General features: G+C 64.6%; 56 protein-coding genes (1 of these 56 running past the window's edge). 30 read left to right on the top strand and 26 right to left on the bottom strand.

Going from position 1 to position 55,520, the window contains the following annotated elements; all coding sequences use genetic code 11:
• On the top strand, positions 1–321 hold the final stretch of the coding sequence (locus EV665_RS18585; RefSeq protein WP_133035227.1) for a L,D-transpeptidase. 327 nt of this gene lie to the left of the window's left edge; the window shows 321 of its 648 coding nt (coding positions 328–648); its start codon lies off the left edge, out of view; it ends in the stop codon at positions 319–321.
• Positions 322–355: 34 nt separating this feature from the next.
• Here the strand turns inward: EV665_RS18585 and EV665_RS18580 are convergent, their stop codons facing one another.
• The 4 genes from EV665_RS18580 to EV665_RS18565 form a co-directional block, all read right to left on the bottom strand.
• On the bottom strand, positions 356–1,117 hold the full coding sequence (locus EV665_RS18580) for a M15 family metallopeptidase (protein WP_245507760.1): 762 nt from the start codon (positions 1,115–1,117) through the stop codon (positions 356–358).
• Between the two features lie 19 nt (positions 1,118–1,136).
• A complete protein-coding gene (locus tag EV665_RS18575; RefSeq protein WP_133035225.1) occupies positions 1,137–1,523 on the bottom strand; it encodes a hypothetical protein in 387 nt (128 codons plus the stop codon).
• A gap of 78 nt (positions 1,524–1,601) precedes the next feature.
• A complete protein-coding gene (locus EV665_RS18570; protein WP_064330269.1) occupies positions 1,602–2,210 on the bottom strand; it encodes a pyridoxamine 5'-phosphate oxidase family protein in 609 nt (202 codons plus the stop codon).
• Between the two features lie 73 nt (positions 2,211–2,283).
• Complete coding sequence (locus EV665_RS18565; RefSeq protein ID WP_064330270.1) at positions 2,284–3,192, bottom strand: alpha/beta hydrolase; 909 nt, start codon at positions 3,190–3,192, stop codon at positions 2,284–2,286.
• A gap of 47 nt (positions 3,193–3,239) precedes the next feature.
• On the opposite strand from EV665_RS18565, the gene EV665_RS18560 reads away from it, so the two are divergent.
• A complete protein-coding gene (locus EV665_RS18560; RefSeq protein WP_133035224.1) occupies positions 3,240–3,734 on the top strand; it encodes a MarR family winged helix-turn-helix transcriptional regulator in 495 nt (164 codons plus the stop codon).
• 130 nt (positions 3,735–3,864) lie between these two features.
• Here EV665_RS18560 and EV665_RS18555 read toward each other — a convergent pair whose 3' ends face one another.
• Both EV665_RS18555 and EV665_RS18550 read right to left on the bottom strand, forming a co-directional pair.
• Positions 3,865–5,688, bottom strand: coding sequence for a monovalent cation:proton antiporter-2 (CPA2) family protein (locus tag EV665_RS18555; protein ID WP_133035223.1), 1,824 nt, complete (start codon positions 5,686–5,688; stop codon positions 3,865–3,867).
• A 57-nt stretch (positions 5,689–5,745) separates the two neighbouring features.
• Entirely contained in the window at positions 5,746–6,120 is a 375-nt protein-coding gene (locus EV665_RS18550) for a gamma-butyrobetaine hydroxylase family protein (protein ID WP_064330273.1), read from the bottom strand.
• 201 nt (positions 6,121–6,321) lie between these two features.
• Between EV665_RS18550 and moaA the strand changes: the two genes are divergently transcribed.
• Together moaA and EV665_RS18540 are read left to right on the top strand one after the other, a co-directional pair.
• Entirely contained in the window at positions 6,322–7,308 is a 987-nt protein-coding gene (moaA, locus tag EV665_RS18545) for a GTP 3',8-cyclase MoaA (RefSeq protein ID WP_245507763.1), read from the top strand.
• A gap of 22 nt (positions 7,309–7,330) precedes the next feature.
• A complete protein-coding gene (locus EV665_RS18540; RefSeq protein WP_133035221.1) occupies positions 7,331–7,978 on the top strand; it encodes a DUF1176 domain-containing protein in 648 nt (215 codons plus the stop codon).
• Positions 7,979–8,041: 63 nt separating this feature from the next.
• Here the strand turns inward: EV665_RS18540 and EV665_RS18535 are convergent, their stop codons facing one another.
• Entirely contained in the window at positions 8,042–10,585 is a 2,544-nt protein-coding gene (locus EV665_RS18535) for a methyl-accepting chemotaxis protein (protein WP_064330276.1), read from the bottom strand.
• A 384-nt stretch (positions 10,586–10,969) separates the two neighbouring features.
• Here EV665_RS18535 and EV665_RS18530 point away from each other — a divergent pair, with 384 nt between their 5' ends.
• The 3 genes from EV665_RS18530 to mobB all read left to right on the top strand — a co-directional run bounded on the left by EV665_RS18530 (position 10,970) and on the right by mobB (position 13,187).
• Positions 10,970–11,878 carry a DMT family transporter gene (locus tag EV665_RS18530; RefSeq protein WP_064330277.1) on the top strand — a complete coding sequence of 303 codons (909 nt, stop codon included), beginning with the start codon at positions 10,970–10,972 and terminating at the stop codon, positions 11,876–11,878.
• A 155-nt stretch (positions 11,879–12,033) separates the two neighbouring features.
• Positions 12,034–12,669: a molybdenum cofactor guanylyltransferase MobA gene (gene mobA / locus EV665_RS18525; protein WP_064330278.1), complete on the top strand. Its 636-nt coding sequence runs from the start codon at positions 12,034–12,036 to the stop codon at positions 12,667–12,669.
• Positions 12,666–13,187 (top strand): molybdopterin-guanine dinucleotide biosynthesis protein B, encoded by a 522-nt coding sequence (mobB, locus tag EV665_RS18520; protein ID WP_064330279.1) that lies wholly within the window; start codon positions 12,666–12,668, stop codon positions 13,185–13,187. The genes mobA and mobB overlap by 4 nt, the downstream gene beginning before the upstream one ends.
• Before the next feature lie 60 nt (positions 13,188–13,247).
• On the opposite strand, the gene EV665_RS18515 is transcribed toward mobB, so the two are convergent.
• Together EV665_RS18515 and EV665_RS18510 are read right to left on the bottom strand one after the other, a co-directional pair.
• The gene (locus EV665_RS18515) at positions 13,248–15,227 is read right to left on the bottom strand and encodes an OmpA family protein (RefSeq protein WP_133035220.1); all 1,980 of its coding nucleotides are present in this window, start codon (positions 15,225–15,227) and stop codon (positions 13,248–13,250) included.
• A 164-nt stretch (positions 15,228–15,391) separates the two neighbouring features.
• The gene (locus tag EV665_RS18510) at positions 15,392–17,428 is read right to left on the bottom strand and encodes an OmpA family protein (protein WP_133035219.1); all 2,037 of its coding nucleotides are present in this window, start codon (positions 17,426–17,428) and stop codon (positions 15,392–15,394) included.
• Positions 17,429–17,768: 340 nt separating this feature from the next.
• On the opposite strand from EV665_RS18510, the gene EV665_RS18505 reads away from it, so the two are divergent.
• The 4 genes from EV665_RS18505 (at position 17,769) to EV665_RS18490 (ending at position 20,763) form a co-directional block, all read left to right on the top strand.
• On the top strand, positions 17,769–18,551 hold the full coding sequence (locus tag EV665_RS18505; RefSeq protein WP_064330282.1) for an ABC transporter substrate-binding protein: 783 nt from the start codon (positions 17,769–17,771) through the stop codon (positions 18,549–18,551).
• A 169-nt stretch (positions 18,552–18,720) separates the two neighbouring features.
• Positions 18,721–19,524 carry an ABC transporter permease gene (locus EV665_RS18500; RefSeq protein ID WP_064330283.1) on the top strand — a complete coding sequence of 268 codons (804 nt, stop codon included), beginning with the start codon at positions 18,721–18,723 and terminating at the stop codon, positions 19,522–19,524.
• Complete coding sequence (locus EV665_RS18495; protein ID WP_133035218.1) at positions 19,521–20,351, top strand: ABC transporter permease; 831 nt, start codon at positions 19,521–19,523, stop codon at positions 20,349–20,351. The genes EV665_RS18500 and EV665_RS18495 overlap by 4 nt, the downstream gene beginning before the upstream one ends.
• 145 nt (positions 20,352–20,496) lie before the next feature.
• Positions 20,497–20,763 carry an usg protein gene (locus EV665_RS18490; RefSeq protein ID WP_064330285.1) on the top strand — a complete coding sequence of 89 codons (267 nt, stop codon included), beginning with the start codon at positions 20,497–20,499 and terminating at the stop codon, positions 20,761–20,763.
• 13 nt (positions 20,764–20,776) lie between these two features.
• On the opposite strand, the gene EV665_RS18485 is transcribed toward EV665_RS18490, so the two are convergent.
• Complete coding sequence (locus EV665_RS18485) at positions 20,777–21,505, bottom strand: DUF2270 domain-containing protein (RefSeq protein ID WP_064330286.1); 729 nt, start codon at positions 21,503–21,505, stop codon at positions 20,777–20,779.
• Positions 21,506–21,634: 129 nt separating this feature from the next.
• On the opposite strand from EV665_RS18485, the gene EV665_RS18480 reads away from it, so the two are divergent.
• A complete protein-coding gene (locus EV665_RS18480; protein WP_133035217.1) occupies positions 21,635–22,450 on the top strand; it encodes a class I SAM-dependent methyltransferase in 816 nt (271 codons plus the stop codon).
• Positions 22,451–22,592: 142 nt separating this feature from the next.
• On the opposite strand, the gene EV665_RS18475 is transcribed toward EV665_RS18480, so the two are convergent.
• Both EV665_RS18475 and cobT read right to left on the bottom strand, forming a co-directional pair.
• Positions 22,593–22,970: a diacylglycerol kinase gene (locus EV665_RS18475; protein WP_133035216.1), complete on the bottom strand. Its 378-nt coding sequence runs from the start codon at positions 22,968–22,970 to the stop codon at positions 22,593–22,595.
• 100 nt (positions 22,971–23,070) lie between these two features.
• A complete protein-coding gene (gene cobT, locus EV665_RS18470) occupies positions 23,071–24,087 on the bottom strand; it encodes a nicotinate-nucleotide--dimethylbenzimidazole phosphoribosyltransferase (RefSeq protein ID WP_064330289.1) in 1,017 nt (338 codons plus the stop codon).
• A 424-nt stretch (positions 24,088–24,511) separates the two neighbouring features.
• Here cobT and EV665_RS18465 point away from each other — a divergent pair, with 424 nt between their 5' ends.
• Genes EV665_RS18465 through EV665_RS18455 form a run of 3 tightly spaced genes read left to right on the top strand, consistent with a single transcriptional unit; the run spans position 24,512 to position 26,249 of the window.
• On the top strand, positions 24,512–25,294 hold the full coding sequence (locus tag EV665_RS18465) for an adenosylcobinamide-GDP ribazoletransferase (RefSeq protein WP_133035215.1): 783 nt from the start codon (positions 24,512–24,514) through the stop codon (positions 25,292–25,294).
• A 38-nt stretch (positions 25,295–25,332) separates the two neighbouring features.
• Positions 25,333–25,554: a DUF1289 domain-containing protein gene (locus EV665_RS18460; RefSeq protein ID WP_064330291.1), complete on the top strand. Its 222-nt coding sequence runs from the start codon at positions 25,333–25,335 to the stop codon at positions 25,552–25,554.
• The gene (locus tag EV665_RS18455; protein WP_064330292.1) at positions 25,551–26,249 is read left to right on the top strand and encodes a retropepsin-like aspartic protease family protein; all 699 of its coding nucleotides are present in this window, start codon (positions 25,551–25,553) and stop codon (positions 26,247–26,249) included. Before EV665_RS18460 ends, EV665_RS18455 begins: the two co-directional genes overlap by 4 nt.
• Here EV665_RS18455 and EV665_RS18450 read toward each other — a convergent pair.
• The 5 genes from EV665_RS18450 to EV665_RS18430 form a co-directional block, all read right to left on the bottom strand.
• Complete coding sequence (locus EV665_RS18450) at positions 26,246–27,007, bottom strand: ABC transporter permease (protein ID WP_133035214.1); 762 nt, start codon at positions 27,005–27,007, stop codon at positions 26,246–26,248. The two genes, EV665_RS18455 and EV665_RS18450, sit on opposite strands and share 4 nt — an antisense overlap.
• Positions 27,004–27,930, bottom strand: coding sequence for an ABC transporter ATP-binding protein (locus EV665_RS18445; protein WP_133035213.1), 927 nt, complete (start codon positions 27,928–27,930; stop codon positions 27,004–27,006). Before EV665_RS18445 ends, EV665_RS18450 begins: the two co-directional genes overlap by 4 nt.
• Positions 27,931–28,022: 92 nt before the next feature.
• The gene (locus EV665_RS18440; RefSeq protein ID WP_133035212.1) at positions 28,023–28,844 is read right to left on the bottom strand and encodes a sulfite exporter TauE/SafE family protein; all 822 of its coding nucleotides are present in this window, start codon (positions 28,842–28,844) and stop codon (positions 28,023–28,025) included.
• 365 nt (positions 28,845–29,209) lie between these two features.
• Positions 29,210–30,400, bottom strand: coding sequence for an extensin-like domain-containing protein (locus tag EV665_RS18435; RefSeq protein WP_133035308.1), 1,191 nt, complete (start codon positions 30,398–30,400; stop codon positions 29,210–29,212).
• 486 nt (positions 30,401–30,886) lie between these two features.
• Positions 30,887–32,707, bottom strand: a complete 1,821-nt coding sequence (locus EV665_RS18430; RefSeq protein ID WP_133035211.1) for a methyl-accepting chemotaxis protein — start codon at positions 32,705–32,707, stop codon at positions 30,887–30,889.
• Between the two features lie 211 nt (positions 32,708–32,918).
• On the opposite strand from EV665_RS18430, the gene EV665_RS18425 reads away from it, so the two are divergent.
• Positions 32,919–33,305 (top strand): acyl-CoA thioesterase, encoded by a 387-nt coding sequence (locus tag EV665_RS18425; protein WP_064330297.1) that lies wholly within the window; start codon positions 32,919–32,921, stop codon positions 33,303–33,305.
• 50 nt (positions 33,306–33,355) lie between these two features.
• Here the strand turns inward: EV665_RS18425 and EV665_RS18420 are convergent, their stop codons facing one another.
• The 3 genes from EV665_RS18420 to EV665_RS18410 all read right to left on the bottom strand — a co-directional run bounded on the left by EV665_RS18420 (position 33,356) and on the right by EV665_RS18410 (position 35,608).
• The gene (locus tag EV665_RS18420; protein ID WP_064330298.1) at positions 33,356–33,709 is read right to left on the bottom strand and encodes a DMT family protein; all 354 of its coding nucleotides are present in this window, start codon (positions 33,707–33,709) and stop codon (positions 33,356–33,358) included.
• An 83-nt stretch (positions 33,710–33,792) separates the two neighbouring features.
• Complete coding sequence (locus EV665_RS18415; protein WP_064330299.1) at positions 33,793–34,569, bottom strand: LytR/AlgR family response regulator transcription factor; 777 nt, start codon at positions 34,567–34,569, stop codon at positions 33,793–33,795.
• Positions 34,570–34,573: 4 nt separating this feature from the next.
• On the bottom strand, positions 34,574–35,608 hold the full coding sequence (locus EV665_RS18410) for a sensor histidine kinase (RefSeq protein ID WP_245507759.1): 1,035 nt from the start codon (positions 35,606–35,608) through the stop codon (positions 34,574–34,576).
• A 261-nt stretch (positions 35,609–35,869) separates the two neighbouring features.
• Here EV665_RS18410 and EV665_RS18405 point away from each other — a divergent pair, with 261 nt between their 5' ends.
• A complete protein-coding gene (locus EV665_RS18405) occupies positions 35,870–36,502 on the top strand; it encodes a calcium-binding protein (RefSeq protein ID WP_064330301.1) in 633 nt (210 codons plus the stop codon).
• Positions 36,503–36,553: 51 nt separating this feature from the next.
• Here the strand turns inward: EV665_RS18405 and EV665_RS18400 are convergent, their stop codons facing one another.
• Entirely contained in the window at positions 36,554–37,501 is a 948-nt protein-coding gene (locus EV665_RS18400; protein ID WP_133035209.1) for a DUF3137 domain-containing protein, read from the bottom strand.
• A gap of 108 nt (positions 37,502–37,609) precedes the next feature.
• On the opposite strand from EV665_RS18400, the gene uvrB reads away from it, so the two are divergent.
• On the top strand, positions 37,610–40,684 hold the full coding sequence (uvrB, locus tag EV665_RS18395) for an excinuclease ABC subunit UvrB (RefSeq protein ID WP_133035208.1): 3,075 nt from the start codon (positions 37,610–37,612) through the stop codon (positions 40,682–40,684).
• Positions 40,685–40,718: 34 nt separating this feature from the next.
• Here uvrB and EV665_RS18390 read toward each other — a convergent pair whose 3' ends face one another.
• Both EV665_RS18390 and EV665_RS33285 read right to left on the bottom strand, forming a co-directional pair.
• The gene (locus EV665_RS18390) at positions 40,719–42,650 is read right to left on the bottom strand and encodes an AAA family ATPase (protein WP_133035207.1); all 1,932 of its coding nucleotides are present in this window, start codon (positions 42,648–42,650) and stop codon (positions 40,719–40,721) included.
• Positions 42,574–42,816, bottom strand: a complete 243-nt coding sequence (locus EV665_RS33285) for an AAA family ATPase (RefSeq protein WP_162853097.1) — start codon at positions 42,814–42,816, stop codon at positions 42,574–42,576. Before EV665_RS33285 ends, EV665_RS18390 begins: the two co-directional genes overlap by 77 nt.
• Before the next feature lie 803 nt (positions 42,817–43,619).
• Between EV665_RS33285 and EV665_RS18380 the strand changes: the two genes are divergently transcribed.
• A complete protein-coding gene (locus EV665_RS18380; protein ID WP_133035206.1) occupies positions 43,620–44,033 on the top strand; it encodes a hypothetical protein in 414 nt (137 codons plus the stop codon).
• Between the two features lie 14 nt (positions 44,034–44,047).
• On the opposite strand, the gene EV665_RS18375 is transcribed toward EV665_RS18380, so the two are convergent.
• Together EV665_RS18375 and dusA are read right to left on the bottom strand one after the other, a co-directional pair.
• Positions 44,048–44,635, bottom strand: a complete 588-nt coding sequence (locus EV665_RS18375) for a J domain-containing protein (protein ID WP_133035306.1) — start codon at positions 44,633–44,635, stop codon at positions 44,048–44,050.
• 120 nt (positions 44,636–44,755) lie between these two features.
• Complete coding sequence (gene dusA, locus EV665_RS18370) at positions 44,756–45,766, bottom strand: tRNA dihydrouridine(20/20a) synthase DusA (protein WP_133035305.1); 1,011 nt, start codon at positions 45,764–45,766, stop codon at positions 44,756–44,758.
• A 171-nt stretch (positions 45,767–45,937) separates the two neighbouring features.
• Between dusA and EV665_RS18365 the strand changes: the two genes are divergently transcribed.
• The 11 genes from EV665_RS18365 (at position 45,938) to EV665_RS33280 (ending at position 55,350) form a co-directional block, all read left to right on the top strand.
• A complete protein-coding gene (locus tag EV665_RS18365; RefSeq protein WP_133035205.1) occupies positions 45,938–47,017 on the top strand; it encodes a tyrosine-type recombinase/integrase in 1,080 nt (359 codons plus the stop codon).
• Between the two features lie 114 nt (positions 47,018–47,131).
• The gene (locus EV665_RS18360) at positions 47,132–47,359 is read left to right on the top strand and encodes a helix-turn-helix transcriptional regulator (RefSeq protein WP_133035204.1); all 228 of its coding nucleotides are present in this window, start codon (positions 47,132–47,134) and stop codon (positions 47,357–47,359) included.
• The gene (locus tag EV665_RS18355) at positions 47,356–47,712 is read left to right on the top strand and encodes a hypothetical protein (RefSeq protein ID WP_133035203.1); all 357 of its coding nucleotides are present in this window, start codon (positions 47,356–47,358) and stop codon (positions 47,710–47,712) included. The genes EV665_RS18360 and EV665_RS18355 overlap by 4 nt, the downstream gene beginning before the upstream one ends.
• A 22-nt stretch (positions 47,713–47,734) precedes the next feature.
• Complete coding sequence (locus EV665_RS18350; protein ID WP_133035202.1) at positions 47,735–47,965, top strand: hypothetical protein; 231 nt, start codon at positions 47,735–47,737, stop codon at positions 47,963–47,965.
• A complete protein-coding gene (locus EV665_RS18345; protein ID WP_133035201.1) occupies positions 47,946–48,338 on the top strand; it encodes a hypothetical protein in 393 nt (130 codons plus the stop codon). Before EV665_RS18350 ends, EV665_RS18345 begins: the two co-directional genes overlap by 20 nt.
• Complete coding sequence (locus tag EV665_RS18340; protein WP_133035200.1) at positions 48,338–49,642, top strand: AAA family ATPase; 1,305 nt, start codon at positions 48,338–48,340, stop codon at positions 49,640–49,642. Before EV665_RS18345 ends, EV665_RS18340 begins: the two co-directional genes overlap by 1 nt.
• A 269-nt stretch (positions 49,643–49,911) precedes the next feature.
• Positions 49,912–50,364 (top strand): hypothetical protein, encoded by a 453-nt coding sequence (locus EV665_RS18335; protein WP_133035199.1) that lies wholly within the window; start codon positions 49,912–49,914, stop codon positions 50,362–50,364.
• 1,024 nt (positions 50,365–51,388) lie between these two features.
• Positions 51,389–51,820, top strand: coding sequence for a hypothetical protein (locus EV665_RS18330; RefSeq protein WP_133035198.1), 432 nt, complete (start codon positions 51,389–51,391; stop codon positions 51,818–51,820).
• Positions 51,801–53,186 (top strand): phage portal protein, encoded by a 1,386-nt coding sequence (locus EV665_RS18325; RefSeq protein WP_133035197.1) that lies wholly within the window; start codon positions 51,801–51,803, stop codon positions 53,184–53,186. The genes EV665_RS18330 and EV665_RS18325 overlap by 20 nt, the downstream gene beginning before the upstream one ends.
• Before the next feature lie 14 nt (positions 53,187–53,200).
• A complete protein-coding gene (locus EV665_RS18320; protein WP_133035196.1) occupies positions 53,201–55,030 on the top strand; it encodes a prohead protease/major capsid protein fusion protein in 1,830 nt (609 codons plus the stop codon).
• A gap of 2 nt (positions 55,031–55,032) precedes the next feature.
• Positions 55,033–55,350 (top strand): phage head-tail joining protein, encoded by a 318-nt coding sequence (locus EV665_RS33280; protein WP_345483499.1) that lies wholly within the window; start codon positions 55,033–55,035, stop codon positions 55,348–55,350.
• Here EV665_RS33280 and EV665_RS18310 read toward each other — a convergent pair.
• On the bottom strand, positions 55,316–55,520 hold a 205-nt coding region (locus EV665_RS18310), incomplete at its 5' end, for an integrase core domain-containing protein (protein WP_133035195.1). The genes EV665_RS33280 and EV665_RS18310 overlap by 35 nt on opposite strands.

The following is a 55,520-nucleotide window of genomic DNA, read 5'->3' as shown; positions in this document are numbered from 1 at the left end:
CGCGAAGGCTTCCTGTGGACCGGCACGGAAAAGGTGACGCGCAAGAGCGAATGGCCGACCTGGACGCCGCCGGAGGACATGCGCGCCCGCGAGGCCAAGAAGGGCAAGATCCTGCCGGTCTCGATGAAGGGCGGCCTCGAAAACCCGCTCGGCTCGCGCGCCATCTATCTCGGCTCCACCATCTACCGCATCCACGGCACCAACCAGCCCTCCTCGCTCGGCAAGGCCCAGTCGTCCGGCTGCATCCGCATGGCGAACGAGGACGTCGAACACCTCTATGCCCAGGTCACGACGGGCGTGACGGTCATCGTCCGCGATTGATTTTCCGGAAGAGGCGGGTGGCCCCACGATCCAATCAGCGGCAGGCGGAAGCGCCTGCCGCCTTTGCGATCGCGATGAGGTCCGGGCGGTACTCGAAATGCATCGTATCGTAGTGATACCAGCGCCCGCCCCAGACGAAGCCGTGCCGCTCGAAGATCTCGACGATTTCGAGCGGATATTTGTTGGCGTATGTCGGCACCCTGCCGGGCTTGCCGCCGGACCAGACCCAGTAGTCCGCGAACTTCGTGTTGAGATCGAGCGCCGCGCCGAAGCTGTGCACCGACATGTTCTTCGCGCCGGAGACCTTGCGCCAGTTGAACACGCCGGCCGAGGGCGAGAGGTAGCGCTTCAGCTCCGGCCTGACGGCAAGTTCGTCGCGCACCTTCTCCAAGGCCGCGGCCGCGCCCTGCCGCTTCGTCACGCGCAGCGTCTCGCCGAACCATTTGACCGGCACGAGATCGGCCGAGACCGCCTTCGCCGAGGCCCCGTAGAGCCGCATCATCAGCGCGTCGCTGCGGATGCGGCCGGGGTCGAAATCGACCTCCGGCGTCCTCTCGCAGGCCCCCAGCGGATAGATCTGCCGCAGGCTGTCCTCGACATCGCCGGCGGCGAGCGCCGCCTGGTGGTCCTTCGTCCTGCCGTCGTCGATCTGAAGCGGCGGCCCGCCGTCCTTGAAGAGGAGCGTGTTGCCCTCGATACCGGCAAGGCTTTCCGGATAGGCGGCCACCAGCAGCTCCAGGCGGGCCGCAAGATCGGGCTCCGCCGCACCGGCCGGGGACGCGGCCAGCAGGAGCACGGCCGCAACGAGGCGGCGGCTAGTTGACCGAGATGTTGATATAATCGCCTCCCGCCCCGCGCCAGATTTCGACGTAGATCTGCACGTCGCCATCGAGCAGCCGGCGGGCGGCGCTGCGCTCGATGCGGCCGGCGCGGATCATGCGCTCGGCAAGCTCGCGGTTGCGCGGGGAAGCGAAGAAGCTGTCGAGATCGTCGCCGGGCTGGCGCACGCCGAAGCGGTGCACGTTGGCGCGATCCTGGCGGATGACCTGCCAGGGCTGCGTCAGGCGCTCGTTGCTGGAATTGTAGAGATCGTCCTGGCCGATATAGGCGCCGTAGCTCTCGATCAGCTCGTCCGCCCTGGCCGCCCCGGTCGAAACTGCAAGCACAGCGGTAAAAGCCGCCGCAAAAAGTCCTTTTCGCATTCCCTGCTCCACTTTCCGGCCAAGGCCGATCATCATCGAGAACAAGACGGGCGACGGCGGCGGGATATTCGCCGGCGCTCACCACATGGACTTGGCGGCGCGGCCCGGCCATTCCCGGTCATAGGCAGCGCCGTCAAACCCCTTCCTGGCCGAGGCGAGCATCTGCCCGACCGTCGGCAGGCACGCCGTATCGCGGAACTTTTCCGGATTCCAGAGGTCGGCGCGCAGCACGGCGCGGGCGCATTGCGAATAGACCTCCTCGATGGTGATGACGACCACCGAGCGCGGATGTTTCCCGTCCATCACGAAGCGCCCGGTGATCTCGGCATCGATACGCACCACAGCGCGGCCGTTGAGGCGCATGGTCGTGTTGGAGCCGGGAATGAGGAACATCAGCGCGACGCGCGGATCGCGCACGATGTTGGAGAGCGAATCGATGCGGTTGTTGCCGCGCCAGTCGGGCAGCATCAAGGTGCGCTCGTCCTCGACATGGATGACGGCGCCGGCATCGCCGCGCGGCGAACAATCGAGCCCTTCCGGCCCGACGGTGGCGAGCGCCATGAAGGGCGAGGCCTCGATCATCGTGCGGTATTCCGGCAGCAGGTAGTCCGTCACCTTGACGAGCGAGGCCTCGCCCGGGACCCCGTAAAGCGCGTTCAGTTCCTCGACCGAAGTGACGATGCTCATGCCTGTCTCCCGTGCTGTGCGACCGCTGCGGCGCATCGCACCCTTGCATGACAGGCGCGTGACGAAAAGTCCGTCAGGCGGCGATGCGCGCCGCATCCTCCGCAAGGAATTGCACGATGCGGTCGATCACCGGCTCGGCGGAGACGATGCGGCGATGGCCGAAACCGTTCGCCCATTCGAGCGTGACATTCGGGCCGGCGGCGGCGTAGCGCCGGGCGTGCAGCGCCGGCACCTCCTTGTCGTCCTGTGCATGGAGCACCAGCATGGGGGATTTCAGCCGCCCTGCCCCGTTGGCCGCGTCGAAGGCCGAAAGCGGCGCGCCGGCGATGCGCTCCACATGGTTCTCCAGCGCGACCTGCGCCTTCGGCCCGAGCTTGAGGAAACGGCCGAGGTCCTTGAACAGCCAGGTCATCTCGCTCGGCGAGCCGATGGTGACCAGCCGGCGCGGCCGGTGCGCCGGCACCGACGGCACGAGGCCGCTCGCCGCACAGGCGAGCGAGGCGCCGCCGAAGGAATGGCCGCAGAAATAGTCGAAGCCGCCGAAGCGCTGCCAGGCCGCATCGATCGCCCGGACGGCCATCGGCAGCGTCAGCGTGCGCCCGCCCGAGGCGCCATGCCCCGGCAGGTCGAGCGCCACGACCTCGTGGCCGGCGGCGACGAGCGCTTCCGTCAGCGCCGTGAGATAGGCCGCGCGCGAACCCCAGCCGTGCACCACGAGCACCCGGCCGGAAAAGCTCTGGCACGGGCGGGCGGCGAAGCGATGCGCGACCGCCCTGCCGCCGGCAAAGGCGAGCGGCACGCGCTCCGCCTGCCGCATCCACCCCTCGGAACGCGCGAAAAGCTCCTTCTCCTTCGCCGTGCGCGGCCGGCGGCCGGGCGTCGTCGCGAAGAGGCGGAAGGCGGCGCGGCCGGCCGCATCGGGGGAAATCCTGGCCACGCCGGACAGCGCCAGCCGGATGACCTTCAAGCCAAAGGATGCCATAGTGGGATTCCAGAAAAATGTTCAATATTGAACAATAAAGTACAACGATGAACAAAAATCAAGCCTTCCCCTGGGATCATCCGCGCTTTCGCAGTTGGATCGGCGTGGGACGCGCCTGCCAGCTCATGCAGCAGGCGATGGGCCGGGCGATCGCCGACCTCGGCATCAAGCCGCCGCATCTCGACATCCTGATCAACCTCTACCGCTTCGACGGCATCTCCCAGCAGGACCTCGCCCGCAAGCTGCTCGTCGGCCGCTCCAACATGAGCATGCTGCTGCCGCAGCTCGAAAAGCGCGGCCTGATCGAGCGCCGGGCCGACGCCAAGGACAAGCGTGTGCTCCGCCTGTCGCTGACCGGGACGGGTCGCAGCCTGACCGAGGAGGCGATGGCCATCCAGACCGGCCTGATCGACCGCACCCTCTCGCAAGCGCCGGCCGAGCGCTGCCTCGCGGTCGCCGAGGCGATGGAGGACATCATCCGCATTCTCCAGACGATGGAGAGCGACGAACCCGACGATTCCCTCCTGGCGAAAACCCGGTGAACCGGAGACGGGTGCACGCCGACGCGCACCTGCGGGATTTCACAGGCGCCGGCGGCAAAGCAAGATCGCCGTCGCACCTATTGGGCAGGAGGCAAGGCGCGTTCCCATCGCCTCGGCGGATCTGGCGGCCTCAGCTCGCCTCTTCCTGTTCGCGGCGGTGCCGCTCCTCCTCCGCCGCCCGCTCGCGGGCGGTGCGCGCCGCGACGATGTCGGCCGGCTGGGCGTTGCCGCGGATGAGCTGGCGGCCGGCATAGATGCCGCCGACCATTTCCAGCTCCAGCCGCTCGCGGTCGACGTCGCGGAATTCCTCCACCACCTCGGCGGCAAGATCCTCGTCCTCGCCCAGCGCCTTCAGCGTCTCGCGGCTGAACACCATCGCCGATTCGAAGGTCTCGCGGATCTGGAAGTCGACGCCGGCATGGACGAGGTCGACGGCATGGCCGCGATCATAGGCGCGCGCCAGGATCGGCACGAGCGGGAACTCCTCGCGCACGATCTCGGCGATCTTCACCGCCGCCGCCTCGTCGTCGAGGCAGATGAGGATCGCCTTGGCGGTCGAGGCGCCGGCGGCATGCAGGATGTCGATGCGCGCGCCGTCGCCGTAATAGACCTTGAAGCCGAAATCGGCGGCATCGCGCACGAACTCGGCATCCTTGTCGATCAGCGAGAGCGTGTAGCCGCGGGCGAGCAGCGGCTGGCTGACGATCTGGCCGAAACGGCCGAAGCCGATCATCAGCACCGTGCCCTCGACGTTTTCCGGCAGGGTCAGCCCCTCGGTGGACGGCTGCTGCTTCGGCACGATGCGGTCGTGCAGGATGACCATCAGCGGCGTCAGCACCATCGAGATGATGATCGTCGCCGTCAGGATGGCGTTCTCCTCGCCGTTGAGGATGCCGGCGGCAACGGCCGCGGCATAGAGCACGAAGGCGAATTCGCCGCCCTGCGCCATCAGCACGGCGCGCTCCAGGCTTTCGGCATGGCAGGTGCCGAGAAGACGCGCGACCACGTAGATCAGGAGAAGCTTCGCGATCATGTAGCCGACGACGCTCGCCACCACGAGCTGCCAGTTGGCGGCGATCACCCCAAGGTCGATCGCCATGCCGACGCCGAGGAAGAAGAGGCCGAGCAGGATGCCGCGGAACGGCTCGATGTCGGCCTCGAGCTGGTGGCGGAAGCTCGATTCGGAGAGCAGCACCCCGGCAAGGAACGCGCCCATGGCCATGGAGAGGCCGGAGACCTGCATGGCGAGCGCCGATCCGAGCACCACGAGCAGCGCCGCCGCCGTCATCACCTCGCGCGCGCCGGAGGCCGCCAGCACCCGGAAGAGCGGGTTGAGCAGGTAGCGCCCCGCCAGCACCAGCGCCACGATGGCGCCGATGGCGATGCCGATGGAAAGCCAGCGGTCGGAGGCATCCGTCGCCGCCGCCCCCGTGCCGAGCAGCGTGACGATCGCCAGCAGCGGCACGATGGCGAGATCCTCGAAGAGCAGGATCGCGATGATGCGCTGGCCCTTCAGCGTCGACATCGTGCCGCGCTCCTGCAGCATCTGCATGACGATGGCGGTGGAGGTGAGGACGAAGCCGGTGCCGGCGACGAAGGAGGGAATGAGCGGAAAGCCCATCGACACGCCGATACCCGTCAGCGCCGCCATGGCACCCATGACCTGGATCGCGCCGAGCCCGAAAATGTCCTTGCGCATGCCCCAGAGCCGGGAGGGCTGCATCTCCAGCCCGATGATGAAGAGGAACATCACCACGCCGAGCTCGGCGACATGGATGATCGCCTGCGGATCGGCGAAGAAGCCGAGCCCGAAGGGACCGATCACCAGCCCGGCGGCGAGATAGCCGAGCACCGAGCCGAGGCCGATCTTCTTGAAGACCGGCACGGCCGCCACGCCCGCCGCCAGGAGCACGACGACCTGGGTGAGATCATTTGCATTCGCTTCGCCTGCCAAGGGGCATCTCCCGTTCGTTTGTGGGTGGACGCTACCTTCGTCAGGCAGTCCGACATGTTACCGCGGTTTCTCCGAAATATCGCGGCTCATGCCTTTCTCCGCAAGCTCGCGCTCATAGGCGGCGAAGAGTTCCGCGCCTTTTTCCCCGAGTTCCCGGAGATAGGACCACGTATAGATGCCGGTATCGTGAAGGTCGTCGAAGCCGATGCGCACGGCATAGTTGCCGGTCGGCGTCATCGAGATGATCGCGACATTGCGCTTTCCCGGCACCGTCACCTTCTGGCCCGGCCCGTGGCCCTGCACTTCCGCCGAGGGCGAGAGCACGCGCAGGAGTTCGGCGGAAAGATCGAAGCGCGCGCCGTCGTTGAAGGTCACGACGAGGCGCTGGCGGTCCTTCGTCACGCGCAGTTCGGTCGGCCAGAGATCGCTCATCCCGTTTCCTTTCCCGTCTGTTGTCGCGAAGGACTATGCGCCAGATCGAGGATGCGCAAGGCGCAAAATGCTGTCATAATCGCCGCACCGGCTTGACGCTGCGCCCCGGGCACACGACATGTCGGCAATGGAGGACGTGTTTTGAATTCGTATGCAGGCCCGCTGGGTGGCGCGAACCCGATCGCGCAGTCCGACGCACCGATGATCGACCCCCTCGGGCGCGCCATCACCTATCTGCGCGTGTCGGTGACCGACCGCTGTGATTTCCGCTGCACCTATTGCATGGCGGAGAACATGACCTTCCTGCCGAAGAAGGACCTGCTGACGCTGGAAGAGCTGAACCGGCTCTGTTCCACCTTCATCGCCAAGGGCGTGCGCAAGCTCCGGCTGACCGGCGGCGAGCCGCTGGTGCGCAAGAACATCATGCATCTCGTGCGCGAACTCGGCCGCCAGGTGCACGACGGGCGCCTCGACGAACTGACGCTGACGACCAACGGCTCGCAGCTCGCCCGGCACGCGGCCGAGCTTGCCGATTGCGGCGTGCGCCGCATCAACGTCTCCCTCGACACGCTCGACGCGCAGAAGTTCCGGACCATCACCCGCTGGGGCGACCTCTCCAAGGTTCTGGAAGGCATCGACGCCGCGCAGGCCGCCGGCCTCCACATCAAGATCAACGCCGTGGCGCTGAAGGATTTCAACGACCGCGAGATCCCCGATCTGATGCGCTGGGCGCATGGCCGCGGCATGGACCTCACCCTCATCGAGACCATGCCGATGGGCGAGATCGAGGAAGACCGCACCGACCGCTACATGCCGCTGTCGGAGATGCGCGCCCGCCTCGAAGACGACTTCACCCTGACGGAGAACGCCTATCGCACCGGCGGCCCGGCGCGCTACGTCACGGTCGCCGAGACCGGCGGCCGTCTCGGTTTCATCACGCCGATGACGCACAATTTCTGCGAAAGCTGCAATCGCGTGCGCCTCACCTGCACCGGCACGCTCTACATGTGCCTCGGCCAGAACGATGCGGCGGACCTGCGCCTGCCGCTGCGGGCCTCCGACGACGACGCCCTGCTCTCGCAGGCGATCGACGAGGCGATCACCCGCAAGCCGAAGGGCCACGATTTCGTCATCGACCGCCGCAACCGCCCGGCCGTCGCCCGCCACATGAGCGTCACCGGCGGCTGACCCCGCCGAAAGCGAGGTTTTGGTGAACGTCCTTCCGGCCATCCTCCCCGCCCTCCTTGTCGCCGCCCTTCCTTCCCTCGGCCTTGCCGCCGAGCGGCCGGAGGGCATCGCCGCCGCCGAGGCGGTCGCCAGGGCCGCCCTCGGCGCGGATTGCGACATGAACGGCATGGAGGACGTGCCGATGGTCGGTCCCGAGGCGGAAGGATTCGGCCACGCCCTCTACCGCTTCGCCTACAAGCCCGGCTACGATCCGAACGGTCCCGACATCGAGGCCGAGCTCTACCAGTTGTTCTGCGGCTCGGGCGCCTACAATATCCGCAATGCCTTCGTCCTGAAGACCGGCGACAGCGACACGCCGAAACTCATCGCCTTCGCCACGCCGGACCTTGCCTATGAATATGCGAACGAGGAGAACAGCCGGCTGACCGCCGAGCCGAAGATCCGCGGCTTCCGCGCCACCGCGCTGCTGGTCAATGCGAGCTTCGACGAGAAGACCCGCACCATCACCAGCCACACCGCCTGGCGCGGCATCGGTGACGCCTGGGACAGCGGCGAATGGGTCTTCCGCAACGGCGATTTCACGCTGACCCGCTTCGAGTTCGACCCGACCTACGGCGACCCGGACCCCGCGGTGCCGGAGAGCTACGTGGTCTACGAGGCCGGCAAGTAGGGGAACGGCGCAAACGAAAACGGCCGGGCGTCCGCCCGGCCGTTTTCGTTGATGGCAGGCGCATCACGCCGCGTGGTGCTGCCCGTAATAACCGCCCTCGCGCGTATCGAGGTCGCGCGTCTTGAAGTGGTCGATCTTCTGGTTGAGGACTTCGACGCGATGGCGCAGGCCGTGGATCTCGGCCGTGTTCTCCTCCACCATCGCCGCGTTCTGCTGCGTGATGAGCTCGACCTGGTGCACCGCCTGGTTCACCTCGTTGATGCCGTCATACTGCGCGGCGGCCGCCGCCTCGATCTGGCCGACCAGCGCATGGATCGAGGAGATGTGCTCGTTGATGACGGTCAGCGCCTCGCCGGTCTCGGTGACGAGCGCAACGCCGTTCCGGACCTGCGCCGAACTGTCGGAGATCAGGCCCTTGATCTCGCGGGCGGCACCGGCGCAGCGCTGGGCAAGCTCGCGAACCTCCTGCGCGACGACGGCAAAGCCGCGGCCCGCCTCGCCGGCTCGCGCCGCCTCGACGCCGGCATTGAGCGCGAGCAGGTTGGTCTGGAAGGCGATCTCGTCGATGACGCCGATGATCGTGCTGATCTTCTCCGACGACCGGTTGATCTCGCCCATGGCGTCCACCGCCTTGGCCACGACCTCGCCGGAGCGTTTCGCATAGCTGTGCGTCTCGTCGACGGACACCGCCGTCTTCTGGGCGCTTTCGGCCGTCGAACGCACGATGTCGGTGAGCTGGCGCAGCGCCCGCGAGCTTTCCTCCAGCGCCGCCGCCTGCTGTTCGGTGCGGCGGGCGAGATCGTCGGCGGAGGTGGCGAGGTTGCCCGTGCCGCCATTGATCTCCATCGTCGTCGCGCGCACGTCCGACAGGGTGACGCGCAGGGCCTCGACCGCGTTGTTGTAGGTGCGCGCCATCGCGACATATTCGGCGGCCAGCGCCTCCGTCATGCTTTCCTCCAGGTTGCCGGCGGCAAGCTGGCCGAGCACATCCGACAGGGCCGTCAGCGCCTCGGTCTGCTCCGCCTCGATGCGGGCCTGCTCGCTGGCGCGGCGCGCCTGCTCCTCGGCCGTCATCTGGCGCTGGGCCTCGGCCTCCTGCTCCAGGCGGATGTTTTCCCGCGCCGCATCGCGGAAGACGGCGACCGAGCGCACCATGTCGCCGATCTCGTCGCCGCGGTTGCGGCCGTCGATGCTGATGTCGAGGTCGCCGCTCGCCAGCCGCGACATGGCTTCCGTCACCCGCTTCAGCGGGCCGCGCAGCGTTTCGACGAGCATCAGGCCGCCGATGATGGCGAGCAGCGTGCCGGCGACCATGGCGATGATCGAGACGTTGGCCGAGCGCTGGCTGTCCTTCTTGCCCGCCTCCTGGGCGCTGGAGACGAACTGCTCCAGCGTCTGGCTGGCATCGGCGACGGAGGCATAGGCGGCGGCGCGCGCGGCCTGCCACTTCTCGCCGACGGAGATGAGGTCCTGGGTGCCCTGCTCGATCCTGGCGAGCGACGGGGCGAGCTTCTGCGAGAGATCACGCAGGGCGGCGTTCTTCGTGCCCAGCTTGGCAAGCTCGGCAGCGCTGCCGGCGACGGCCTTCACGTCGGCCAGCACGGCGTCGCGGCTCGGCTGGTCGAGCTTGCGGTGCAGTTCGCTGATATGCAGGCGCGTCTCGTCGATGCCCTTGAACGTGTCGCCCATCAGCGTGATCAGCGTCTTCAGGAGCGCGATCTCGGCATCCATGCCGACGAAGCGCTTTGCCGCCGTGTCGGAATTCTTGCCGGCCTCCTTGAGGAAGTCGGCGTCGAACTTGGAAAGCTTGGTCAGAACGGGCACGAACTTCGTCTTCTTGGCTTCCGCATCGTCGCTGCCGGCCAGGATGTCCTTGACCTTGGCGAGTTCGGCCTCGAAGGGCTTGATCTGCTCCAGCGCCTTCGGCGAGGCGATCGCCCGGGATTCGTCGAGCTGCTTGAGGAGCTGCGGCAGGTAGGTCTCGGCCGCCTTGACCTTGTCCTCCGCCTTCATGGCGAGCGCCACCGGCTTGCGGAACTTGCCGATGCGTTCGGCAAGGCCCTGATAGGCGGCGGCATCGAACAGTAGCGCCTTGGCGAAGGCTTCCTTCTCGCCCGATTCGTTGCGGATGACACCGATCTGCTTTTCGGCGAAGGCACCGTCCTTGGCCATCGTCGCCAGCGCCTCTTCCAGCCCCGCCGTCACGGCGTTGCGCTCCTGGTCGATCGACCAGAGCGTTTCGCTCTGCTCGCGCATGGTCCCGGCCAGCGCCACGACCGAGGCGATCTTCGCCTTCTCGGCCGCATCGGGCAGGAGGGCATCGAGATCGTTGATGCCGGCCTCCTGCTCGTCGATGCGCGCGCCGAGCGCCGCCCGCGTCGCCTCGCCGGGCCTGTCGACGAAGTCCTGCAAGCCGGTGCGGAGATTCTGGAAATGCGACAGACTGTTGATCGTCTCGCGCGTCACCGTCATGTGGCCGTTCAGCGTGCTCGCGGTGAAGTAACCGACAAGGCCGATGCCCGCGATCAGCGCGACGAGAGGAATGACGAACAGCAGCACCTTGGTAACGATGCGGCGCTGCTGGAGCAGGCGGTCGATGAAGGACATGGGTTCCCCGACGTTTTTATGACGACCAAGATCCCGTCGGGTGTTCCTCAAAGCCGAAACGGCCGCTCAGGCTCGTCATCGGAGCGCGGCCGGTGCTGATTCAAGGCTTCGGCCGATCTTGCATCAGGCGGCCCGCCCTCACCCGTCGCATCATGCGATCGCTCATTGGGATGACGCAACGATAGGTGGGGAAGCTTAATGAATTCCTTCGGCAAAGCGGCAGGAATTCAAGCCTTTGCGCCCAAATCATCATACTTTTCTGCACGGATTTCGCGCAACTGCCGCTCCGTGCGGCAATCACCCCGTTTGTTCCAGCCGCAAGGATGATGGCATACGGCGGGCATTGTGCCTAAGAAGGGCGAAGACTCGCCTGGAATCACCTGCATGACCACCACCGCCAACGCCAAGGGCGCCCTGTTCATGGCCATCGCCATGATCGGCTTCACCTGCAACGACGCGCTCGTCAAGTCCGTCACCGGCGACATGAACACCGGCCAGATCCTCTTCGTGCGCGGGCTGATGACCACGGTGCTCGTCGTCGCCATCGCCCGGTGGATGGGCGCGCTCGGCTCCTGGCGGATCGTGCTGCAGCCGGCCGTGGCGCTGCGCATCGCCGCCGAAATCCTCGCCTCGCTCGCCTATGTCTCGGCGCTCGGCGCCATGCCGCTCGCCAACACGGCCTCGATCCTCCAGGCCCTGCCGCTCGCCGTCACGCTCGGCGCGGCGCTCTTCCTCAACGAGAAGGTCGGCTGGCGGCGGTGGCTGGCCATCATCGCCGGCTTTGCCGGCGTGCTGATCGTCATCCGCCCCGGCCCGGAGGGCTTTTCGCTCGCCGCCGTCTATGTCATCGCCTCGGTCGTCGGCGCGGCGGCGCGGGATCTGTGTACCCGCCGCATCGACCGGTCCGTGCCGTCGCTGTTCATCAGCGTCATCACCGCGGCGTCGATCACCGTCACCGGCGCGGTGATGATCGTGCCGATGGGCGGCTGGCAGCCGGTCTCCGGCGAAGCCTTCGTCCGCCTCGCCGCCGCCAGCGTGCTGCTGCTCGTCGGCTACCAGACCATCGTCATCGCCATGCGCACCGGCGAGATCTCCTTCATCGCGCCCTTCCGCTATACAAGCCTCATCTGGGCGATCGCCATCGGCTTCCTGTTCTTCGGCGAGGTGCCGGATTTCTGGATGACCGTCGGCGTTGGCATCATCGTCGCCTCCGGCCTCTACACCTTCTACCGGGAAAACCGCCGCCGGGACGTGGAGGCCGTGGCACAGGAATCGAAACCGGAATCGCCCTGACAGGGTTGCGCGCCGCCGCTGCCGCTCCATCTGTCTTCAGAGCATGCCCGCGCAAAAACGCGCAGCGGTTTTGCGATGACGACAAGGGCAAGGTGATTACGCTCGGCCGCAAAATGCTCTAGACGAAAACGGCGAAACCTGCCGATGGGAGCGAAATGACAGCGACGCATGCGATAGTGGGCGTGATCCTGGCCGGCGGCCTCTCCTCCCGCATGGGGCAGGACAAGGCACGCATCCGCCTCGGCGGCGCGGCCCTCATCGACCGTGCGGCGCGACGCCTCAAGCCGCAGGTCTCGGCCGTCGCCGTCAATGCCAACGGCCCGGTCCTCTTCGAGCGCGGCGAGGAACTGCCGGTCTTCGCCGACCTGGATGCCGCCCGCGCCGGCCCGCTCGGCGGCGTGCTCGCCGCCCTCGACTATGCGCGGCGCCACCATCCCGAGGCGAGCCACGTCGCCACCGTTCCGACGGACAGCCCCTTCTTCCCGACTGATCTCGTCGCTCGCCTGTCGCGCGTCGTCGACACGCCGGAGCGTATCGCGGTGGCACGCTCGGTCAGCGGCCTCCACCCCGTCTTCGCCCTCTGGCCCGTCACCCTCGCCACGGATCTCGCCGAATGGCTGGCAGGCGGCGGGGCGCTGCGCGTGCGCAGCTATCTCGAGCGCCACCAGGCCCGCGAAATCACCTTCCCGCTGATCGAGACCTCGCGCGGCGAGTTCGATCCCTTCTTCAACATCAACACGCCGGACGATCTCGACGAGGCGGAAAACTGGCTCTGGGTGCTGGAACGATGACACGACCGAAGATCTTCGGAATTGCCGGATGGAAGAATTCCGGCAAGACGGGCCTTGCCGTGCGCCTGGTGAGCGAACTCGTCGCCCGCGGCTACCGCGTCTCCACCATCAAGCATGCCCACCACGACTTCGACATCGACAAGGTCGGCGCCGACAGCTATCGCCACCGCCAGGCCGGCGCCCACGAGGTCACCATCGTCTCCGGCACGCGCTATGCCATCATGCACGAGCTGCGCGGCGCCCCGGAGCCGAGCTTCGAGGAAATCCTCGCGCGCCTGGCGCCCTGCGACCTCGTGCTCATCGAAGGCTACAAGCGCGAGCCGATCCCCAAGATCGAGGCTCGGCGGCTGGAGGCCGCCAACCGGACGCCGCTCGCCCCCGAAGATCCCCACATCACCGCCATCGCCGCCGACCACCCCGTCCCGGACGCGGGCCTGCCCGTCTTCGACCTCGACGACACGGCGACGATCGCCGACTTCGTCGTGGCGGTGACGGGATTGAAGACCCCGGAACACTGAGCCGCGACGAAAAAGGCCGCGGGCAAAACCCGCGGCCTTGCGTACGTCAGGGCCGACCGGTCACTCGGCCATCGCCACCGGCTTCACCAGCGGGGTGACGCGGCGGATGGTGACGCGACGGTTGAGCTGTTCGGCGGCGTCCGTGGCGATCTTCAGGAAGCGCTCGCCGTAGCCCTGGGTGGCCAGGTTCTCCGGCGGGATGTCGTAGACGTCGGTCAGGATGTTGGCGACGGCCTCGGCGCGCTCGTCGGAGAGCACGAGGTTCGATTCGTCCGACCCGACGGCATCCGTGTGGCCCTCGATCAGGAAGGTCTCGCCGGGATCCTTGTCGAGGATCTCGTTCATCGCCTCGGCCACCCTGCGCAGCGTCGCGGCCTGGTTCATCGAGATCTCCGCCGAGCCCGTGGCGAAGGTGATCGTGTCGAGGTCGATGCGGCGCACCTTGTCGCGGATACGGGCCGAATATTTCACCTCGTCGAGCGAATAGACACGCTCGACCGGCTCGACCGGGGGCCGTCCCAGGAAGTCGCGGTAGTCGATGCTTCCTTCCGCGGACGTGTCGACGATATAGTCATCGACCGGGATCGTCAGGCGCATCGGCGGCAGCCGCTCGCCGGGATCGACGAAGGTCGGCCGGCTGTCGCGGTCGATCTCCGGCGCGTAGAACATCACATATTCCCGGCCGCGGCCGTCGATGCGCGAGCGCTGGATGATCTCGCCGTAGCGGTTGCGGATGGTGACGACGCGGTCGCCGTTCGGCCGTTCGATCACCTCGCGCACCCGGCCGTTCGGCAGGTCCTCGTAATAGGTCTCCGTGGCGCGGCGCGACAGGCGTCGCCCGTCGTCAGAGCGCACGATGATGCGGTCGCCGAAATTGATCACGAAGCGGTTGTCGACCTCGCGCTGGACGCGCCAGCCGTCGCGTTCCTCGTAGCGCGGCCGGCGGTCGCGCCGCTCGCCGCGCTCCCGGTCGCCCGATTCGTAGCGGATGCGGTCACGCCCTTCCCAGCCGACCTGCGCATCGCGGTCGGATTCAGGGACGCGCACGCGCACGTCGCGGCGCTTTTCCTCGCGTTCGCGGCGCAGTTCCTCGCGCGAGCGGTCGCGGCGGTTGTCCCAGTCCTTGTCGCTGTCGAGAACGGCGGCGCCGTCGATGAACGGCAGCTCGATCGTTCCGGTCGTGCGCGACGGGTCGCGGGCGATGCGCTCGCGCTCCTTGTCCCGCTCGCGGCGCGGACGCCCCGCCGTCTCGTCCGGGCGCTTGCGCTCGCGCTCGGCCTCGCGCCTGCGTTCCTCGCGGTTGCGCTGCTGCTCCTCGCCCTGGCGCTGCTCTTCGCGCGCCGCATCGCGCTGCTTCTTGCTGCGCTCCTCATGCGCCTTCTGCTGCTCGTCCTGCCGGCGCTGTTCTTCCCGCTCGGCGTCACGCTGCTTCTTGCGGCGCTCCTCGCGGTTGCCTTGCTGGGTCTCTTCCTGGCGCTTGCGGTCACGTTCCGCATCGCGCTGGCGGCGCTCCTCGCGTGCCTTCTGCTGGTCATCCTGGCGGCGCTGTTCCTCCCGCTCGGCGTCACGCTGCTTCTTGCTGCGCTCCTCGCGGTTGCGCTGCTGATTCTCTTCCTTGCGCTGCCGGTCGCGGTCCGCGTCGCGCTGGCGGCGCTCCTCGCGCGCCTTCTGCTGGTCGTCCTGCTGGCGCTGTTCCTCGCGCTGCCTCTTGCTGCGCTCCTGCTGGCGGCGCTCCTCGCGCTGACGGTCGAGCTGTTCCTTGGCCTCGCGGTTGTTCTTGCCGCCGCCTTCGTCCTCGCGATTGCGCTTGCGGTCCTGCCGGCCCTCGTTGCCGTTGCCCTGGTCCTCGCGGTTGCGGCGCTTCGGGATGAGCAGGTCGTCGCCGAACTGGCCTTCCCCGGCCTGCACCGTCGTCACGTCGGATTTTTCGACCAGCGGCAGCACCGGCCGCATCACGGCGGCCTCGACCGGCTGCCAGATAAACGACAGCGAAGCGATGGGCAGGGCCACCGTTGCCAGAAGTCTCGTTCTTTTAAGCATTGGCGTTTCCTCGTTTGCCAGCATTCCACGCTATTGCATCGGGGTTTGGGGCGAATTTGTGTTTGTACGCAAGACGCTAATCCATGGCAGATGAATCCGCGCTGAATGCACAGGGGCCGCCGGCAGCTTGCCGGCGGCCCCGTCGTAAACGCATCAAGATGCGATCAGTTCGCCCGCGCCATGGGACGCACCAGCGTGGTGACGCGGCGGATGGTGACGCGGCGGTTCTGCTGCTCGGCGATCTGCGTCTTCACCTTCAGGAAGCGCTCGCCATAGCCCTGGGTCTGCAGGTTTTCCGGCGGAATGCCGTAGACGTCCGTCAGGAGGCTGGCGACCGATTCGGCCCGCTCGTCCGAGAGGACGAGGTTGGACGTGTCGGATCCCACGGCATCCGTATGCCCCTCGATCAGGAAGGTCTCGCCCGGATCCCTGTCCAGAACCTTCTGCATGGCCTCGGCGACGGAGCGCAGCGTGCGGGCCTGCGACATCGGCACGTCGGCGCTGCCGGTGGCGAAGGTGATCGTGTCGAGGTCGATGCGGCGCACCTTGTCGCGCAGGCGCGCCGAATGCTTCACCTCGTCGATCGTATAGACCCGCTCGACGCGCTCGACCGGCGGCTCGGCGAGGAAGTCGTAGTAATCCCGGTCCGGATTGCTCGACGTGTCGATGATGTAGTCGCTGACGGGGATGCGCAGGCGCATCGGCGGCAGTTCATAGCCGATATCGACGAGGCCCGGGCGCGGCGAATCGTCCTCCAGCTCCGGCGCATAGACGAGGATGTATTCCCGCCCGTCGCGGCCGACGCGCGAACGCTGGATGATGTCGCCGTAGCGGTTGTAGATCGTCACGATCCGGACGCCGCCGGGCCGCACGATCGTCTCGCGCACGCGGCCGCGGGCGAGGTTGTCGTAATAGACCTCTTCCGAATCACGGCGCAGGCGCGGACGGTCGTCGCCGCGCACGATCAGCCGGTCGCCGACCTCCAGCACCGTGCGGTTCTCGAAGCGCTCGACGATGTTCACCTTGGTGGTGCTGTTGTCGATCGTCGTGCTGTTGACGGTGTTGTTGTTGATGACCGTGTTGTTGATCACGGTGTTGTTGATGATGTTGGTCGTCTCCGGCACCGCGAAGTCAGGCGCCGCGTCCACGCGCTGGCCCTCTTCCCTGATCGCGGCCTCGATCCTGCCGGGCACGGCCTCGCGCACCTCTTCGGAGATCGTCGCCTGGGCCGCGTCGTCGGTGTCGGGAACCGGCACCTCCTCTTCCTGCGCGCGCAGTTCCTCGCGCTTCCTACGGCGGTCCTCGCGGCTGGTCTGGCCGCCGGCATTGTCGGCGTCCTTGTCGCTGTCGAGCACGGCGGCCCCGTTCTCGACCGGCAGCACGACCGTCTCGTCCGTCCTGGCCGGGTCCTCGGCGATCTCCTGCTTTTCTTCCTCGCTCATCGTGTCGACGATGTCGGGCACCGGCTCGGCCGCCGGCGTCTCGCCGGTCTCGGCCGTGGCAGGCTGGTCCGTGCCGGTTTCGGCCGGCGTTTCGACAATTGCCGGCTGTTCATCTTCGTCCGCGGCCGGCTGCTCGCCCGCCGTCGTTTGCGAAGCGCCGCCATCCGGCTGCTGCGCAGGCTGCTCGGCCTGCTGCTCTTCGGCCGGCGTCTGCTCCTCCTGTGCGTTCTGCTCCTCGGCGGCCTGCCGCTGCTGCTCTGCCTCGGCGGCGGCGCGCTGCGCTTCTTCCTCGGCCGCCCTCTGCTCGGCCGCGGCCTTCTCCGCCTCTTCGGCAGCCTGCTGCTCTTCGGCCTGGCGCTGCTCTTCTTCCGCGGCAGCGCGCTGCGCCTCGTCTTCGGCAGCCTTCTCCTCGGCTGCAGCCCTCTCGGCTTCTTCAGCCGCCTTCTGCTCCTCCGCCGCCGCGCGCTGGGCCTCCTCTTCCGCTGCCTTCTCCTCGGCGGCGGCGCGTTCCGCCTCCGCGGCGGCCTTCTGTTCCTCGGCTAGGCGCTGCTTTTCTTCCTCGGCGGCGCGCTCAGCCTCGTCCTGCTGCTGTTGCTGCTGGAGCAGCAGCTCCTCCTCGCTCGGCTGGCTCTCGCCGGTGCTTTCCTGGGCAACCTCGAACGGCTTCATCAGGGCATCGGCCAGCGCCGGCGTCGCGATCAGCGCGGTCGACAGGACCGGGAGCGCCACGGTTGCAAAAAGTCTGGAGCGGAAAGTCATCGTTTTGTCCTCACGGTGTCCCGTCTTGTTCTCAAGAGAAGGGCCGCCCGGCTCTTCCGGCCGTTGACGTGCCCGTCACAATCCTTCCAAGGCCTGGCATTCGCCGCCTTAACCCCGCCTGAACGACGCCTGGTGAGACGCGAGATAGGCCGCGCCCGCCGCCCGGCCAGAGGGGGCGCATGAAATTGTCGGGGAAACCGGGCGGAAAGACGGCGCGAATCCAGTTGATTTTTGGGCGAAAACCGGTCGATTATCGCGCCAAGCGGGCAACCCTTGCCCGCTTCACTTCAAGGCCCGGACAACAAGAAAAACCCGAGCGCCTTCAACAGAGAGGATCAACATGCGTATTTCCAAACGTTTCACGCTCGCAGCCTCGGCTGCGGTCATCGCCCTCTTCGCGTCTTCCGCGATGGCTGAAGGCGAGAAGATCGTGATCGGCACGGAAGGCGCCTACCCGCCCTTCAACAACCTCGAATCCGACGGCACGCTGACCGGCTTCGACATCGACATCGCCAAGGCGCTGTGCGAGGAAATGAAGGCCGAGTGCACCTTCGTCACGCAGGACTGGGACGGCATCATTCCGGCGCTCATCGCCAAGAAGTTCGACGCGATCATCGCCTCCATGTCGATCACCGCCGAGCGCAAGGAGAAGGTCGACTTCTCCAAGAAGTACTACAACACGCCGCCGGCCATCGTCGTGCCGAAGGATAGCGAGATCACGGAAGCCACCCCGGAGGCCCTCGCCGGCAAGACGCTCGGCGCGCAGGGCTCGACGACCCACTCCAACTATGCCGAAGCGCATATGAAGGATGCCGAGGTCAAGCTGTATCCGACAGCCGACGAGTACAAGCTCGACATCGCCAACGGCCGCATCGACGCCGTCGTCGACGACGTGGTGGTGCTCTCCGAATGGCTGAAGTCCGATGACGGTGCCTGCTGCAAGCTGCTCGGCACGCTGCCGGTCGACCCGGTCATCAACGGCGAAGGCGCCGGCATCGCGGTGCGCAAGGGCGAAACGGAGCTGGCCGACAAGTTCACCGCGGCGATCGCGGCGATCCGTGCCAGCGGCAAGTACCAGGAAATCAACGCCAAGTACTTCCCCTTCGACGTCTACGGCGACTGATCCGCGGCACGTCCGTGTCATGCGGGTTTTTTCTGACCCCATCACGAGAATGCACGGGCGGGAGGGCTTGCTCTCCCGCTCCTTTTGTTTGAGAACTTGCACATAAGAAAAGGCGGGTGCATCACGCGCCCGGACAAGAAGCGCAAGGCGCATCGGGGGTTCTTCTGGCATGAGCGGGTTCTTCACCGCCATCGTCGAGGCGGTATCCGCAATTCTCGGGATCATCGATCCCCTCTGCGGACCGATCGGCATCTTCAATCTCTTTGCGGGCGGCACGCTGCTCGCCTGCGGCAATGCCGGATGGGGCGACGAGATCGCCTTCGGCTTCCTGGTGACGGCAAGCCTTGCCATCGCCACCCTGCCCGTCGGCCTCGTCGCCGGCTTCTTCATCGCGCTGGCCAAGCAGTCGGAAGAAAAGTCGCTGCGGCTGTCGGCCAATATCTACACGACGCTCTTCCGCGGCCTGCCGGAGCTCCTGACGCTCTTCATCGTCTATTACGGCCTGCAGATCCTGGTGCAGAACCTGGCGGCCGCGCTCGGCTATGGCGGCGCGGTCGAGATCAACGCCTTCTTCGCCGGCATGATCGCGCTCGGCGTCGTCTTCTCCGCCTATTGCTCGGAAGTGCTGCTGTCGGCCTTCAAGGCCATCCCGCGCGGCCAGTACGAGGCAGGCTATGCGCTCGGCCTGCACCATGGCCGCACCATGCGCCTCATCGTGCTGCCGCAGCTCATCCGCGTCGCCCTGCCCGGCCTCGGCAATCTGTGGATGGCGCTCCTGAAGGACACCGCGCTCGTCTCGGTCATCGGCCTGCCGGACATCCTGCGCCAGACCGGCGTCGCCGCGCGCGTGACGAAGGAAGCCTTCCAGTTCTACGCCATCGCCTGCCTGCTCTTCCTCGTCCTCGCCTTCCTCTCCTCGCTGGTCTTCTCCGCGATCGAAGGCTGGGCAAAACGTTCGGAGGTCGCCCGATGAGCGTCGTCACCACCCTCATCCCGCCGCAGGCCCCGCCGGAAGCCCCGCCAAAGCCCTTCACCGCCAGCCGCTTCTTCGGCAACATCTTCATGGGCGTGTGGCTGGCGCTCACCGTCGGCGTCTTCCTGATGATCGTCGGCGGCTGGGATCCGGAAAAATTCACCCGGTACGGACCGAGCTACCTCTCCGGCCTCGGCGTGACGCTGCTGCTCGTCGGCCTCTCCGTCGTGCTCGGCGGCCTCATCTCGCTACCGCTCGCCTTCGCGCGCATGTCGAAGAACCCGGTCTTCTCCTGGCTCGCCTACGGCTATGTCTACTTCTTCCGCGGCACGCCGCTGCTGACGCAGCTCTTTCTCGTCTATTACGGCCTCGGCAGCTTCTCCGCCGAGTTGAAGGCCTGGGGCCTGTGGTGGTTCTTCCGCGACGCCTGGAACTGCGCGCTCTTGACCTTCACGCTCAACACCGCCGCCTACCAGGCAGAGATCCTGCGCGGCGCCATCGAGAGCGTGCCGCGCGGCCAGCACGAGGGCGCCGACGCGCTCGGCCTGCCCAAGAAGGTCGCCTTCTTCAAGGTCATCCTGCCGCAGGCGCTCATCGTCGCGCTGCGCCCCTATGGCAACGAAATCATCCTGATGATCAAGGGCTCGGCCATCGTCGCCATCGTCACGGTCTTCGACCTGATGGGCGAGACCCGCCGCGCCTTCTCGCGCACCTTCGACTACCAGGCCTATCTGTGGGCCGCGCTGCTCTATCTCCTCATGGTGGAGCTCCTGCGCAACCTCTGGGCCTGGCTGGAACTGCGCCTGACGCGCCACCTGAAGCGCTGACATCCCTTGGCAGCACTCGCATGAACGTGCTGCCAAGCACCTGATTTCACAGAAATATTCCCGTTCCGGATCGAAATTAAACTTTTCATTAACCTTGCAGGCGCTCAATCATAGGGACCATCATTCATCACGCAATGAGGTCCCTATGACGAACGACATGGCAATGCAGCTCAAGGGCTACGGCATGACCACGGCCCAGATCCTCTACCGCATGCCGGATCACCCCCAGCTCCTGCAGACCTATATCTGGCAACACTATGATCTCGCCCCGGACTTCCCGGAGATGAAGAGCTTCCTGAAGTTCTGGCAGGAGAAGCTGGACGGACCGCTGCACTCGGTGCGCTACGTCCACCGCCGGCTGATCTCGGCGACGGAATGGCGGGCGCTGAAGGGCGAGTTCATCCTCAACTGAGGCACCGCAACGGTCAGACGTGCACCGAGCCGTGCGACAGCTCGCTGTCGGACATGTCCACCTTCAGCGAGAAATAGAGGACGGCGGCATAGAAGAGCAGCACGAGCGCGATCACCACGCCGCCGGGCACCGGCCCGAGCGCCGCATTGGCGACCACGTGCTCGAAGGCGAGCGTCATGTCCTTGCCCGCCGTCGCCGGCCTCTGCATCATCGAGGACGAGATCTTCAGCGCCCAGGCGAGCAGCAGGATGAGGTAGAGCCAGCAGTAGTTGCGCCGCAGCCGCCGGCAGGCCGCATCCCGGTAGCTGATCAGGAATTCCGGCTTGCGCAGGCTCTTGGCGATCGGCGCGGCCCAGTCGCGGTCCAGCGTGGCGCGCGGATTGAGGATCTCGGCGAAATAGAAGCGCTCGAGCTGGCGCACCCGCGCCCGGTAGACGTCGAAGAACCGGTAGCGCCGCGCCTCGATCATCAGAAGCAGCGAGACGAGCAATATCGCGAAGAGCAGCACGCCGTGATGCGAGGTCGGCGTGGAGAGCGAGACGGACAACAGCGCCGCCACCACCGTGATCGCCCAGTTCGAGGTGCGGTCGATGCGGTCGCGCCAGCCGGCCATGCGCCCGAGCTCGCCGCGATAGTAGTGCACCATCGTGTTGATCGTCTCCACGGGCGTTGCCGGCAGTGCCGGACTGCCGGTCCGTTTCGTGTCGGTGGAGAGCGGGAAAGGGGGCGTATCGGCGGGCATGTCATTCCTCCCAATGGTCTTTTTGGTTTTGGGAAGACGATCATGCGCCTCTTTCGGCAATTGATAAATGCCTATTTGCGCCCGAAGGGCGCCATTGCCAAAGCCCTGGCCGGGCCGTAAGACACGCCCATGAAGAAGATCGACGAAGACGCGCTCGCGGAAGCCTACAACCGCGCCCTTTCGCTGGAAAAATCCGGCGATTTCGATGCCGCCGCCAAGGCCTATGCCGAGGTTCTGGCGCTCGATCCGGACGACCATGGCGGCGCCGCCGTGCGCCTTGCCGCGATGGGCCGCGGCGACACGCCGGAAAAGGCGCCCGACGCCTATGTCACCACCCTCTTCGACCAGCATGCCGAGGTCTTCGACAACGTGCTCGTCGACCAGCTCGGCTATTGCGTGCCGCTCACCGTGCGCCAGCGCTTCCAGGCGCTGGGGATGGGCCCGTTCAAGCGCGTGCTCGACCTCGGCTGCGGCACGGGGCTGACCGGCGGCGCGCTGCGCGACATGGCGGAGGACATCACCGGCATCGACCTCTCGGAGAACATGGTCGAGATCGCCCATGACAAGGATCTCTACGAGACGCTCTACGTCGCCGAGGCCGTCGATTTCCTCGACGACAACGAAGAGGAGCCCTTCGACCTCATCACCGCGACGGACGTGCTGCCCTATCTCGGCGCGCTCGAACCGCTGTTCTTCGGCGCGGCCGAAAACCTCGTGCCCGGCGGCCATTTCATCTTCTCCTCCGAAACCCTGCCCGACGAGACCTTCGCCGGCCGCCCCTTCATGGTCGGCCCGCACCAGCGCTTCGCCCACGCTGCCGCCTATGTCCGCCAGCGCCTCGAGGAAACGGGCTTCGACATCGTCGAGATCACCGACATCACCGTGCGCCTCGAAGAAGGCGAACCCATCCCCGGCCATCTCGTGCTGGCGAAATACCGCGGCTGACGCTGGATACTCGGGCCAGCCCGGGGACGACGAAAGGAGAGAGGTTGCGGCGAAGGCGACGCACCGCGCGCCGCATACCACTCCTTAACCCGGCCATGCAGGCTGGTGGCCGAAAGACGCGGGCTGGCCTGCCCGAAACCGCTCAGATGAACTTCGACGCCACCACATAGCCGGCATAGACGGCATTGGCGATGATCAGGCAGAAGACGGCGAAGGAGCCGAGGTCCTTGGAGTGCTTGCCCATCTCCGAGATTTCCGGCGAGACGCGGTCGACGATCTCCTCGATCGCCGTGTTGAGCGCCTCGAAGGCGATCATCAGCAGGAAGAGGATCGCCATGGCGACATACTGGAAAAACGAGGCGCCGACGACGGTGAACAGCACCATGGCGACACCGAAGGCGATCAGCTCGTGGCGGAAGGCGGATTCGCCGAGCAGCCGCCGCGCGCCGGCCGCCGAATAGGTCGCGGCCGCGAACAGATGGCTGATGCCGGTCTTCTTCTCGATTGGTGCCTGGCCCATTCCCGCAATCCCGTTGTCGCCGCTCTCATGGAACACGCCCGTGTGACGGGCGTGTTTCGAGGTCTCAATCCTGCCATTGAGGCTTTTTGCCGGCCGCCTGTTACGTCCGGTTGCTGACGCCCGCCTGAACGAAGGTCGCCATGCCCGAATGGCAGGCCGCCGCCGCCTTGACGATGCCGGCGGCAAGCGCCGCGCCGGTGCCCTCGCCGAGCCGCATGCCGAGCGCCAGCAGCGGCGTCTTGCCGAGCTTCTCGATCGACTTCAGGTGCCCCGGCTCGGCCGAGACATGGCCGATCAGGCAATGGTCGAGCGCTGCCGGATTGGCCGCACGCAGGATCGCGCCGGCCGCCGTCGCCACATAGCCGTCGAGGATGACGGGGATCTTCTGCATGCGCGCGGCGAGGATGGCGCCGGCCATCGCCGCGATCTCGCGGCCGCCGAGGCGGCGCAGCACTTCGAGCGGGTCGGAAAGATGCGCGCGGTGCAAGTCGACGGCCTTCTTCACCGCCGCCACCTTGCGCTCCAGCACCGCGCCTTCCGAACCGGTGCCGGGCCCGACCCATTCCTCCGCCGTGCCGCCATAGAGCGCCAGGTTGATCGCCGCGGCGATCGTCGTGTTGCCGATGCCCATCTCGCCGATGCACAGGAGGTCCGTGCCGCCGGCGACGGCCTCCATGCCGAAGGCCATGGTGGCGGCGCAGTCGCGCTCGGAGAGCGCCGCCTCTTCCGTGATGTCGGCGGTCGGATAGTCGAGCGCGAGGTCGAAGACCTTGAGGCCGAGATCGTGCGTCACGCAGATCTGGTTGATCGCCGCCCCCCCGGCCGCGAAATTCTCCACCATCTGCGCGGTGACGGAGGACGGATAGGGCGTGATGCCCTGCTTTGTGACGCCGTGGTTGCCGGCGAAGATGGCGACCAGCGGGCGCGTCACGGCCGGCGGACGGCCGGTCCAGGCGGCGAGCCAGAAGGCGATCTCCTCCAGCCGGCCGAGCGCGCCCGGCGGCTTGGTGAGCTGCCTGTCGCGTTCGCGCGCCGCCACCAGCGCGGCCGAATCGGGACCGGGCAGGTTGCGCAGCAATTCACGAAAATCATCGAACGGCAGGCCGCTGGCACTCATCTTGGGGAATTCCTTAAGTTTCGGCTTTCAAAGGCGGGTGTTTGGTGTCTCCTAATAGAGGCAGGGCGCGAATCCGACAACCGCATTTGCGGCGGCCGGCGGCGCGTTTTGCGGATGGGACGTCTGGCGGCGTGCCGTGCGGGTGGATCCTCGGGTCAAGCCCGAGGATGACGGAGTGTGGGGAAGTGCCAGGACGGCCCGGAGACTTGTGCAGGCACGCGCAGGAACGGGCAAGGCTGGCGGCAGGGGTGAGCGCGGTCCAGATGGTCCGTAAGCGGTCAGAAAGCGCACAAGCGCCCGACGCAGCCTCGCAGCGGTCGCGGCATCGCTTTTGTCGCCGACCGCTCCCCCTCCTCCGTCATCCTCGGGCTTGACCCGAGGATCCACCCGCACGGCACCCTCTTTTCCATTAACGGGGACTCACTTGGCCATTCAGGACTATATCGACGACACCGCCCGCTCGGTCGCCTTCCTCTCGCGCGTGCCGGTGCCGCAGCGTCATTTCATCGGCCATGACGGGCGGCTGTCGCGCGCCGTGCGCGCCTTTCCGCTCGCCGGCGTCCTGATCGTGCTGCCCGCCGCGGCCCTTGCCGCCCTGCTCTCGGCCTTCCATGCGCCGCCGCTGCTCGTCGCCTTCGCCACGCTCGCCGTGCAGGTCCTCGTCACCGGCGCGCTGCACGAGGACGGGCTCTCCGACAGCGCCGACGGCATCGGCGGCGGGCGGGACCGCGAGAGCGCGCTCGCCATCATGAAGGACAGCCGCATCGGCTCCTATGGCGCCGTCGCGCTGATTCTCTCCTTCGGGCTGCGCGCCGCGGCCATCGCCGCCCTTGCCGCCGCCCTCAGCCCGTCCGGCCTCGGCATGGCGCTGCTCGCCGTCGCCGCGGCCAGCCGCACCGCCATGGTCTGGCACTGGTCGCTGCTGCCGCCCGCCCGGCAGGGCGGCGTCGCTGCCTCGGTCGGCGAGCCGGACGGCGGCGCAACCATCGTCGCACTCGCAAGCGGCATCCTCCTCGCCGCCGCCCTCCTGCTGCCGCACGGCAGCGTGCTTGCCCTCGTTCTGGCGCTCGTCCTTGCCGTCGCGGCCGTCATCGCCTTCAACCGCCTCGCCCTCGGCAAGATCGGCGGGCATACGGGCGATACGATCGGCGCCACGCAGCAGCTCGCGGAAATGTCAGTGCTCTTCGCCCTTGCCTTGGCGCTCTGAGCTGCCGATATAGGAAAAGACAATTTTCAGGAGCCGCGATGGAATCGCCCTGCATCCTCGTCTGTTCGATCGACATGGTGACCGGCTACTGCTTCGGCTGCGGCCGCACGCGCGATGAAATCGGCGCCTGGACGCTCTATTCGTCCGATCAGCGCCGCGCCATCATGGCCGAGCTGCCGGCCCGCCTTGCCACCGTCGAGCGCAAGCCGCGGCGCGAGACCCGCCGCGCCCGCATGGCCCGGGAGCGCGACGAAGCATGAGGCTCTACGTCCTTCTCGGCATCCTCGCCGTCGGCCTCGGCGCCCTGGTCCTCAATCACGACAGCGGCCGCACCATGGGCATGGACAACAACGACTTCGGCCGCCTCGTCACCCTGTCGGCGATCGCCACCATGATGGCGGCCGGGGTCCTCGCCGGGCGGCGGCAATGGGGCGAAAGCATCCGCCAGGCCGGCATCTGGCTGGTGATCATCCTCCTGCTCGCCACCGGCTACCTCTACCGCTTCGACCTGCAGGAAGTCGGCAACCGCCTTACCGCCGGCCTCATCCCCGGCCGCGCCGTGGTGACGACCAGCGCCAGCGGCGAACAGATCCTCGTCATCCACAAGGGTGTTTCCGGCCATTACGAGGCCGACGTGACGATCGACGGCACGCCGCTACGCATGCTGGTCGATACCGGCGCAAGCTCCGTCGTGCTCTCCTACGAGGACGCCATGCGCCTCGGTATCAACCCGGACAATCTCGTCTTCTCCATCGACGTGTCCACCGCCAACGGCCGGGCGCTCGCCGCCCCCGTCACGCTGCGCCAGGTCGCCATCGGCCCCATCCTGCGCGGTACCATCCGCGGCATGGTCACCGAACGCGGCCGGCTGGAGCAGAGCCTGCTCGGCATGAGCTTCCTCGAAACGCTCGGCTCGATCGAGATCACGCGCGACGAATTGCGGCTGAAGGACTAGTTCTTCAGCTTGTAGCCGGTCTTGAAGATCCAGGCCGTGATCGTCAGGCACACCGCCAGGAAGCCGAGCACCGTCGCGAGGCTGACGACCGGGCTCACGTCGGCGATCTCGTAGAAGCTCCAGCGGAAGCCGGAGACGAGGTAGAGCACCGGGTTGAAGTGGCTCACCGCCTGCCAGAAGGGCGGCAGCATGTCGATCGAATAGAAGCTGCCGCCGAGGAAGACGAGCGGCGGGATGATCAGCATCGGGAAGAGGTTGAGCTGCTCGAAGTCCTTCGCCCAGATGCCGATCATGAAGCCGAACAGGCTGAAGCTGACGGCCGTCAGCACAAAGAACAGCACCATCATGAACGGATGCTTGATCGAGATGTCGACGAAGAGCGAGGCGGTGACGAGGATGATCGTGCCGACGATCAGCCCCTTGGTCGCCGCCGCGCCGACATAGCCGATGACGATCTCGATCATCGAGATGGGCGAGGAGAGGATCTCGTAGATCGTGCCGGTGAATTTCGGGAAGTAGATGCCGAAGGAGCCGTTGCCGATGCACTGGTTGAGCAGCGTCAGCATGATGAGGCCGGGCGCGATGAAGGCGCCGTAGGAGACGCCCTGCACCTCCTGCATGCGCGAGCCGATCGCCGCGCCGAAGACGATGAAATAGAGCGAGGTGGTGATGACGGGCGACACGATGCTCTGCAGCAGCGTGCGGCGCGTGCGCGCCATCTCGAATGCGTAGATAGACTTGATCGCCTCGATGTTCATCGGCCCTCTCCCACCAGTTCCACGAAAATGTCTTCCAGCGAACTCTGCTCGGTGGAGATGTCCCTGACCCGAAGTCCCGCCTGCGACAGCGCGGAGAGGAGCGAGGATATGCCGGTGCGCTCGCCGGCGGCATCGAACTCGTAGACGAGCCGTCCGCCGCCCTCGGCCAGCGTCACCCCGTAGGACGACAGCGCGTCGGGCACGGCCGTCAGCGGCTCGGCCAGTTCCACGGTCATCTGCTTGCGCCCGAGCTTCGCCATCAGCGCCTTCTTGTCCTCGACCAGCAGGATCTGCCCGTGGTTGATGACGCCGATGCGGTCGGCGATCTCCTCGGCCTCCTCGATATAGTGCGTCGTCAGGATGATGGTGACGCCGGAGGCGCGCAGGCGCTCGACGAGCTGCCACATGTCCTTGCGCAGCGAAACGTCGACGCCCGCCGTCGGCTCGTCGAGGAACAGCACCTTGGGTTCATAGGACAGCGCCTTGGCGATCAGCACGCGTCGCCGCATGCCGCCCGAGAGGTGGCGCAGCATCGTGTCCTTCTTGTCGTAAAGCGAGAGGTCGCGCAGGATGCGCTCGATCAGCGCCGGGTTCGGCGAACAGCCGTGCAGGCCGCGCGAGAAGGCGACCGTGTTCCACACCGTCTCGAAGGCGTCGAGCGTCAGCTCCTGCGGCACGAGGCCGATGATCGCGCGGGTCTTGCGATAGTCGGTGAGGATGTCGCTGCCGGCGACCGTGACCGTGCCGCCGCTCGGCGTGACGATGCCGCAGATGATCGATATCATCGTCGTCTTGCCGGCGCCGTTCGGCCCGAGCAGCGCGAGGATCTCGCCCTCCTCGATGTCGAGGTCGACGCCCTTGAGCGCCTGGAACCCCGATGCGTAGCTCTTGGTGAGATTGCGAATGGAAACGATGGGCGCCATGGGAGGGTCCGGAGAGAGGGATTTCATGCGGAAGGACACCCTATATGGCGTGCCCTTCGCCGATTTTCACCCTGAGAGCGCAAAAAACTCGCTCAGCCGTAGATGCTGGCGAGAAAGCGCAGCGAGACCAGGATGAGGAAGATGCCGAAGCCGATCTCGAGCTGCCGCTTGCTCATCGAATGCGCCAGCCGCACGCCCCAGGGCGTGACGACGAGCGCGATCGGCACGATGAGCGCGACGGCGACCCAGTTGATGAAGCCGGTGGAGAACGGCGGCAGGCCCGGTTCGCCCCAGCCGGCCCAGATATAGCCGACGATGCCGGGAATGGAGATCAGCACGCCGACGCCGGAGGAGGTCGCCACCGCCTGGTGGATCGGCCGGCCGAAGGAGGTCATGTAGGTGTTGTTCAGCACCCCGCCGCCGATGCCCATCAGGCCGGAGAGCGTGCCGATGACGACGCCCGCCACCTGGTTGCCGATGCCCGTCGGCAATGCGTTGCCGACCCGCCAGGTATCGCGGTTGAACAGCATGCGCAGCGCGACCAGCAGCGCGATGGCGACGAAGACGAGGCGGAGGCCGACGCTGGAGATTACCGCCGCGATGACCGAGGCGAGGATCGCGCCGAGAGGCAGCGCGACGATCCAGCTCTTCAGGAGGTCCGTGTCGACCGCACCGCGCAGCCGGTGCGAGGTGAAGGAGCGGAGCGAGGTCGGCACGATGATGGCGATGGAGGTGCCGATGGACAGGTGCATGCGCACCGCCTCCGGCACGTCGAGATAGCCGAACACCTGGTAGAAGACCGGCACGAGGATCGCCCCGCCGCCGATGCCGAAGATGCCGGCGAGCAGGCCGGACACGACACCCGCCGCGGCAAGCGCGAGGGCAAAAAGGGCAAGATCGATGAGGGGCGGCATGGCATACTCCTGGGGATCCGCCAGGGCGGCGGCGACTCGCGGAAATTTCGCATTTGCGAAATGCGCACTGTCATCAAACCGTGACCCATTTCAACCATTGTCTGCCGCAAGGCCGGCGGGAACGACCTGCACCCCGCTCACCCAACGTTCCCACTGCCCCGCGCAGCGGCCTTGCTCCCGGACCCTGAGGGAGCCTTCGGCGGCCCCATCCGCCCGCTTCCCTTGCGGAAGCACGCCTGGCATCTTCGCCGGTCCGCGCCGGCGCCGATGATGGAATGTGACGTTCCAGGCAGCCGCACCCTACGCGCTGCCACCCCTTTTCGACCGGCGCCCCGCCGGTCTTTTTTTGCCCCGGGATCAGGTCGCTACAGGCTGCAATGCCGGTAGCCGGATTTGCGCGCCCTGAGGTCGAAGTGGAAATGGTCCTTGTGGTAGCGGTCGCTGCCGGGGCCGAGCACGGTGGAGAAATACTTGCAGCTATCGCCGCGCACCGACTTCAGGAGGCCCTTCTCGCGGAAGGCGAAGAAACCCTTCTTCTCGATGGCGATCGCCTTGCCGTTCTTCAGCACGATCTTGCCGACGTCGATGGCGTTGCCCTTGGCGTGTTCCGACATGGCGGCGCCGCGCTGCGAGTTCATGGTGCGGCAGGAATAGGAGGACATCTGGTGGATGGCCGAAACGCCCGAGAGGTAGCGCGTGCGGCTGGAGGGAACGAGCTCGTTCTTCACCCAGCGCGCGAAGGCCTCGGTGATCTGGCAGTTGACCTGCGCGGCCGGCTTGATCTGGATGCCGCCGGAAAGGCCGGACAGCTCGATCGGCCAGGCGATGCCGCAGGAGCGCCCGCGGGAAATGCGCGGCACGTCGCGGAACGTGACGCCGAGCTTTAGCAGGCGTTGCCGGCAGGCCTTTTCCGAGGCCGGCATGCCGCCCATGGTTTCCGGCATCTGCATCGGGTTGCTGAGGCGCGGCAGGAAAGCGACCTGCTCGCCCTCGCTTGTCTGCCGGCGGCGGGTCGTCGCCTTGTCCGGCACCTGGAGATAGCCGTCGCCGTCTGGCGCCTCGCCGAGCTCGACGCCGGCCTCCGACATCGGGATCGTCGCCGGCTGGCCGATCTGCTGCGGCGTGTCCGAGCCGATGCCGTCGACGACGACCTGCGTGGCGTTGCCTTCCGCGATCTCGCCCGCCTGCGCCTCCGCCAGCCCCTCGACGCGCCCGACGCCGAGCCCCGCATCCATGTTGACGCCGTCTTCCGGCACGGTCAGCACACCGGAGGCCTGGACGGGCTGGGCGATGCCCATCGCCTCGTCGCTGTCGATCATCGGCAGGCGCTTCTTCTCGGCGGGCGTGACCATCGCCGTGTCGGCCTCGACCGGATAGTCCGCAAGATCCCCGCCCGTATCGCCCATGTCGGCGGCGGGACGCTGCGAGACCTCCGCCGACGGCCGGATGGCGCCGACGATGTCGTCGGGCGGGGTCATGCCCCCGGAACAGGCCGCCAGCATCGCCGGGACGAGGACCAGCCCGAGCGGCCGGCGCAGACGAGAAACAAACGCGATACCCATTGTCACTTCCGCCAGCCCTGCCCCCGCCCTGCGGGGTCCCGGTTGCGCACATTGTTGTCCGGTCATGGTGCAGGTCGCTTTTGTCCGCATTCGGACGGGAAAAGCCCGAAACCGGACGCGAAAAGCGATCGTCCTGCATTTCCAGAGGATTTTCGCGCAACAGGGTAAAGGAACCGTTCCCAGGCGCCCCGCGAGATTAACGGGGGCGAAACCGCTCCGTGGCCCCCCTCTGCCCTGCCGGGCATCTCCCCCTTGAGGGCAGGCGAATTGCATATGGAATGAGGCGGTGCGTCTTGCCCCTTCTCCCCCGCGGGGAGAAGAAGAAAGCAGCAGCGTGCTGTTATATGCAATTCGCCATTGCTCTTATGGGGGAGACACAGGCCTTCCGGCTGACCTTCCCACTACAATTGCGCACGCCCCAACGAAAAACCCCGGCGCCTGGGGCACCGGGGCAAGAGTGTCCGGAGATCGTCTTTTGCGTTATGCCGCGCGGCGCCGGTGGTCCGCCGTTCCGGCTGCGGTCAGCCGGAAATTCCCGAGCAGGGCCTTGAGCTGCTCGCTTTCCTGGGTCAGCGTCTGGCCGGCCGCGTTGGTTTCCTCCACCATGGCGGCGTTCTGCTGGGTCATCTGGTCCATCTGGTTGACGGCCGTGTTCACCTCGGCAAGGCCGGTCGCCTGCTCGCGCGCGGCGGTGGCGATGGAGTTCACCTGGTCGTTCACCTTGTTGACCAGCGCCTCGATCTCGGTCAGCGCATCGCCCGTCGAGCGCACCAGCGCCACGCCGGTGCCGACCTCGGTCGCCGAATTGCTGATCAGCCCCTTGATCTCCTTGGCCGCGTTGGCCGAGCGCTGGGCAAGCTCGCGCACCTCCTGCGCCACGACCGCAAAGCCCCGGCCGGCCTCCCCTGCCCGCGCCGCCTCGACGCCGGCATTGAGGGCGAGAAGGTTGGTCTGGAAGGCGATCTCGTCGATGACGCCGATGATCTGGCTGATGCGGCTGGACGCGTCCTCGATGCGGCTCATCGCGGCGACGGCGTCGCGCACGATCGTGCCGGAGCGGCCGGTCGACTGCTTGGTCTCGGCCACCATGCGACTCGCCTCGGCGGCGCGGTCGGAGGCGTTGCGCACCGTCGCGGTGATCTCGTCGAGCGCGGCGGCGGTCTCCTCCAGCGAGGCCGCCTGCTGCTCCGTGCGGTGCGACAGATTGTTGGCCGCCTCCGCGATGCCGCCGGCGCTGCCGTGCACGATGTCGGTGGAGCGGGCAATGGCGGTGATGACGCTGGAGAGCGCATCGACGGCGCGGTTGAAGTCGTCGCGCAGCTTGGCATATTCCGGCGCGATCGCCTGGATCGAGACCGTCAGGTCGCCATTGGCAAGGCGCTCCAGCGCCTGGCCGACCGTGTTCATGGCGTCCGCCTGGCTCTGGCTGACGGCCCGCTGGCGGCGCTCGCCCTCGCTGCGCTCCTCGTCGAGGCGAAGCTGCTGCTCGCCCTCGCGCAGGCGAAGCTCGGCGCGCTCGGCGACCGACTGGCGCAGGATCGACACCACCTTGGCCATCTCGCCGATCTCGTCCCTCCGGTCGGTCTCCGGCACGTCGCCGGAGACGTCCTCCTCGGCGATCGCCTGCATCGAGGCCTTCAGGCGCGAGACGGGACCGGTCACGCTCTTCACGATGCCGTAGGCGGCAAGGATGATGGCGAGGCCCCCGAGGGCGAGGATGACCGCCGTTTCGATGGCGTTGCGGCGGAACATGGCGGCAAGGTCGTCCGCATAGACGCCCGTGCCGACGATCCAGCCCCAGGGGGCAAAGCCCGCGACATGCGAATATTTCAGCACCGGCTGCTCGAAGCCCGGCTTCGGCCACAGGTAGTCGACGAAATCCTGGCCGGTCGGGCTCCCCTTCACGGCCTTCACGAATTCGATGAAGATCCTCTTGCCGGTCGGGTCGGCCATGCCGGACTGGTCCGTGCCGTCGAGCTCCGGCTTGATCGGATGCATGACGATCACGGCGTTCATGTCATTGATCCAGAAATAGCCGCTGTCCTCGTAGCGCAGCGCCCGCACCGCGTCCTTCGCCCGCGTCTGCGCCTCTTCGCGGGTCAGCGTGCCGGCGGTCTCGAGCGCGTGGTAGTGCTGGAAGAGCGTCAGCATGCTCTCGTCCATCGCCGCCAGCTTCGACTTGCGCTCGGCCACCATCGCTTCCTGGTAATGATAGAGGCTGTAGACGAGCGCCGCGACGATGATGGTCAAGGCAAGACCGACCAGCAATGACAGGCGTGTGGATATTCTGAAATTCTTCACCGGGCTCTCCTCGACACGAATGCACGCAGCACTCCAATCTGTCCGAAAGTCCCGGAAACCCTTTAAGATCGCCTAAAATTGCAATCATCAATTTTTAGAGCTTGAAAATACTCGAAAATACCGATCGTCGGTTCCGGGCCGGCCGCGACTTGCCCTCTTCCGCCGTCGCACGCATTCCGCTAGACCGGTCTCAGCCAAGGAGAGGACGCGCATGACCGACACCAGCACGCCGAACGGACAACTCACCCTTCGCACGCTTGCCATGCCGGGCGATGCCAATGCCGCGGGCGATATTTTCGGCGGCTGGGTCATGGCGCAGATGGACCTTGCCTCGGGCATCCGCGCCGCCGAGCGCGCGCAGGGCCGCGTCGTCACCGCCGCCGTCAAGGAAATGGCCTTCGACCTGCCGGTGAAGATCGGCGACACGCTCAGCATCTACACGGATATCGTGCGCGTCGGCCGCACCTCGATCACGCTCTCCGTCGAGGCCTGGGCACAGCGCTATCTTACCACCACGCTGGAAAAGGTCACGGGCGCCACCTTCGTCATGGTCGCGCTCGACAAGGACGGCCACCCGACCCCCGTCCCGCTCGAATAGCGGCCGGGAGGCGTCGCGCGCTTCATCCGACATCCCGGCAGGCCGAGGGCCTATCCCTTGAAGACGAAGGCCGCGCCGGCGGCGATCAGCAGGAAGCCGATGGCGTGGTTCCAGGTCAGGCTCTCCTTCAGCCAGAACACCGAGAAGCCGGCGAAGACGAGAAGGGTGATCACCTCCTGGATCGTCTTCAACTGGGCCGCCGAATAGACCTCGTGGCCGATGCGGTTGGCCGGCACCGCCAGGCAATATTCGAAGAAGGCGATGCCCCAGCTGGCGAGGATCGCGACGAAGAGCGGCGCGGACTTGAACTTGAGATGCCCGTACCAGGCGAAGGTCATGAAGACGTTGGAGAGGCAGAGCAGCACGATCGGCCAGACGGCCGCGGGCGAAAGGCTGGTAGGCATCGCGAATCCTGATTCCGGAAAAGGTCGGACAAGGGCATACCCGACCCGCCGGCCCCGTCAAGACCGCGGCCGCGCGCCTGCCGTCAGCCCTGCATCAACCCGTCCCGCACCGCCCGCAGATAGGTCCGGCCGACCTTGATCTCGGTCTCGTCGCGCAGCACGACGTGCAGCACGTTCAGCGGCCCGCGCTTCACCCGCGCCACCTGGTCGCGCCGCACGATCGCGCTGCGGCTGATGCGCAGGAAATCCTCCCTCGGCAGGCGGCGCTCCAGCGCCGAGAGGCTCTCGTTGTAGAGAAAGCTGCCCTGATCGGCATGCAGTTGCACATAGTCGCCGTCCGCCTGGAAGCGCAGCACCCTTTCGGCGGGGATGCGGATCGTCTCCCGGCGCGACTTCACCCAGAACTGCGTCGGCCGCGTGGCCTGCTCGCGCAGCGCCTTGCGCAGCGCGGCGACGGTCTCGCGCAGTTCCGCCACCGTGTCCCGGTTCTCGCGGGCGACGATCATGTCGCGCGCCCGGTCGAGCGCCTGCCGCAGCCGCTCGGGCGTCACCGGCTTCGTCAGGTAGTCCACCGCATTGCACTCGAAGGCGCGGATGGCGTGATGGTCGAAAGCGGTGACGAAGATCGGCAGCGGCGCATGCGGGCCAGCCTGCTCCAGCACGTCGAAGCCGCTGCCGCCGGGCATCTGGATATCGAGCAGCAGCACGGAGGGCGCAAGGGCGGCGATCTTTTCGAGCGCCTGCGGCACGTCGCCGGCCTCGCCGGCAACGCTCACGCCCTCGACGGCCGCGAGCATGCGCACCATGCGACGGCGGGCGATGGGTTCGTCATCGATGATAAGGACGGAAATTTCGGTCATGCGGTCATGCGGTCCTGATGGGCATGGTCAGGGTCACGCGGAACCGGCCGTCGCTGGTCCGGCCGTAGTGAAACCCGCTTGCGTCGGGAAAGCGCCGCGACAGGCGTTCGCCGACATTTCTGAGGCCGATGCCGAAGCTCGCCCCGCCGGGCAGCCGGTCGGCAGGCGCCATGTCGTTTTCGACGACGAGCCACAGGCGTCCCGCCTCCTGCCGGGCGCGGATGGCGATGGTCACGCCCCCCGTCTTGCGGCAGGCGCCGTGCTTGACGGCGTTCTCGACGAGCGGCTGAAGGATGAGACTCGGCACCGGCACCTTGCGCAGGTCCTCCGGCAGGTCGATCTCCACCGCCATGCGGTCGGAGAAGCGGCGCTGCTCGATGGTCAGATAGCCGGCCTGCAAGGCGACTTCATCTTCCAGGGGCAGGTCCTGCAAGGGATCGAGCGCCAGGGTCGTGCGCAGATAGGCCGAGAGGGAGAACACCATGTCGCGCGCGTCGTCGCGCTCGCCCTCCTCGATCAGCCCGGCCATCGAATTGAGCGTGTTGAACAGGAAATGCGGGTTGAGCTGGTAGCGCAGCGCGCGCATCTGCGCCGCCATCGCCTCCTCGCGCATCTGCGCCAGCCGCCGCTCGCGATCGCGCAGGTCGAAGCTGTAGGACAAGGCGAGGAACAGGCAGCTCCAGCCGAAATAGAGCGACGTCCCGTAGATCACGTTGTAGGCGATGTTCGTCATGTCGATGACCGGCGCCTCGGGATAGACGCAGATCGTGTAGATCGCATGGTCGATGCCGCAATAGAGCACCCCGCCGACCAGCGACAGCACGAAGCAGAGCGCGGCCTTGGCCGGCAGCGGCAGCGCCTTCAGCCGGACCAGCAGCATCGTCAGGATCGCCGCCAGCAGCGCGGCCCCCGACAGGAGAAAGACCTTGCCGATCGCCGAATCGATCGGGTCCGTGCCCGCCAGCCCCCACAGCAGGCTGGAGCTCAGGAAAACGGCGACGAGATACAGCCCGCCGAAGCGCAACGTGGCCCGTTGCAACTGCGATTCGCTCTGGTCAGCGTGAAAAACAAATGGCAGACTCGAAACAGTGCTCATTTCGCGAATAATCGTTTTTTCCCGGAAAACTGTCGAGTGCCGTTCACCGACGAAAATCAGCCGTTCGTCGAAAGTGCGACCGTTCGGCTGGTGCTTTGCGCCCCTTCGCCGCCCTCGCGCTTCACAAGCCGGGCGGCCCGCGAGCATTCATGCGCACCGGCTGGCTGAAAGGCCGCCGGCGTTTCATGATTCCGGAGATATTCTATGGCTACCCTCAAAGGTGACAACAAGAACAACTTCCTGATGGCGGACCCGATGAACGGCGATTCCGTCTACAATATCTATGGCTACGGCGGCAACGACCGGATTTTCGGCCATTCCAGCGCGCATAACAAGATCTACGGCGGCGACGGCAACGACATCATCTACGGCGGTGACTTCAAGAACACGATCGAGGGCGGCAAGGGCAACGACCAGATCCACGGCGGCGACGGCCGCGACGTCATCTATGGCGGCGCCGGTGTCGACAAGATGTGGGGCGGCGACGGCGGGGACCGCTTCGTCTTCAAGAGCATCTCGGAGATCGGCAAGGCGGAAGGCCGCCGCGACGTGATCGAGCAGTTCAAGTCGAACACGTTCGACGGCCGCGACAAGATCGACCTGTCCGCCATCGACGCCATCGCCGGCACGAAGAAGAACGACGCCTTCACCTGGGTGGCCAAGGAAGGCGCGGCCTTCAGCGGCAAGAAGGGCGAGCTGACCTGGACGGAAACCAAGCTCGGCAACGGCCACTACACCAAGCTCGTCATGGGCGACGTCAACGGCGACAAGAAGGCCGACTTCATCCTGGAAGTCGATTCCTTCGGCGACCTCTACAAGGGTGACTTCATCCTCTGATCGCTCCTCCCAGGCGACGCGAAGCGCCGGCCTCGCCGGCGTTTTGTGCTCCTAGCCTATCTTGCGCACGAGCTGCGCCGTCGCCAGCAGCGTGACGAGGTCGCGGATCATCGGCTTGATGTACCGGTCGAAATCGATGGGCGTGTCGACCGGCGGCAGCTCGAAGAAATCCTTCTTCGCCGGCACCAGCAGGTAGCATTCCCGGTCCTTGAGGGCGAGCCGGACCACGTCGTCCCGCCACACGCTCGCGAGGTAGTCCAGCGCCTTCGCGAGCGTGCCCTGCACGATGGGCGTCGCCGCCTCGGCCCGGTCGGTGCGGAATTCGTGCAAGGCGTCCACCTCCGGATTGCCGCTGGTGACCAGCGCCAGCGCCCCGCCGCCGAAGAGGTCGCGCATGAAGCGCTGCACCGCATTCGGCTTGCGCGCGGCGATCAGAAGGCCGGGAAACTCCTCCTCCCGCAGGAAATGGAAAATCACGCCCTTGAACGTGGTCTGCCGGCTCTTGCCGCTGCCCGTGCTGAGCTCCGTCTCCGAGAGTGTGAAGACCAGCCCTTCGTGTATCCCGGCGATCATGTCGCCATGCTGGGCGCGGTCGCGCGGCACGAATTCCTTGCCCGGCATGCCCGACAGGAAGCGCGGCGTCGCGCCGTGCACATACTGCACCTCGTCGACGAAGCCGAAGACCAGCGGCAGCAGGCGGTCGCGCAGGCCCTGCTGGAAGCGTTTCGCCGGCGCCACGGCGAATTTCCAGGCGAAGGTCGCCCCCGCGATCAGGATGAACAGCGTGAAGAAGGTCCAGTCCTCCTCGATCTGCGTCGCGACCAGATAGAGCACCAGCGCCGAAAAGAGCAGGTAGACGCCGAGCACCAGCGTGACGGTCAGATACATGTCGCGTGCCACCTTGGGCCGCGCCGCATTGTAGGCCTCGACCGCCGCCCGCACCTCTTCCAGCGCCGCATTGTCAGGCGTCAGCGCCGCTTCGTCCACCATCACGTCCATGACCGCCCCCTTTTCCGAAGCATAACGGCCCGGCCCGCCCGCAAATTCGTTTCCCTTTTGTACTCTTCACCCCTTTCCTTTCGGCATGACTCTCGCCATATTCCCCGCATGGCCAGATCACCGAAGAAATCCTCGCCCTCGAACCCCGGTTTCGAGGAAGCCCCGCAATCGCCTTTCACCGGGACGCCCTTCGAGTGGAACGAGAAGGACAAGCGAGTCCCGGAAGAAAAGAGCGAGCCGCTTTCCGGCAGCGTCTCCGACTGGGTGAAGCAGCTCGAAGCCGAGGCGGAGGCCGCGAGCGTCGAAAGCCGCCGCGAGGTCGCCTCCAAGGCGGGCAAACACCGCAAGACGGTGGAGAACGCCGCCCGCCGCCATACCGAGCAGGTCACGGTCTCCAAGACGTCCCGCGGCGTCTCCATCGGCGGCTCGTCCGACCCGAAGACCCGCGCCGCCGCCGGCCTGATGCCCGTCTCCGGCCTCGACGTCTCGCTGGAGGACGCCGCCGCGCTGGAGAAGGGCTCCGGCGTCACCGCCACCGTGGAGGCCCTGTCGAAGCTCATCGAGAGCGGCAACCCGCTCTTCAAGGACGGCAAGCTCTGGACGCCGCACCGCCCCGCCCGGCCGGAAAAGTCGGAAGGCGGCATCCCGATCCGTATGATCAGCGACTACAAGCCCGCCGGCGACCAGCCGACCGCCATCAGGGACCTCGTCGACGGCCTTTCCGACGGCGAGCGCAGCCAGGTCCTGCTCGGCGTCACCGGCTCGGGCAAGACCTTCACCATGGCCAAGGTGATCGAGGAGACGCAGCGCCCCGCCGTCATCCTCGCCCCGAACAAGACGCTCGCCGCCCAGCTCTACAGCGAGTTCAAGAACTTCTTCCCGGAAAACGCGGTCGAATACTTCGTCTCCTACTACGACTATTACCAGCCGGAGGCCTATGTCCCGCGCTCGGACACCTATATCGAGAAGGAATCGTCGATCAACGAGCAGATCGACCGCATGCGCCACTCTGCGACGCGCTCGCTGCTGGAGCGCGACGACTGCATCATCATCGCCTCGGTCTCCTGCATCTACGGTATCGGCTCGGTCGAGACCTACACCGCCATGACCTTCCAGATGGAGGTCGGCGAGCGGCTCGACCAGCGCCAGCTCCTGGCCGACCTCGTCGCCCAGCAGTACAAGCGCCGCGAGATGGATTTCCAGCGCGGCTCCTTCCGCGTGCGCGGCGACACCATCGAAATCTTCCCCGCCCACCTTGAAGATGCCGCCTGGCGCATCTCGATGTTCGGCGACGAGATCGACGCGATCACCGAGTTCGACCCGCTGACCGGCCAGAAGACCGGCGACCTGAAATCGGTGAAGATCTACGCCAACAGCCACTACGTCACCCCCCGCCCGACGCTGAACGGCGCCATCAAGGCCATCCGCGAGGAGCTGAAGCACCGCCTCGTCGAGCTGGAAAAGGCCGGCCGCCTCCTGGAGGCGCAGCGCCTCGAACAGCGCACGCGCTACGACCTCGAAATGCTGGAGGCCACCGGCTCCTGCGCCGGGATCGAGAACTATTCGCGCTACCTGACGGGCCGCCGCCCCGGCGAGCCGCCGCCGACCCTCTTCGAATACGTGCCGGACAACGCGCTGATCTTCATCGACGAGAGCCACGTCACCATCCCGCAGATCGGCGCCATGTACCGCGGCGACTTCCGCCGCAAGGCGACGCTGGCCGAATACGGCTTCCGCCTGCCCTCCTGCATGGACAACCGGCCGCTCCGCTTCGAGGAATGGGACGCCATGCGGCCGGACACCATCGCCGTCTCGGCGACGCCCGGCGGCTGGGAGCTGGAGCAGTCCGGCGGCGTCTTCGCCGAGCAGGTCATCCGCCCGACCGGCCTCATCGACCCGCCCGTCGAGGTGCGCCCGGCGAAGAGCCAGGTCGACGACGTCCTGGGCGAGATCCGCGAGACCGCGCAGGCCGGCTACCGCACGCTCGTCACCGTGCTCACCAAGCGCATGGCCGAGGACCTCACCGAATACCTGCACGAACAGGGCGTTCGCGTGCGCTACATGCACTCGGACATCGACACGCTGGAGCGCATCGAGATCATCCGCGACCTGCGTCTCGGCGCCTTCGACGTGCTGGTCGGCATCAACCTCTTGCGCGAGGGCCTCGACATTCCCGAATGCGGCTTCGTCGCCATCCTCGACGCCGACAAGGAAGGCTTCTTGCGCTCGGAGACGTCCCTTATCCAGACCATCGGGCGCGCGGCGCGAAACGTCGACGGCAAGGTCATCCTTTATGCCGACACGATCACCGGCTCCATGCAGCGCGCCATGGACGAGACGAGCCGCCGCCGCGAAAAGCAGGTGGCCTACAACGAGGCCAACGGCATCACCCCGGAATCGGTGAAGGCGAAGATCTCCGACATCCTCGACTCCGTCTACGAGCGCGACCACGTCCGCGCCGACATCTCGGGCGTCTCCGGCAAGGGTTTCGCCGATGCCGGCCACCTCGTCGGCAACAACCTGAAGGCCCATCTCGAAGCGCTCGAAAAGCAGATGCGCGACGCCGCCGCCGACCTCGACTTCGAAGCCGCCGCCCGCATCCGCGACGAGATCAAGCGCCTCAAGGCCGCCGAACTCGCCGTCATGGACGACCCGATGGCGCGGGACGAGGTAAAGGCGCAGGAAGGTGGAGCAAAGAGTGGGAAACCCCGCCGCGAGTCGATCTCCCCCCTTGAGGGGGAGATGTCCGGCAGGACAGAGGGGGGTGCCGCTTCTGGCAAGACCGCCTCAAAATCCCTCTTCCAGAAACCCTCGCTCGACGACATGGGCCCGGGCACCGACACCGAGCGCCCCCTCTTCCGCAAGCCGCACCTGGACGAGATGGGCCGCGACGTCGCGACCCCGGCGGGCAGATCCCTCTTCCGCAAGAACACGCTCGACGAAATGACCGTCGGCCGCACCGAAAAGCCCGTCATCGGCGCCCCGCCGGACCGCCCCCCGGAAACCATCGGCACCAAGAAGCGCCAAGCCCCCCTCCTCGAAGGCCAGCCCGACCGCGCCGCCAGCGCCGAGGACGCCAAGCCAGTGAGACGGGGGAAAATCGGCGTCGGGAGCTATGAGGACCCGACGGAGGTAAAGCGCAAGGGGCGCACGAAGGGGAAAACGGGGCGGCCGGGGCGGTGATAAATGAGTTCCGCTGAAGATAGGATCATTCCTTCTAATCTTTCGCTATTTTCTCCAGAACGCTGGCCATGCCGAGGGGCTTACGGCTAAGCTCAGCCATTCTGTTGACAACTAAATTTCGAAATAGGTTATAGTTGGCGGAAATACCGCAACTTGAAAAATATCTCTTAAGTATTTCACGCCCCGGAATTTTACTTCTCCATGAATTATCAGAGAAAATACCGTCAAAATCTTTTGAAATCCTTTCCTGCTCCTCCTTTATCCTATCTAGTGTCGCTTCACTCGAAACAACACGTGATATTTTTTCTGAGCTCATCTGTATTATTTCATAAAAAGCTTCAGATATATCAAAAATTTTTGGATCAAAAGAAAGATTTATTGACCGAATCAACAACCCTCCGAGATGAACGCGAAGGCGATGAGTTATCACTCCCGGAAGAACTTCTGCTGCAGATTTTTTTAGCTCATTCAGTACATGCTCAACAGAAAATTTTGGCTTATCAAGCATAGAATTAACTACATAAGAGATAACCTCTTCATCCAATAGATAATTTTCTATATGGTAAACGTCCCAAGAAAACTTTCCGACACCTTCCGCTTGAATATCGACTTCGTCGCTATCCATATCAGTTATGGCGTAAAATTTTGTCGATAGACTTCCCTCTCTATAAGCTCTGCCAAGTATCTCATGCAAAGACGTGACCTTATTTTTATTACTTCCCGAAACAAGGTTGATTCCGCGCAACTCATCAGGAAATAATCTTTGCAACAAGGTCTTATCAAAGTCGGTGTCCCCGCCACCTTCTAAGATTACACATTTTCCACCCGGTCTATAGGCAGCAAGATCACCTACTAAGTCAGCTAGCGCCAACTCCAAATCGCCAGTCGCGCTCATAGATTTAAGTTGAGATTGCTCCACATTCTCGGCGGTTGAAGGCAACATGTGGAAAATGTTGAACCCAGCCTTTCCCATAGCTTCACGAATCAGGCTGTCTGAATGTGTAACAAGCCAAAGCTGATTACTCAGGGTCTCCCCTAAATGCTCCCGGTAGAATTCGGGAAGACCCCGAATTAACCTTGGATTAAGATGAAGCTCCGGTTCATCTAACAAGATTATTGAGTTTGCTGGGGCAGAACTTCTTATTCTTAGATATCCATATAGAATCTCCTTCTCACCGGAACTCAGCTCATCAAGGTCATGAATGCTACCCGACGCCGTTCGAACAGGAAATGAGAGACTCCCATCAGCCGTTGGCTGAGGACCAAGAAACTCTTTGTCTGGGAAGAACGTAGAAAACAGATTTTTTAGAGCCTCTGTCAATGTGTGATCTTGACTACATTTTTCGCTTGAGGCTTTTTCGGAAAGCAATTCCTTTATGTAGTTTCCGGCCATTTCACTTTTAACATTTGCATACTTATTATTGTAATTATAAAGTGCATGCTGGCTGTAATTTTGATTTTGCTGATCCAAATTAAGGTTAATTCCCTGTACTAATTCTCGGCCGTAATGTCTCTGAGCTCCATGAAAATCTACCACCCCGATATGGCGTGGGCGGTAGTTACTGAATGCTAGCTCCAAAAGTATCGAGGGCATCACATCAACGTGTCCACTTTCATCGATACGAATTCCTCCGGTCACAAAACTGCTCTCAACTTCCCTAAGTAGCTCAGGAAGCTTTTCTTCCATCTTCTCGTCAACTTCTGGCTGTCTGTCCCGGAACTGGGTTGAAAAACTCGCCTTTCGATAACCTCCCCACTGAAATGCCTCAGGTAATACCCCATGCCATATAGTTTCCTCCAAAAGTTCTCGGCAATTTTCTAATATATATTCACGCTCTCTATTTCTGAGTTGAAAATCACATTCTATTTCTATTCTTTTATTTGGATTATTAAATAGTCCTTTCAAATTTTTTGCCGGACCATGAAGTTGTATTTGAAACTCCCCAAAAAAATTGCTGCCATTCATTATATTGATAACCCCCGTAAGAGGACTTAAGAAGCCTTATCGCATCAAATATACAAGACTTACCGGAACCATTTTGGCCTGCAATAATAATAGTATCGCCCAGACCATTCATTTTAAGGAGATTTATCCCACGAAAATTTTTTATATCTAGCCGACTTATTCTCACAACTGCCTCCCAGAAAAATATGAAATAATCTCAAATTAATATAACTAGCGCGCGATAGCGCAACCCAAGAGTGAGGAAAGTTACAACCATTTTTCTACAAGCGACTATAACGTTCGTTTTTTGAAGTGCGGCGGCGTGGCGGGGACCCCAATTTTCCCCACCCCCACCCACCCATGCCATACTCCCCTCATCCCGCCGCGGATACACCGCAAGGCGTTGCGGCGAGGCGGGGGCGGCGCTTTTGGCGGGGGACGGACGTAAGCCGTCGCCAAGGGGGCTCGCGGAAAATGGTCTCCCTCCGGCGACACGGGGGAAGCGGCGGGGCGTCGGACCGGCCCTGTCGTTTCAGCCCCGGACGGCGCGTCGGGCGTGCCTGTGCGGCACACAAGGAGGCCGGGCGTGACGGATGCGTCGGCATCGTCCGCCGGAGCGGCGTTTTCCCGGGAAAGGCGTAAAAAACCTTTCCGTCCGGACCGGGCTCAAGGCGAGCCCGCCCGGCGCGCAAAACCGGACAGAACCCGCCCCGGAAACCGGCGGCCAACATTCCTGCGCCCGGCCTTTGCAGAGAGACCCAAGTCGCGGGCAAAAACCGCCGAACGGGGCGCTGAAAGGCGTCATATACAGATTTCTGACCCGGCGACTTCCAGCGCCCCGTCCGAAACCCGATGCGCAGACCCCGGCGTGACCCTTTTCCACGCGCGGCGATGCGGACCTGTGTCCACACGACTTCAAGGCCGGAGCGAGCGCCGGACGCGGCGTCTTTGCGCCCCCGGGCCCGCCTCCCCCATCTCAGAGGAGCCCCGATGCCCAGGACGTACCAGCTTCCCCCGCCCGACCGTCACCTGCTCGCCCGCGCGGCCGAGATGCTGGCCCTGCCGCAGCGCGTCTGCCGCATCCGCGCCTGCCGCCGCCAGGGGCGCTGCGCCTGGTTCTTCCACGACACGCAGGAGCCCTGCTGCCTCGCCAATCTCGACGCGGCGCAGCGCCGCCTGTTCGACGACTTCGTCGCGGTGGCGCGCGATATCAGGGATCTCGGCAATTCCCGGGGCAAGCTCTCCTTCGCCTCGCCCTACCGCGAGACCCGCGCCCTTCAGGATGCCGCGGTGGAGGTCGCCCGCCCGCTCCTAGCGCTCGCCGAGTTCCGCGCCTTCGCCGCCGCGCGGGCGAAAAAGCCGCCGGTGCGATACGAGGGCGGCGAGCCGCCGCTGACGGTTTGAGATGCGCGGCCGGCCTATTCCGCCGCCTCGCCCTTCACCGCGACGGAAAGGGGTTCGAGCGCGACGGCCAGTTCGTAGGAATAGCCTTCCAGCATGGAATAGGCCTGCTCGATGGCCTGGATCTGCCCCTCCGCATTGCGGATCGCCTCGGTGATCGACTGCGAGCGGGCGCGCAGCATGGAGCCGAGAAAATCCGTGCCGGCCTTGCGGCCGAGCCGGTCGATATGCTGGCGCACGCGGTTGCGGTGGCGCTCCAGCTCGAGGATGTGGAAGCGGCTCTTGACGATGTCGTCGGAGAGCTTTCGCCGCATCGCCGCCAGCGGATCGAAGCTGCCGGGCTCGCGCTCGTCGAGGATCACGTCGTTGACCAGCGGCTCGAGCAGCATCAGGCCCTTGAGGTCGCGCGGATCGGCGAGCTGCGGGTCGAAGCCGGTGTCGTCGAAGACCTTGCGGCGCACAGGGTCGCGCAGGAGGTCGTAGCAGGTCTGCAGGCGGGCGAACTGGTCCGCGTCGCCGCCGGAATCGGGGTGCATGCCCTTGGCGGCCTTGCGGTAGGCCGCCTTCACCTGGTTGTCGTCGGCATCGCGCTCTAGTCCGAGCATGGCGTAGGGATCGATCACGCGGCCACCTGTCCGTCTTTAGTACTGCGTCGTCTGTCTAGCAAAGTCTCCGACCCCGAGGGGACGAAATTGTGGTCAGGCCAAGGCGATGCACAGAAAGCGCTACTCCGCCGCCGCGGCCGTCTCGGCTCGCGCCGACAGCACCGCCGCGAAGGCCGCGGCGATCACCTCCGGCCCCGCCCCCGGCTTCGTCGCGTCGGTCGAAAGGACCTGCCGGTATTTTCGCGCGCCTGGAAAACCCTGGAAGAGCCCGATCATGTGCCGCGTCACATGCGCCACCCGGCCGCCCCGGGCGATCACCCCGCCTGCATAGGCCATCATCGCATCCCGCACCGCCTCCCAGTCGTCGGCGGAAAGCGCCTGCGGACGGGCGACAGGACCGGACGGCTCATCGCCTGCCCGAAGCGGATGCGGAAAAAGATCGTCCACGCCCGTCAGGATGCCGCTATCCTGATACGCAGCCCGTCCGAGCATGACGCCGTCCAGCCCCGTCATCTCTTCGAGCGCCTGGTCCAAAGTGTGGAGCCCGCCATTGAGCCCGACGAAAAGGTTGGGGTTCTCCGCCTTCAGCCGGCGCACGAGGCCGTAGTCGAGCGGCGGGATGTCCCGGTTCTCCTTCGGCGAGAGCCCCTGCAGCCAGGCCTTGCGCGCATGGACCCAGACGGCGTCCGTCCCGGCGCGCGTCACGCGCGAGACGAGGTCGCGCAGCGCCACCTCGGGGTCCTGGTCGTCGACGCCGATGCGGCACTTGACGGTGACGGGAATGGCGACCGCCGCCTTCATCGCCGCCACGCAGTCCGCCACGAGCTGCGGCTCGCGCATCAGGCAGGCGCCGAACGTGCCGGATTGCACCCGGTCCGAGGGGCAGCCGACATTGAGGTTGATCTCGGCATAGCCGAACCCCTCGCCGATCCGCGCCGCCTCGGCGAGCTTTGCCGGATCGTTGCCGCCGAGCTGCAGCACGACGGGCTGTTCCACCGCGTCGAAGCCGAGCAGCCGGTCGCGATCGCCGCGCAGGATCGCATCGGCGACGATCATCTCGGTGAAGAGCAGCGCGTTCTTCGTGAGCTGCCGCGCGAAGACACGATAATGCCGGTCGGACCAGTCGATCATCGGCGCGGTGGCGAACACCGGGGTGCTTGATTTTACGGCTTTTTCGTAGAAATTCAAAATCTTAGCGGCCTGAGAATGTTTCCAGTTTTGTCAGCGTTTTTCCGCGTGTTGCACCATTTTTCACTGTCAGGTACAACAATGTCGTACCGATCAGAGGAATGTTGTACCGACATGGGCACGATAAACGCACGGAAACGCAAAGACGGTTCACTTGGTTATACCGCGCAGATCATACGGAAGAAAGACGGGAAGACCGTTTTGCGGGAAGCAAAGACCTTCGATCGGAGACGCGAGGCTGAGGCTTGGATCCGATTTCGCGAGGGCGAGCTCGACAAACCCGGCGCCCTTGAACGCCTTGCCCTCCCCTCGTTCACGCTAGCTCAAGCGATCGACCGGTATGTGCAGGAGAAGAAGGACATCGGTCGGACGAAGGCACAATGTTTGCGATCCGTGAAGCAGTACAACATCGCTGCGATGGAGTGCTCGACAATCAAGGCCAGCGACATCTCCGCGTTCGCGCGGGAGCTTCTCGACGGCGGCAGGCAGCCACAAACAGTCGGCAACTATATCTCTCATGTCTCGGCCGTCTTTAAGGACGCGAAGACGCTATGGGACATACCGCTGGACTATCAGGCGATGCAGGCGGCGAAGTCTGCGCTGTCGCGACAAGAAACGATTTCCAAGTCGGCAAAGCGCGACAGGCGGCCCACCCTTGCCGAGTTGGATGCTCTCATGAGCTTCTTCGTCGAAAGGCAGTCGAGAGCGCACAATTCTGCGCCGATGCACAAGATCATCGCCTTCGCGCTGTTCTCGACACGCCGCCAAGAGGAGATAACTCGTATAAAGTGGGCTGACCTGGATGAGCAGCATAGCCGTGTGCTGGTGCGCGACATGAAGCATCCGGGCCAGAAGAAGGGCAATGACGTTTGGGTGGAGCTTCCGCCGGAAGCACTCCGCATCGCCCTGTCTATGCCGCGGGAGAAGGATCGAATTTTCCCGTACGGCACCGACGCAATCTCGGGCGGCTTTACTCGAGCGTGCCAGTTCCTTGACATCAAGGATCTGCATTTCCACGACCTGAGACACGAGGGCGTGTCGCGCCTCTTTGAGATGGGGCGCACGATCCCCCTCGCCGCCAGCGTCTCCGGCCATCGTTCATGGAATTCCCTGCAGCGCTACACGCACCTCCGCCAGACGGGCGACAAGTATGACAACTGGCCGTGGCTGGATGTGGCGTCTGAAAAAAAATGAAAAAGCCGCTTAGCACTTGACCGAATTCGCCAGCACTAAGTTGATAGAGGGTTGCACGGAAAAAACTGGCTCTCAGTACTACATTAGAGTTGCAGGACACATGACGGAGGGAGAATGACACAGCTTATGACGACCGCGATTGCGGCAGAATATATTAGCAAATCGGCATCATGGCTCAACAAGACGCGGATGACGGGCTCCGGTCCAGTCTACCTGAAGATTGGCGGAGCCGTACGCTACACGAAAGATGAACTCGACCGTTGGCTTTCTGGGACGCGCCGAACTGCGGTCTACGATTTCGCCAATGACAACAATCGTGCCGGTGCGAGGGCTTCCGCATGAACACGGTGAATATGAATGAGCAGTCACTGCACTTCGGCGTTTTCGCAGGTGTCGTTAATTCGGTGATGGACGGGCGGCTTCTCGCATCGGCAGAGTACCACGATCTGCTCAACACGTTAGCTAGTCGGCCGCTATCAGAAACGAAAGTAGCGCGACGTGAGGAAATTCTGGCTGAGGTCGCGTCAAGGTCAACCCCAATGATGTCTGAACTAATGCAGATACTTGTTGCGGATTGGGCAGATCAGGACGCGCATTATGAGAAGTACAGGAACCGTCCTCGTGACCGTTTTGCCACCGTGAGACGCCTGCGTAAGAAAATTGCCGCGAGGGCCGCGTCGCGAGGCACGACTTAACCGCCTAACCACAGGGACCACCATGAAAATCTTATCGCTCCGCCCGGTCCCGCCGGGCGGCAACACTGTTGCGCGCTTCGATCTGGAGACAGACGACGGCATGCGCATTCGTGACCTCAAGCTGGTCGAAGGCCAAGGTGGCTGGCGGGTCTACGGGCCGAAGCACCACGGCCAATCCATAGTTACCTTTCCGCCGGTCGTTGTCGACCGCATCGCATTGGAGGCCCTGCGCCATGTCCGAACCGCAACTTAACCTCGCCGCCCGCCTGCTTTCCAGGGAGCACGTCACGGACACGCTCGAGGCCCGCATCGCCACATACTTGCGTCGCCGCTCCGGCGTAACGCTGTTCGAGATGGCGCGCGATATTCCCGGTTTCTCCGGCAGCGCGCAGTGGGGCAAGTCAGACCAGAACATCATCATCTGGGCCGACATGTCGGAAGCGGCCGTTGCTGCTATGGGCCGCCTTGTCGACTCCGAAGACATCGTGCCGACACCGACAAACTGGCTTGTATACTCGTTTGACGGCGGCGTTCTCGATATGCCGATCGCAGAGGACATTACGCGCCGGTATGCCAAGCCGCACTGGCTTCCGCTGGTCTTCGCAGGCAACCGAGAGGCGGTGTAATGGCTTCATTGAAATCACCGAGGCCGCGTCGTGTTGAGCTCTCTGACTTGGTTATGGAGTTCCAGAGCGCCCTTATCGACCTCGAACGTGGCGGCGGCGAGAAGGTCGACTATGCCGCTGGGATTGCCGCCGCGGCCACTCGGCTCGAAGGCGGGATACAAGATCACGTGGAGCGCCGTGTCGCCTATCGGCTCCGCTTCACCGAGCCGGCAAATGACAACAAGCAGTACCCCGGCATCATCTCCAGCGCGGCCTTCGTCAAGGATTTCGTGCCGCCGGACTATGCTCTCGACGGCGTGTTCCAGTCTCGCTTCTTCTATAGCCTGACTGGTACTACCGGCACGGGAAAGACGGCTGTGCTTTTGTTGCTGGCCGCCGCTACCGCGTTGGGCATGCCAGTCGGCGGCAGGGACGTGAAGCCCGGCCGCGTCTGCTATCTGGCGGGCGAAAATCCCGACGATGTTCAAATGCGCTGGATCGCGGCAGGTCATCATCTTGGCTTCGACCCGGAAGACATCGACGTTCACTTTATGAAAGGCACCACAGATGTTGCGGAAACGATCGAGCTCATCCGCAAGGACGTGGAAGCTCTAGGCGGTGCCAGCCTTGTCATTGTCGATACCAGCGCCGCGTTCTTCTTCGGCGATGACGAGAACTCCAACACAGACGCCGGCCGTCATGCTCGGAACCTACGACAATTGACGACGCTGCCCGGCGAGCCAGCCGTACTGGTTGCCACCCATCCGACCAAGAACGCCAGCAACGACAGCCTGCTACCCCGCGGTGGTGGCGCATTCATTGCCGAGGTGGACGGCAACCTCACGCTGACGAAGTCCGACGGGCTGGTGAAGCTTCATTGGCAAGGCAAACACCGCGGGCCGGATTTCGAGCCGGTGGTTTTCAAGCTGGAATCGGTGACGGCGCCCGCCCTTGTCGATAGCCGCGGCAGACTCGTGCCGACCGTCCTTGCCAAGGACATGTCAGAGAAAGAAGTCGGCGTGGCGAAGCGGCAAGCATTCAGCGACATGGATGCCGTGCTGCTCGAGTTCGATCGCGATGCCACCCAATCTGTTTCAGGAATTGCCGACCGTCTCGGCTGGCGGAACAAGGAGGGCGAGCCAGATCGCAGGCGCGTGCAGACGGCGACGGACAAGCTGAAAACACAGAAGCTCCTGAAGTTCGAAGCGCGGAAATGGAAGCTCACCGATGCAGGTCAGGAAGCGGCTGTCGATGCCAAAGCACGCCGGCACGCAGAGCAGCAAGCGGCCGAATTCGTCGAGCGGATGAGGCGAAAAACCGGCTAAATCGAACTGTACGGTTCGACGGTACAGCACCTTGGTCTCACAAGCCGCCTTCTGGGTGCTGTACCGATTACTGTACCGGCTGTACCGAACCGCGAAAAAAACGCAGAAAACTAAATGAAATCAACCTGTACCGCCGGTACAGGTTTCATTCAAAAACAGTCTTTGTGTGTGGGGGGATTTATCCCCTCACACACTGTACGTACCGATCATATCTTTAGGGCGGTACAGCGGTACAGCGAGACGTTGAAACAACTGAAGAGGACCGCCGCATGATCGCACAGGCCAAGAAGAACCTCCGCCAGGCCATCCCCTCCGCCGCGTTCGGCTCACCGGGATGGGAGGCGATGCAAGCCGCGGTCGGCTGGGTCGACAAGCAGGACGTCGGGGTCTCCAACATCCTCGACCAACTCGGCCTGCTCACAATCGCCCAGCGTTGCCTTGTGGCGGGCGAGACGCTGGAAGAGGTAGGTGCGGAAGGTCCGTACGGCACAACCGCACAGAGGCGCGCGTGGGCGGCTGGTAGGCTAGAGGCGGCGTGCCGGGCTATGCTCTTCGCCGATCAGGTCGTCGAGTTGCAGACCAAGGCAGCGGCAAGGATCGTCTACCTCGAGAAGAAGGTCGAGCTCCTGCGTGCCGAGACAAGGGCGGCGGCAAGGTTCAACACGATCAACGTGCCTTTCCGGGAGAAAGCGCCGGTGCGGGTGGACTGGGCGGGGGAGTGAGCTCCGCAAATTTGCGGAGGTGGCCGATGGAAAGGTGGATATTTATCCACCTTTCTCCCGATCAAGATGCAAATTTGCCTATCCTCGAAATCATTGAGCTTTCCGGCACGGCGTTGATGAAGCGGCGCTTTTGCGTCGGCCACGGGGCCTCAGGTTCCTAATGGGTGAGAGGTACTGCGTTTAAAACGCAGCCTGAAATTGCGCTTTTCGCATTGTTTCATACAGTAGTATGGGGACGGGCTGGCGAATTGTTGAAGCAGATCGAGCCGCAGCAGGGCGCGCACTGGGAGAGTAAGAGGGAGGGCACCCAACCTTCTATTTCCAGAGCAGAGGCGGCCACCGCGGCTGGTATGTCGGAGCGATAACTACCTGATAGAAAAGAGGAAAATTGCGTGAGTGCCACTAACGCGCACTGAACATGGCAACAGGTGAAGACCGAAATTTCGGCACGCTCCAATTCATTGAACAATTCGCCGCCGCGTTAATATTTTCCGGCGAAATGTGCACTTTCCGGCTTTTCGTTCCCCTTATTTATGAGAGGGGCGAACAACCGGCAAATTTGCCTACTTCCGAATTCATTGAGTTTTTCGCCTCGGCGTTAATGTTTTCCGGCGGAATAGCCGCAAAACGCGATCTCGCGGGGAGTATCTATGAGAGGGTAGCAAACGTTCCCATAGTGAACGGCTTCCCCCTCCTCTGATTTCCTTGCCCTTTCCGGCGCGGCGTTCATGAAACGCGCGTTTTGCATCCTCGATTGCCCTCAGGATGGGTGAGAGTGGAGAGAACACCTAGCAATTCCCCAATCGACGCCGCTGTCTTCATCCTTCGGCGCGATCAGCCGTGTGCGCGGTGTCTCGCAGCACCGGCCAGTTTCCAAGCATTGCGGCCGCCCAGCATCGGCTGCGATCGGCTCGGCGCGCCGCGCTCCATCGGCGGCGTCGGGCACCCATCCAGACCACGGCCTTCGGGCCGTGGTCTTTTCTTAGCCCATCATCTTTCAACAACTAACCGACTGGAGGCTGCTATGGCCAACCCTTCACCGCCTTCTGGCGGTTGCTTCACCGTTCCTGCGTGGTGGACGAAGCCCACGTTCAACCTTTCCGAGGTGTCGCAATTCCTCGGGATGCCGATCAGCACCGTCAGCTACTGGCTGACCCTGGCTCGCGCGGCTGGCCTCGAGGTCGGCGATCACAGCGGCAATCGCACAAGCTACTCTTGCCATACCGTGTTCGCCCTGTCGCTTCTGGCGAAGCTGCGTATCCGGCGCGTTCGGATCAATGCCGATGTCGTCGTCGCCGCGTTCGGCTTTGCGGGCCTTCCCGGTCCAAGGCCGGTTCCCTGCAATGGTGACTGGGTGGTCTTCGATGACGATGCCAGCCTGACCGTGCCAGCCTGGCTTTGCTGGACGGCAGTGAGGGCATGGGCAACTAAGACGCATGGTACTGCTCATGCTTAACCGCCTTCGCAATCTCTTCTCCGGCACGCGCTCCTTTGACGGCGCGTCTACCGGCCGCCGAGGTACGGCCTTCGGCCGCATGCCCTCACAACCGAAAGCCCAGCTTGCAAGCCGGTTCGAACTTGCCGCCCGCGCTAGGTACATTGCCAGCAACAATGCCGTGGCGGCTGCTGCGGTTGACGCATGGGTGAGCGCCTTGGTGGGCAGCGGCGTGAAGCCTCAGAGCAAGCACAAGTCGGTGCGCATTCGCGGGCGGCTCAACCTTGGCTTTGAGGCGTGGACGGACCGCGCCGACGCGGATCAGCTTTCGGACCTCTATGGCTTGCAGGTCGTCATGGCCAAGCGGACCGTGATTGACGGCGAAGCGTTCTGCCTCTTCCTCAACGAAGGCAATGACCTGACGGTCAGGCTCCTGGACCCGGAGCAAATCGCTTCGGACATGACGCGGGACCTGCCGGAAGGCGGGCGCATTGTTTCGGGCATTGAGTTCGACTCGCGCGGCAGGAGGGTTGCCTACCACGTCCGGCGGGAGACGGTGACCACCACCTTTCAATACAAGGTGGACCGCATCCCGGCGAGCGACATTTGCCACATGTTCAGGGTTGACACGCCCGGTCAGGTAAGGGGCATCACATGGTTCGCCCCGGTCCTATCCCGCATCGCCCACCTTGATACGTGGATTGACGCCCAACTCACCAAGCAGGCCGCCGCCGCAATGCTGGTCGGGGTGGTTACCCCCGGTGAGCATGCCGACAAGGAATGGGAGGGCGAGGCTCTTGGCGACAGCTTAGAACCCGGCACAGTCAAGGTTGCCCCCGTCGGTTCGGACGGCATCACCTTCAGCAATCCCCCGTCCGTTGGTATGGACGCCATTGAATTCGGGCGAATTGTCGAGCGTGAAATCGCCGCCGGCATGGGGCTTCCCGCCTGGCAGGTAACGCAAGACCTTTCGGCGGCAAACTATGGAAGTCAGAGGGGTTCGCTCATTGAGTTCCGCCGCCGCGTTGAGCAGCTTCAGCACGGCATGGTTGTCTTCATGTTCCTCCGCCCGCTGTGGAACCGGTGGGTTGCCACCGAAATCATGACGGGCCGGATCAAAGGCGACCAGACCGAGCTTTCCGCCGCCAAATGGATCACCCCCAAGACGGCGTGGATCGATCCGAAGAAGGACGCGGAAGCCGAACTTTTGGCAATCGCTGGCGGCATCATGAGCCGGCGCGAAGCCGTGACCTCAAGAGGGGTAGATATTGAAGCCCTTGATGAGGAAATCGCCGCGGACAACGAAAGGGCGGCCCGGCTCGGCCTGACCTTCCAGACCGTCGCGGCCAACAACAACCAGCAGCCCGAAGCCGCCGAAGCGGCATAACACCAGGAGGCAACATGCCGAAGAAAAACGCCGCCCCGCCGGGCGACGAACAATCCCGCACGCTCGAAGATACCCGCAACCGCGCGGCGGGAAGCCTGACCAGTTTCAACGCCGAAGCCCGGACCGTGGACGTGATCCTCGCCACGGACACCCCGGTCCGCGTTCGGACTTGGGAGGGCACCTACGACGAAATCCTCGCCATCACCCCGGCGGCGATTGACACGTCGCGCATGGATTCCCTTGCTCTTCTGGATAGTCATGACCGCTACGGCGGCCTCGCCTCCAGGCTTGGCGGCATCGTTCCGGGCTCGCTTCGCTTTGAAGGCGGCAAGGCCATTGTGACGGCGAAAATCAGCCGAAACGAACGCGGCCAAGCACTCTTTGATGACCTGTCAGACGGCCATGTCCTGCCCGCTTCGGTGAGCTTCAGGCCGCTCGAGCAGAAGCGCACCGAAGCCGCTCCCGGCGGCGTGGCCACGGTCAATGTCACGCGATGGGCTCCTCTTGAACTGAGCATCGTCTCAGTGCCGGCTGACCCCAAAGCCTCTACCCGCTCCGAGCAGGAGCACACCTCCATTGAAGGACCCAAAATGACCCGTAAGGAAATCAACGACCAGATCCGCAACATTGCCGAAATCGCCGGCCTCGACCGTGCATGGGCAGATGAGCAGATTGACAATGAGACGGACGTGGAAGTCGCCCGCGCCGCCGCCTTCGAAGCAATGAAGGCTCGCGGCACCACGGCCGCCACCATCCGCGCCCCGCATAACTCCACCACGCTGGACAATCCGGAAGTGCGCCGCCGCGCCATCTCCGAGGCCGTCTATGCCCGCACCACGGCCGGCGCACAGGTCAGTGACCCGGCCCGCCAGTTCGTTGGCATGACCGCGCTGGAGGTTGCCCGCGAATGCCTCCGCCATGCCGGCGAGAACGTCATCGGTCTGACTCCCTCCGCCCTTGTGGAACGTGCGCTTTCCACCTCCGATTTCCCCATCATCATGGGTGATGCGGTAGGCCGCACGCTTCGCGAAGCCTATAGCGCCGCCCCGTCCGGTCTGAAGCTGGTTGCCCGGCAGACCACCGCGCCGGACTTCCGCATGAAACACCGCATTCAGGTCTCCGAGGCTCCCCGCCTTGAGAAGGTGAACGAAGCCGGCGAGTTCAAGCACGGTTCGCTGGCGGAAGCGAAGGAGAGCTACAAGCTCACCACCTACGGCAAGATCATCTCCCTGACCCGTCAGGCGATTATCGGGGATGATCTGGGCGCCTTCGCGGACCTCGCCCGCCGCATGGGTCAGGCCGCCGCCGCAACCGAAGCGCAGCTTCTTGTCGATCTCCTTGTCCAGGGGAGCGGTGTTGGTCCTACCCTTTCGGATGGTTCCGCCCTGTTCCACGCCGCCAACCACAAGAACTACGTCGCGTCCGGCGCGGCCCTTGCTCTTGATACCCTTGGCGCGGCCCGCCTCGCCATGCGCAAGCAGACCGGCCTGACCGGCGAGCTTATCTCGGTTGAGCCGAAGTACCTTGTGGTGCCGCCGGACCTTGAGACCAAGGCCGACCAGCTCATGACCCAGATCACGGCGACCAAGGCCGAGGATACCAACGTCCTTGCCGGCAAGTTCTCCGTGGTGGTTGAGCCGCGTCTCACCGACGCCGCCCGCTGGTATGTCGTCGCGGACATCGCCTCTTGTGACGGCCTTGAATACGCCTATCTGGCCGGCGAGGAAGGCGTCCAGATCGAGACCAAGGCAGGCTTCGAAGTGGACGGCGTTTCGGTCAAAGCCCGCGTAGACTTCGGTGCCGGCTTTGTCGACTACCGCTCCTGGTACGCGGCGAAGGGCTAACCATGGCCACGGTCGCCGAACTCTTGGCGCAGCGGGCGGACCTTGTGTCCGCTCGCAATTCCGGCGCACTCCGGACCACCTTCAAGTCTGGAGGGACCGAGCGCACCACCGAATATAAGTCGGACGCGGAAATGGCGGCAGCCTTGTCAGCCCTTGATGATGAAATCGCGCGCCTCTCCGGCACGCGCAAGTCCAGCTTCCGACTCTCTCTCTCCAAAGGATATAGAGGTGGCTCGGTTTGTCTGAACAGCTTCGGGCGTTTCGCTAAGTGGATTTCCGCCTCGATTATGCCGCCACCATCATTGGTGTCAGCGCGTTGAAGTAGGCCTGATCCGGCGTCCGCCGGTCAAGGGATGAATGTGGGCGTCTGGTGTTGTAGAAGTTCAGATATCGGCCGATGCCAGCGCGTGCCTCGGACACAGTCTTGTAGGCATGGAGGTAGACTTCCTCGTATTTGATCGAACGCCAGAGCCGCTCGACGAAGACATTG

The sequence above is a fragment of the Shinella granuli genome (assembly GCF_004341885.1).
GTDB lineage: Bacteria > Pseudomonadota > Alphaproteobacteria > Rhizobiales > Rhizobiaceae > Shinella > Shinella granuli.
The sequence above is the reverse complement of the archived record's forward strand: the minus strand, read 5'-3'. Positions and strand labels throughout refer to the sequence as shown.

What these genes read in the sequence shown, in the direction of transcription:
- EV665_RS18575 (WP_133035225.1), bottom strand. Translation starts at nt 1,523, where the DNA reads ATGCGAAAAGGACTTTTTGCGGCGGCTTTTACCGCTGTGCTTGCAGTT.
- EV665_RS18570 (WP_064330269.1), bottom strand. Translation starts at nt 2,210, where the DNA reads ATGAGCATCGTCACTTCGGTCGAGGAACTGAACGCGCTTTACGGGGTC.
- EV665_RS18565 (WP_064330270.1), bottom strand. Translation starts at nt 3,192, where the DNA reads ATGGCATCCTTTGGCTTGAAGGTCATCCGGCTGGCGCTGTCCGGCGTG.
- EV665_RS18560 (WP_133035224.1), top strand. Translation starts at nt 3,240, where the DNA reads ATGAACAAAAATCAAGCCTTCCCCTGGGATCATCCGCGCTTTCGCAGT.
- EV665_RS18550 (WP_064330273.1), bottom strand. Translation starts at nt 6,120, where the DNA reads ATGAGCGATCTCTGGCCGACCGAACTGCGCGTGACGAAGGACCGCCAG.
- moaA (WP_245507763.1), top strand. Translation starts at nt 6,322, where the DNA reads ATGATCGACCCCCTCGGGCGCGCCATCACCTATCTGCGCGTGTCGGTG.
- EV665_RS18535 (WP_064330276.1), bottom strand. Translation starts at nt 10,585, where the DNA reads ATGTCCTTCATCGACCGCCTGCTCCAGCAGCGCCGCATCGTTACCAAG.
- EV665_RS18530 (WP_064330277.1), top strand. Translation starts at nt 10,970, where the DNA reads ATGACCACCACCGCCAACGCCAAGGGCGCCCTGTTCATGGCCATCGCC.
- mobA (WP_064330278.1), top strand. Translation starts at nt 12,034, where the DNA reads ATGACAGCGACGCATGCGATAGTGGGCGTGATCCTGGCCGGCGGCCTC.
- mobB (WP_064330279.1), top strand. Translation starts at nt 12,666, where the DNA reads ATGACACGACCGAAGATCTTCGGAATTGCCGGATGGAAGAATTCCGGC.
- EV665_RS18515 (WP_133035220.1), bottom strand. Translation starts at nt 15,227, where the DNA reads ATGCTTAAAAGAACGAGACTTCTGGCAACGGTGGCCCTGCCCATCGCT.
- EV665_RS18510 (WP_133035219.1), bottom strand. Translation starts at nt 17,428, where the DNA reads ATGACTTTCCGCTCCAGACTTTTTGCAACCGTGGCGCTCCCGGTCCTG.
- EV665_RS18505 (WP_064330282.1), top strand. Translation starts at nt 17,769, where the DNA reads ATGCGTATTTCCAAACGTTTCACGCTCGCAGCCTCGGCTGCGGTCATC.
- EV665_RS18500 (WP_064330283.1), top strand. Translation starts at nt 18,721, where the DNA reads ATGAGCGGGTTCTTCACCGCCATCGTCGAGGCGGTATCCGCAATTCTC.
- EV665_RS18495 (WP_133035218.1), top strand. Translation starts at nt 19,521, where the DNA reads ATGAGCGTCGTCACCACCCTCATCCCGCCGCAGGCCCCGCCGGAAGCC.
- EV665_RS18490 (WP_064330285.1), top strand. Translation starts at nt 20,497, where the DNA reads ATGACGAACGACATGGCAATGCAGCTCAAGGGCTACGGCATGACCACG.
- EV665_RS18485 (WP_064330286.1), bottom strand. Translation starts at nt 21,505, where the DNA reads ATGCCCGCCGATACGCCCCCTTTCCCGCTCTCCACCGACACGAAACGG.
- EV665_RS18480 (WP_133035217.1), top strand. Translation starts at nt 21,635, where the DNA reads ATGAAGAAGATCGACGAAGACGCGCTCGCGGAAGCCTACAACCGCGCC.
- EV665_RS18475 (WP_133035216.1), bottom strand. Translation starts at nt 22,970, where the DNA reads ATGGGCCAGGCACCAATCGAGAAGAAGACCGGCATCAGCCATCTGTTC.
- cobT (WP_064330289.1), bottom strand. Translation starts at nt 24,087, where the DNA reads ATGAGTGCCAGCGGCCTGCCGTTCGATGATTTTCGTGAATTGCTGCGC.
- EV665_RS18460 (WP_064330291.1), top strand. Translation starts at nt 25,333, where the DNA reads ATGGAATCGCCCTGCATCCTCGTCTGTTCGATCGACATGGTGACCGGC.
- EV665_RS18455 (WP_064330292.1), top strand. Translation starts at nt 25,551, where the DNA reads ATGAGGCTCTACGTCCTTCTCGGCATCCTCGCCGTCGGCCTCGGCGCC.
- EV665_RS18450 (WP_133035214.1), bottom strand. Translation starts at nt 27,007, where the DNA reads ATGAACATCGAGGCGATCAAGTCTATCTACGCATTCGAGATGGCGCGC.
- EV665_RS18445 (WP_133035213.1), bottom strand. Translation starts at nt 27,930, where the DNA reads ATGGCGCCCATCGTTTCCATTCGCAATCTCACCAAGAGCTACGCATCG.
- EV665_RS18440 (WP_133035212.1), bottom strand. Translation starts at nt 28,844, where the DNA reads ATGCCGCCCCTCATCGATCTTGCCCTTTTTGCCCTCGCGCTTGCCGCG.
- EV665_RS18425 (WP_064330297.1), top strand. Translation starts at nt 32,919, where the DNA reads ATGACCGACACCAGCACGCCGAACGGACAACTCACCCTTCGCACGCTT.
- EV665_RS18420 (WP_064330298.1), bottom strand. Translation starts at nt 33,709, where the DNA reads ATGCCTACCAGCCTTTCGCCCGCGGCCGTCTGGCCGATCGTGCTGCTC.
- EV665_RS18415 (WP_064330299.1), bottom strand. Translation starts at nt 34,569, where the DNA reads ATGACCGAAATTTCCGTCCTTATCATCGATGACGAACCCATCGCCCGC.
- EV665_RS18405 (WP_064330301.1), top strand. Translation starts at nt 35,870, where the DNA reads ATGGCTACCCTCAAAGGTGACAACAAGAACAACTTCCTGATGGCGGAC.
- EV665_RS18400 (WP_133035209.1), bottom strand. Translation starts at nt 37,501, where the DNA reads ATGGACGTGATGGTGGACGAAGCGGCGCTGACGCCTGACAATGCGGCG.
- uvrB (WP_133035208.1), top strand. Translation starts at nt 37,610, where the DNA reads ATGGCCAGATCACCGAAGAAATCCTCGCCCTCGAACCCCGGTTTCGAG.
- EV665_RS18390 (WP_133035207.1), bottom strand. Translation starts at nt 42,650, where the DNA reads ATGAATGGCAGCAATTTTTTTGGGGAGTTTCAAATACAACTTCATGGT.
- EV665_RS18380 (WP_133035206.1), top strand. Translation starts at nt 43,620, where the DNA reads ATGCCCAGGACGTACCAGCTTCCCCCGCCCGACCGTCACCTGCTCGCC.
- EV665_RS18375 (WP_133035306.1), bottom strand. Translation starts at nt 44,635, where the DNA reads ATGCTCGGACTAGAGCGCGATGCCGACGACAACCAGGTGAAGGCGGCC.
- dusA (WP_133035305.1), bottom strand. Translation starts at nt 45,766, where the DNA reads ATGATCGACTGGTCCGACCGGCATTATCGTGTCTTCGCGCGGCAGCTC.
- EV665_RS18365 (WP_133035205.1), top strand. Translation starts at nt 45,938, where the DNA reads ATGGGCACGATAAACGCACGGAAACGCAAAGACGGTTCACTTGGTTAT.
- EV665_RS18360 (WP_133035204.1), top strand. Translation starts at nt 47,132, where the DNA reads ATGACACAGCTTATGACGACCGCGATTGCGGCAGAATATATTAGCAAA.
- EV665_RS18355 (WP_133035203.1), top strand. Translation starts at nt 47,356, where the DNA reads ATGAACACGGTGAATATGAATGAGCAGTCACTGCACTTCGGCGTTTTC.
- EV665_RS18350 (WP_133035202.1), top strand. Translation starts at nt 47,735, where the DNA reads ATGAAAATCTTATCGCTCCGCCCGGTCCCGCCGGGCGGCAACACTGTT.
- EV665_RS18345 (WP_133035201.1), top strand. Translation starts at nt 47,946, where the DNA reads ATGTCCGAACCGCAACTTAACCTCGCCGCCCGCCTGCTTTCCAGGGAG.
- EV665_RS18340 (WP_133035200.1), top strand. Translation starts at nt 48,338, where the DNA reads ATGGCTTCATTGAAATCACCGAGGCCGCGTCGTGTTGAGCTCTCTGAC.
- EV665_RS18335 (WP_133035199.1), top strand. Translation starts at nt 49,912, where the DNA reads ATGATCGCACAGGCCAAGAAGAACCTCCGCCAGGCCATCCCCTCCGCC.
- EV665_RS18330 (WP_133035198.1), top strand. Translation starts at nt 51,389, where the DNA reads ATGGCCAACCCTTCACCGCCTTCTGGCGGTTGCTTCACCGTTCCTGCG.
- EV665_RS18325 (WP_133035197.1), top strand. Translation starts at nt 51,801, where the DNA reads ATGGTACTGCTCATGCTTAACCGCCTTCGCAATCTCTTCTCCGGCACG.
- EV665_RS18320 (WP_133035196.1), top strand. Translation starts at nt 53,201, where the DNA reads ATGCCGAAGAAAAACGCCGCCCCGCCGGGCGACGAACAATCCCGCACG.
- EV665_RS33280 (WP_345483499.1), top strand. Translation starts at nt 55,033, where the DNA reads ATGGCCACGGTCGCCGAACTCTTGGCGCAGCGGGCGGACCTTGTGTCC.